This window comes from Methanoculleus sp. UBA430, from assembly GCF_002506585.1.
GTDB lineage: Archaea > Halobacteriota > Methanomicrobia > Methanomicrobiales > Methanoculleaceae > Methanoculleus.
The window spans coordinates 467,077-524,747 of sequence record NZ_DAXW01000009.1 but is presented as its reverse complement, the minus strand read 5'-3'; the positions used below and the strand labels follow the sequence as shown (position 1 = coordinate 524,747).

The following is a 57,671-nucleotide window of genomic DNA, read 5'->3' as shown; positions in this document are numbered from 1 at the left end:
GCAAAAATCACACAAAAACCGGCCATATTGTTGTTTGCAGGTTCCGACTTAAAATCGTTGGAATCTGGAAATGGCGGTATAATAGCGATATTCCGCCTATTTTCAGAGATTAACCGCATCCTAGCCGATAAACTTATTGTCTATAGTTCACTGCTAATTTCCGAGTGGAACCTCGAGAAATACCGCCACAAAATCCTCATTGCCCATGAACATTTCCTGGATTTCACGACCTTCACCATCACCACGCCCTTGCCTGACCGCCCTCCCCTCCTCGGTTATATCGGCCGGCTGACTGAGGAGAAAGGCGCCCGGAACTTCGCCCTGGCCCTCCTCCTCCTCCTTGGCAACCGGGAGGATCTTCGCGTGCTTATCGGCGGGGACGGGGAGTTGCGGGAGGCGATTTCGGCCTCCCTGCGGGAAGGGGGGGTCGCCGCCCGCGTCGACCTCCCTGGCTGGGTCTCCCGCGACGATCTCCCCAGGTACCTGAACCAGCTCCGCCTCCTCGTCCTCCCCTCCTACACCGAAGGGCTCCCGAACATCATGCTTGAGGCTATGGCCTGCGGAACTCCGGTGCTTGCGACGGCGGTTGGGGCGGTACCAGACGTTATTGTGGATGGGATAACCGGATTTATCATGGAGAACAACTCCCCGGAGTGTATCGCAGAGAATGTTATTCGGGCGCTGGATTCCCCGGACCTGGACCTGATCGCAAAGAGCGGAAAGCAGTTTGTTGAGGAGAATTTCTCTTTTGAATCAACAGTTGCCCGTTGGGAAGAAGTGCTGAGAGTGATGTAAATTGGGTTGAAAAATTTTCGTAAAACCCCGCTAACGTGCTTGCCGTTGAGGGAGTAATCCTCTTGGTTATGATGTCATCTCAAAAGTATTCAGCAACTGAAAGTCCACATGGTTCGGGGTATCTTTACGAACGTTTGCGGAGAGTTAAGCCATACCCGGCTATCAGATTCGTAGATACGGCTTCCCTCAAGGATATCGCGCCTTGGGGAATCGGGAGGGGTGACCCTCCCCTCCCGGCAGAGAGATTTTGAGATGTCCTCTGCCACTTGTGGTGCCGGGCGAGGGGTATGTTTTAAACTTGGGAAATACACTTGGGAAGTCGGTTAGGCTTCCGGAGGGGCGAATGTTCATTGAGCACATTATTTTTGGAATAGGTATCGCGGTCCTGGCCGGCATGATAACGCGAGAAACAAAGGAAAGAGATCGTTCCTGGATTATCGTAGTTGGCGCGATGGCGCCTGATATCGATATAACGGTCGATTTCCTGCATCGGGTAGTGCCTGAGCTCTTCGCTTCCGGTCTTCTGGTGTTGCCTCTTCCATTCCACGGCTCGTTTCATACAATTGGATGCCTCGTTCTCTTTGCCGTGGGAACAGGGCTTATCCTATCACGAACAGGAGTTAAATTTATCCTTGCAGTCTCTTTTGCAGGAATTGGGTTTGGGTCCCATCTGCTTGAAGATGTATTGGTATACTCCCCGCCGGGTTATCCATATCTCTGGCCATTTTCAAGCGAGAAACTCATGCTTCCTATATTTTCAGGAGACTGGGACTGGTTCGGCGTTGCGAATTCGAATGTGCTCATCGTCGCGGTCTGCCTACTTGTAGCGGTGCTTCTCACTCGAGTTCATCGAGAAGGGCTGTCACGCGCCTGACGGACAGAATTCTTTGCTACGGGTTTTTGGACATGGCCTGAGCATCGTACGCTCCAACTGATACCAGGAGGGCAACGCCGTGAAAACCAGTTGCATTGACGACTTTGAGGTGACCAACTGCCCTATTGGTTCATGATCTCACAGTACCCACATCAGTCCTGCTTGAGAAGTGATGCTCCGGGAGTTCGTCAGGTCAGAGGGGCCCGACGTCGTGGATGGGTATACGTTGGTCCCCTTCTTATGGACCCAGCAGCCCGAGTATCATCCAGAGCGCAGGTCTCATACATCCTCACAACCACAACGACCTGATCGGATACAATCTCCTGATGCAAGTGTTTGGATGGTGCTATCCACCCGTTCCTCGGGTACCGGATGCTCTGCATCGCCAATATGACCACTGCCACATTAAATTACTACACTGCCGAATCTCCGCACTTGGGGGAACCCCTCACAAAGATATGGTATCTGTAGCTGCGGGCAGCAAAGTGGACAACTCAGTCTGATTGTTCGATAATATGCAGTCTGATTATTCGATAATATGCCATGCACCTTCTGGTTAAATTGCTCTATCCTGATGAGAGGGGGTATAATCAGAAAAGAATTAATGCCGTCTCACTTCCGGAGTCCGTTTCGACTCGGTCGTCCGTTGAATGGTCTTTGTTGCTTGCATCCTCCCTTCTCCCCTCGGTCATCTCAGTCAACTACCCCCGACTGAAGTCGGGGGCATGCTGCCGTGGGTGGCATCATGCTCTTTGTAGGCTTGCGATTCCACCTCTCCCCCGGCGTCGGGGGAGCGGACCGCAATAGGCCGGTTGACGGCGGCCCTGGCAGCAAGATCGCTGCACTGTGGTGTCGTTTGCGCCAATCGCATGGAACGGTAATCCACAGGAGAGGGTTCCTGCTTCGTGCCTTCTGCGGCGCAACCAGATCTCTCTTCGTGCTCATCCGACATAATGGGCGTCCCTGCGGGGTGAAAGTGTATCGGGATATGCGGGGGGCCGATTCCTCCCCCGACTCAAGTCGGGGGGCTCCTCGGCCCATGATCCTGAAAGATAAAGACGACAACTTCCTGCACGTTCCCAGCCACGTTACCGCAAAAAGAGTGTGGTGTCCTCGTGAGGTGCAGGTGTGCTATTCAATTTCGGGTGCTGTGGCCTCCGGGAGGTGTGCATGCTCTCTGGATCGAGAGCGTGCAACCATCGACGGTTCTCTGTTTGCAGGTCGCAGAATCCATTAACAAAGAGGTACGCCCAGCACTGTGGCGTGGCAGCTCACTGGACACAACAATTTGGAGCCATTCCATGCGAACGCAGCCTCTCGTCAACTCTCCTGAATTGCAGCCGGGAGTTGATGATTAAATGGTTGTAATTTGATACGCGCATGAGGGTTGGCGCAGATGCTATCAATTACCTGACGAGGGACAGAATCACCGCTACATTCACTATGGGTTCTCACCCGGCCCGCACATTCGCCCCGCAGTTTCTCGCCTTCGTAAGTATCACCGACCCCCCGCCATCCCCGAGCACCTCCGTCGCCGCCCCTGCCGCATCCTGCATGTCCGTATCCCCTACGGCGTAGACCGTCGGTCCGAACGAACTCAGGCCCGCCCCGGCAGCGCCGGCCTGCACCATCGCCTCGAGGAGCGAGGAGACGACCGGGTGCTGCATGGCTACCTCGACTTTCTTGAATCCCAGGGCCTGTGTCCTATTGACCGCCGAGCCAAAGAGGTCGAGATCGTGCTCGACAAGCCCCGGGATCATCCGCATGAGCACCTCGTGGCAGAGTTCCCGCACCTCCTCGAGCGGCACCGGGCAGTGCGTGCGGAAGATATCGACCTCCCTTCCCCCGTGCGCCCCCGCACCGACCTCCGGCGTCACCAGCAGGATGCGCCAGTCTTCCGGGAACCGGTGCCGGGCGAGGACCGGCGGCGGTGCGATACCCCGTGATGCCGCCGAGGGACGGAACTCCTGCTTGCCCCCAATAGAGCCGAACCGGTGCCCGCCGTCCAGGATGAACCCGCCCTGCTCGAACGCCGCCGTGCCGATCCCGGAGGTCCCGCCGCGCCCGACGATCCGCGCAAGGTCGAATGCCGGGACGTTCCGGTCGTAGAGCCGGCAGAGGGCGGCGGCCGCGGCAAGCGCAACCTGTGTCCCGCTCCCGAGCCCGGCGTGCTGCCTGGCGGAGGCGTGCAGCGTGAACTCCGCGCCGCCCGGGAGCGCGAGTCCTTCCCTCACCGCCCGGGCGGCCCCGGCAACCCTGTGGCGGGCCGTCTCATCGCCGCCGCGCACGTCGATATCCGTGCTCTTCCGTGCATCGAGCACGCACCCTGGCTCGTCGAGGGTGACCCCGACCCCGCCATCCACCCTCCCCGAGGCACCGTTCATATCGAGCAGGGTGATGTGGATCCGGGATGGGGCATCGACCAGCACCCGGATCTCGTCCGCAAACGCCGTGCAGGGGAAGATCTCCTCAATCGCTATCAGCGGTTCTTCGCGGTGGATGATCCGGTATTTCCTGGAGAGCATCGATTCGCACCGATGGACATTGAACGTCCGCGCCAGGTCCGTACCGGCCGGGACGACGCGGGCGTCCGTGATCTCCCGGCGCGACTCTATCCGGTGGCGGGAGAGGATCCTGCCGATGGGGATATCCGCCCGCATGAGGTCCTGCCTGAACTCCGGGGCAAGCCGCCGGAGCGGGGTGCAGGAGACCGCGTAGATGAGGGTCTCTCCCGTAACGCTGTCCTTTAACTCCACGACACGGTAGTTGACCTCGTCGCCCGGCTCGATATTAAGTGCCGCCGCGATCTTCGGGTCGGCGCCGATGACCTCCTGAAGACGGGTGGTGATGGTGACGGAGTGACCGGTCGCCATCTCGAGGAGGTTTGTCACTGATCCGTCCGTCCCGATGAGGACTTTCTGCATCGGGGAGAGCCTTCCTATACGTTGTTCGATCTCCCGTATCCTCTCGCCGATTCTGTCTGCCGTCAGGGGTTTCATACCTGAGTACGTGATGTGTACAGGGACTACAAAAAGGTGGTGCCGGAGAATGCCGCCCCGTTCCCGGCCCGATTTACCGTGAAAAGAGCAGGGTGAGGAGGTCCGGCGCCTGCATGAGCCCCAACGATCCCTTCGCCGCCTCGCGCTCGGAGAACGCGACAACACCATCCTTCCCCTTCCCGAGTACCGCAAACGGTATTGGGTCCGCGGTGTGAGTCTTAATCCGTATCGGTGTCGGGTGATCGGGGAGGACCGCAACAATCGTCTCCGGCCGGTCCAGGATAATCCCGACCGCCTCGTCGAGCCGCTCGATCGCCCGCACCTTCTCCTCCACGCTTCCCATGTGTCCGGCTTCGTCAGGGGCCTCGACGTGCATGTAGACGAAGTCGAGGCGGTCAAGGGCATCGACCGCGTACCGGGCCTTCGCCTCGTAGTCGGTGTCGAGGAACCCGGTTGCGCCCGGGACGCGGATCACCTCCATCCCGGCGAGGCGGGCGATGCCGCTCAGGAGATCGACTGCGGAGATCACGGCGCCGGCAAGGCCGTACTTCTCGCGGAAGGGCGCAAGGAACGGCCTTCTCCCGCCGCTCCACGGCCAGACGTCGGTGGCCGGGGCCTTTCCCTCCTGCAGGCGGCGCCGGTTGACCGGGTGGTCGGCAAAGACTTCCCGGGACCGTTCCATGCAGTCGAGGAGGATGCCGGCATCGTCTCCGCGCGGGAGGTAGCCGGTGACCGGTTGACCGACGATATCGTGGGGAGGGGTGGTCAGGGCACCGTCTGCCCCGGCCACGACCATCAGGTTCCGGTAACTGACCCCGGGATAGACCCGGACGTCCCCGAGCGCGGCGTCCAGATCGCGGAGGAGTTCGGCGCCTTCGGCGCTGGAGATGTGCCCGGCGTTGAAGTCCTCCATGACCCCGTCCCGGATCGTGACCAGGTTGCACCGGTAGGCCATCTCGCCGTCGCGGAGGGTGATGCCCATGCTTGCCGCCTCGAGCGGCCCTCTCCCGGTATAGGCGGTGTGGGGGTCGTAGCCCAGGATGGAGAGGTTCGCGATATCACTCCCCGGCTCAAATCCCTCCGGGACGGTCCTGAGCATCCCGCACCGGCCCTCCCGGGCGATCCTGTCCATATTCGGTTTTTCTGCATATTCGAGGGGTGTCCTGCCCCCCAGTTCGGCAAGCGGCTCGTCCGCCATGCCGTCTCCGAGAACAATGATGTATTTCATGTAAACCCTTGTGCAATCCAGATAGTGCCTGAAACCCTGACCCGGTCGCTATTGGAGGGGGTGCCGCGTCCCCGTTATCCGAGCATGGCGCGGACCGCCGTGCGCACGCTCTCTTCCGACGTGGTAGGACACCGCCAGCCGAGACTCTTGAGTCTCTCGACCGAGAGCTGCATTCTGGGCACATCCCCGACCCAGCCGCGTGCGCCGCCGGTGAACCGGTAGCGGACGCCGGAAAGCCCCATCTCTTCCGTGACGATATCGGCGATCCTGACAACGTCGATCCAGTCCTCGGAACCGATGTTGAAGGTGTTCACCGTGTCGTGCGAGTGTTCGATCCCGAACTGCACGGCCCGGACGCACCCTCCGACCTCCAGGTAGGACTTCGTCTGCCTGCCGTCGCCGAGGATCTCGAGTTCCCGCGGGTTCTCGCGGAGCTTCCGGATGAAGTCGGAGATGACGCCGTGGCCGCTCCTCTCGCCGATGATGTTTGCAAATCGGTAGACCCATGCCGTCATGCCAAACGAGTGGCAGTACGACGATATCAGCGCCTCACAGGCGAGTTTCGTCGCACCATAGACGGATATCGGCTCAAGCGGGGTATAGGTCTCCGGCGTCGGGATGACGGCGGCATCGCCGTAGATGGTCGAGGTCGAGGTGAAGACCAGTTCCGGCACGCCGTACGCCCGCATCGCCTCGAGCACTCGGTGCGTGGCCATGATATTGTTTCTGATCTGGGAGTCCGGGGTCACGGCGCTCTGCCGGACATCGGGGTCTGCGGCGATGTGATAGACCCGGTCGGCCCCCGCGAAGTGCTCCTGCCAGCCGTCGTCGAGCAGGTTCTGCCTGACGAACGTGACCTGCCCGCCCGCCGCATGCCGTGCGAGATTCCTCTCGGTGCCCGCGCTGCAGTCATCGATGACCAGCACGTCGTCTCCCGCCGCGACCAGGGCATCGACGACGTGCGAACCGATGAAGCCGGCACCGCCCGTTACGATACAGAACATCATAGTGTAATCTCCCTCCCACGCTATAGGGTTACTGGATGGACGGTCTTGCCCATCGGCGATCGGTCGTACGGTCGGAACGGTGAGGACGAGCCAGGGGTCGGCTGCCGCGAGATGGAGCAGGATGGACGGGCAACCGGGACGGTGAATACGTGCAGGATAAAAAGAACCGGGACTCCCTGGAGTATAGGAAAGATCAATACTCGTGCAGGGGCCATTCTACGACCGGACAGTCCGCGTAGGGGCATGTTTTTTACGAATGCTTTTAACTTGTGGGGTTGAAGGGGCGAAGCGAGAAGTCCCCGGTCTTTAGGCCGGGGATGAAAGCGGAGCCCCTTCGTCATTACGATAAGTATATCTACTTTTTGGGTGTAATAATATTATATACCCAATATGAAGTATAAACTTGATAAATCTGCGCATTCGGTCTTCGCACTCTATTATCACTTGGTGATAGTAGTGAAGTATCGCCGGAAAGCGTTGTATTCCGATGATATTCGAGAACGTCTAAAAGAGATTGTATGGGATTTGTCAACCGAATTGGGTATTGATGTGGTTGCACAAGAACCCGCAGAAGATCATTATCATCTTCTCTTCAAAGCAACTCCAAAAACCAATCTCGTTAATGCGGTCAATGTCATAAAAGGAGTATCTTCACGGAGATTACGACAAGAGTTCCCGGAAACAAAGAATCTACTATGGGGAGATTCATTCTGGTCTTCATCGTATTTCCTTGCAACATCGGGACAAGTTAGTCTTGATGTCTTAAAAGAGTATGTGGAATCCCAAACGGAGAAATAAATGATCGCCTCCTACAAGTATCGGGCATATCCAAATGATGTCGTAGAATTACGACTCAACAACGCTCTTGATACTTGTAGGTGGCTTTACAACAAACTTCTTGAAGAGTGTAATACATCACGGGGAAATGGAATATCTCCAACAATGCAAAATTTACAAGCCCGGATTGTTACATTGAAGAAAGAGAATCCACGTCTGAATGAAGTGTATTCGAAAACACTTCAAATGGTAAATTATACACTTTGGAGTAACATCCGTGCTCTTTCTCAAATGAAGAAACGCGGACGAAAGATCGGTAAACTTCGGTTCAAGAGTACGTTTCGATATCGGACGATTAACTACAACCAATCAGGATTCAAGATCGATAGAGAACACGGTACGGTTACATTCTCGAAGATCGGTACGATTCCATTCGATATGTATCGACCATATTCGGGAACCGTAAAAGGAGTTTTGATCACACGATCTCGTGATAAATGGTACGTAGTTATTCAAACTGAACAAAAGGTTTTGACATCGAAACGCGATGGGCGTTCGGTTGGAATTGATGTTGGATTAACTTCATTCGCTATCGATAGCGATGGTGTTGTAATTGAGAATCCTCGATTCTATGAACATTCGTTGAAGAAAATTCGTAAATTACATCGGAGTGTGTCTCGGAAACAGAAGTTTTCGCAAAACTGGAAGAAAGCGGAATGTAAGTTATCGAAGGTGTATGAGCATGTTACGAATCAAAAGAAAGATTTTCTTCACAAATTGTCTCGATACTACGTTGATACGTATGCGACCGTATGTATTGAAGATTTAGATATCAAACGACTTAAAGAGAAAGGTAATTCCACAGGGTTGCATCGGAGTATTCATGATGCTTCATGGGGTCGATTCTATTCTTATCTTATGTACAAGGCTGAAAGTGCTGGTACGAATATCATTAAAGTCGATCCCCGGAATACTTCTCAAATGTGTTCAAACTGTGGAAGTATCGTGAAAAAGACACTTTCTGATCGAATCCACGAATGTCCATACTGTGGATTTATTGCAGATCGAGATTATAATGCTGCGGTGAACATTCACCGCGTGGGGATGGAACAGCCCTTTGAGCCTGTAGAGGTAATACCGCTACATCACAGAAATGTGATGCAAGTATTATTGATGAAGCAGGAAGCCCCGCCCGAGAGGCGCGGGGTAGTTCACTATACTGAAGTGATAAGGAGCAGTTGAATTGAGAACGGTATGCATCCGTGATGGTGCTGATCGGCCTCCGGCCGCTTTCAGCATACAGGCGTCCATCAACCACAGCGATGAAGAAGCCCGCATGCGAACCCGGAGAGTTGGGTCATGAGTCCGCGTCCGGACCTGCGGGAACACGCCGGGATCTACCTGCGCGGTCTCGCTATGGGGGCCTGCGACATCATTCCCGGCGTCTCGGGGGGGACGATCGCTCTCATCACCGGGATCTACGAGCGGCTGGTCGGAGCCATCGGCAGCGTTGACCCGGCCTCGGTGAAACATCTCCTCAAGGGCGACTTCGGCTCTCTCAGGGCAGACCTTGAAAAAATAGATCTCCCCTTCCTCATCGTCCTCCTTGCCGGGATCGGCACCGCCTTCCTCGTGATGTCCGGGGTGATCCTCTTGCTCCTTACCGACCACGCGGTCGAGACCTACTCCTTCTTCCTCGGTCTGATCATCGCCTCTGCGGTCGTTATCTTCCTTGAGATCCGCTCTCCGAATGCGGCCACCCTCGCCTATCTCGCCGTCGGGATCGGCGGCGGGTACCTCCTCGGGGGTCTCGGGCACTTTAATGTCGGTCACTCCCTGCCGGTCCTCTTCCTCACCGGGATGGCGGCGCTCTGTGCCATGATCCTCCCCGGGATCTCGGGGGCCTACATAACTCTGGTCCTTAACCAGTACGAGTTCATGCTTGCGGCGCTCCGGGCCCTCTCCCTCCCCGAGATCGTCGCCTACATCGCCGGTGGGGTTACAGGACTCCTCCTCTTTACAAAGGCCCTCAAGTATCTTCTCGAGACCTACCACGGGGCAATGCTTGCCCTGCTCACCGGGCTGATGCTCGGCTCATCGCGGATGCTCTGGGAGACGGGGTCCGCGGCCGGGGATATGGTGACCGGCGGCTGGATCTTCTTCATAGCCGGTCTCGTCGTCGTCGGCGCGGTGGAGTATCTCAAGAGACGCTACCAGGGCACCGGTGCCTGATTTTTGCCTCTTTTTTTGGGGCGATCCGAAACCTTACTTCCACCCGGAGGGCAACGAGGTACCTATCATGTTTATCGGCATCGACCACGGCACTACCGCGATGCGCTTCTCCACCGGAAACGAGGAGTTCAAGATATCCCGTGAAGAGGCCAGGCAGTTCTCGGCCGGCGACCTCGGCCGCCTCTCTCCTCTCGACGAGATCGAGGGTATTGCCGTCTGCTACTCGATGGGCGACGGAATCTCGGCCATCACCGATATCAGAAAGGTCCAGAACCGGGGGGTCGTCTCCCGGGAGGGCGCCGGCAAGCACATCGGCGGCGGCACCCGGGTCTACGACGAGATCAGAGCAAGCGGTCTTCCGGCCGTGGTGATCCCCGGGCTGCACCGCGGATCGCCGACCGACTCGCGGTTCAAGGCCTACTCCCACCAGGCGAGCCCCGAGAAGATCGGGATCCTGTATGAGGTCTCGCGCGACCTGGGGGGGGATATCGTGGTCTGCGACGCGAGTTCGAACACCGTCACCCTTCTTTCGACCGGCGGCCGGATCACCGGTGCGTTCGATGCCTGCATCTTTGCGCCGGGCACCCGGCACGGCGCTCTCGACGTGGATGCCATTCGCCGTATCGACCGGGGCGAGTCCTCCGCAAACGACTCCTTCCTTCGTGCGGGCGTGAACCATACGATGCCTCCTGAACTTCGGGTAGAGACGATGGCCATGTTTGCTGCGATGGAATGTGCCGCGATGCTGCTCATCAACCCCGGCGCAAAGGTCGCCCTCGCCGGCTCCATGGCGCCCGCCATCGCGCCGGGGGTCGGGGCTCTCCTCTCCCGGGAGGTCGCCGTCTACGACGAGTGGTGTGCGGCCCGGGGGCTTGCCGGGATTGCCCGCGATGTCTTCTCGGGAGCGACCGGGGTCCTCGGGCTCGCGGTGGAGCGGTAGCCGTCTTTACATTCTCCCGGTGCGGCCGGTTCGTCCCCCGAGAAAATCCGGGCGGAGAGGCCTCCTGTTTCGTATCCTTTTATGTGGTGCCGGGTAGTACAGTGGATTCAACGAGGGAGGATTAGTGACAGGTATGCAACCGGACTGCCCCAACATCGCAGCTCTCATGCTCCTGATGACGTCACGTCTCGAAGAGACGGCACGTTCCATAGATCAGGAGAGTGCAGGTCAGCTTCTCGATGAGATTCTCTACGCCAAACGGATCTACCTTGCCGGAGCCGGGCGTTCCGGCCTCGTCGCGCGGGCGTTCGCCCAGCGCCTCATGCACCTTGGGTTTGAGAGTTACGTCATCGGCGAGACGATCACGCCTGCGTTCGGGCGCGGAGACGTTCTTATAGCCTTCTCAGGCTCGGGTGAGACCCGGTCCGTCGTGGATGCATGCGAGACCGCCCGGGAGATCGGGGGGAAGATCTGTCTCGTCACGTCGACGCCGGACTCGCACATCGGCCGCATGGCCGACTGCATCGTTGAGATCGGGAACGATCTCCTCAAGGATGCGGATATCCCGCACGACTTTGAGATCCGCCAGCTTACCGGGCAGTATCGATCGGTCTCAGGATCCTTCGCCCCGCTGGGGACCCTCTTTGAGACCGCAGCACTGGTCTTTTCGGACGCAATTGTCTCCGCCCTGATGGAGGTGCGGCACTGCACGCTCGATGAACTCAAGAGCCGTCTTGCGAACGTCCAGTAGGCGGGGGCCGGGGCTCCCGGCATCATGGTCTCCTCCGCCGGGAGGACCATCTCTCTTATAAGGGCCTGCTTTCTTTGCCTCCGATGTTCACGAGGTTTCCGGGCGAGCATGACCGCACCGGCGTTTCCACGCGCATGGGGGCAGGTTGCGTCCGGAAACGGGTGCAGAGGCGTATGCGCTCGCGGCGCCGCACGGCCCTGTCCTCCGGCGGTATTCTTCAGCAGGCGCGATCCCCGGCCGCCGCAGAACCGGCATTCGATCGTTCGGATCGACTTCTCCGATGGTTGATCTACTCCGGAGGTAAATGGAAAGTTATTTATTTTGATAAAAAGTAAACTGGAATGATTTACGGGCCGGCGAGCGCCCTCCAGGCGCCCGAAGGGAGCCTGGGATGATTTCATGACACGAACGGCGAATCTGTTCCTGGTAATCCTGATACTGGCGGTCGCGCTGCTGCCGGTATCGGTGACGGCGGAGGCGGGGACCACCGAGCTGCGTATCGTGAGGTACGCGAGCGACAACCGGACCGTCCTCGACGAGACGACCGTCGACTATCTCTGGATGCAGGAGAATCTCCCCGTCTACGGCGACGGGCGGACTCACTACTACCACCAGGGGCCGGTGCTCGAGGAGCACTGGAACAATGCCCATCCTGACGGGGAGTATGACCCCTGGGATTCGGCCGAGGACGTGCTGGGAAGCATCCTTCAGAAAGGGGATCTCGGAGCCGTGATGGGGACTGCGGTCACCGACCTCTGCGGCCTTATCGGGGGAGCGAAGCCCGGGGACATGATTGCGGTTAAGTGCCGGGACGGGTGGAGGAAGACCTTCCCCTACGAGTACTACTACCATCCCGACCCGCGACAGGGCCCTATGGTGATCACCTGGTTCAACGGGGACGAGGCGCCCGGCGACAGGCAGGGGGTCGGGTACCCGGATACCTGTTATACGTCGGGTATGCGCATGATCTTCTTTGCCGACAACTCCACGAACTCCTGGGGCTGGCACGTCTTCGGGAACACCGACATGAAGGAGTGCTGGGCCGAGGAGTACTGGAACTACGGGGCGCAGTACCCGTCGGCGGTCGGGGCTTCGGGGAAGTGGGTCAGCGAGATAGGCATCTACACGAACCAGCCGCCTCCGGCTCCCGTCGCCGGCTTTGAGGCGAACGCGACGGCCGACCGGATACCGCTCGCCGTCAAGTTCAACGATACCTCCACCGCCCACCCGGGCGTCTGGGCCTGGGACTTCGGCGACGGAGTTACCTCGACCGAGAAAAATCCGGAGCACGTCTACACAAAGCCCGGCACCTACACGGTCAGGCTTGCGGTCAAAAATATCGCCGGGTCCGCGAGCGAGACGAAGACCGGTTACATCACCGTCCGAGAAGCGGTGATCCCGGCCGCTGATTTTACCGTAAACGCGACGTCCGGTGAGGCGCCGTTTGCCGCCGGGTTTACCGACGCCTCCTCGGGAAAGCCGACGGCGTGGGTGTGGGAGTTCGGCGACGGGACGGTCTCGACCGAACCGGACCCGGTCCACATCTACGAGGTTCCGGGGACCTACACGGTGAAACTCGCGGTGGAGAACTCGAAGGGGTCGACGACCGCCACCCGCGACGTCACCGCGGAGGTGCCGGTGCCCGCGCCGCCGATCGTGTCGTTTGCGGTCGATGCGATGTCCGGTGAGGCGCCGTTTGCGGTTGCGTTCACCGATACGTCGCTGAAGTCGCCGACGGCGTGGGCCTGGGATTTCGGGGATGGCAACACGTCGAACGAGCAGAACCCGGCCCACGTCTATGCGTCGCCCGGGGTCTATACGGTCGCGCTCACGGCAACGAACGATCTCGGCACCGGCAACGTGACAAAACCCCAGTTCATCGCGGCAACCGAGAACGGGAAGGCGATCATCTTCCGCGGGAATGTGCCCCTCGAAAGGGGGATGTTCTCGGTCACGGCGCCGTCCGGGAAGACCTACACCCCGGATAAGTGCACCCTGATGGGTGTGCTGGACGCCGCGGCGAAGATGCGGGGGTTCACCTACGTGATCGGGGACAAGAAGTACCTGGAGAGCAAGCTTCTCTTCCTCGACGGGGTGAACGAGTTCCTGCTCGAGAAATCGGCCGGGAAGACCTGGGTCTGCTTTCATAACGGCGAGCTGCTCGACGACTACGGCAGGCCTTCGACCGACGCCTTCAACCGGCGGCCGGTCGCGGACGGAGACAGGGTGCTCTTCTGCTACGGGGACTTCTTCACCTTTAGCTCGGGGAGGATGGAGGTCAAAGGAGGGGGTGTGAATCCGGACGATGCGTGGGCGGTTGTCGATATCACGATCGGCACCGCGGGTTCCGCGGCTGCTGCGGCCCCGGCCGGGAACGCGAGCGCCTCTGCCGCGGTGCAGCAGTCGCCCCCGGCTGTCTGGCTCCCGTTCCTTGCGATCGGGCTCCTGCTGGTGCTGAGAAGGATCTGATCTTCTCTTTTTATCCGGAGAGCGTAACCTTGAAGAGTGAACCGGGGCCGGGCGCACTCTCTTCACTATCAATCCCGGCTTGTTTGAGGATGCCAATCTGTCTTCCTGTGCGGTTCTTCCCGCTGCACATCAAGAACGAGTTCTATTGCTTCTTTGGTGTTGGCAAGCGCTTCACCCTGGCCGGTCGCTCCCGGGATCTCAATGCACCGAACGGTGAACCCCCCCTCTTCTTGTGGTTCGAGCACTGCCGCATATTTCATGATTGTATCGTCGATCGCGCAGATTATACACGTTTTTTTGGTGGTTGTTTGAGCAGTTCGACGAGCAGCGATCGGGATGAACAGTGTTCCACCGGCTGTGCCTGCGGCGTATCATTTCATCGGGGCGTTAATGCAGTCGAAACCGGAAACAATATCTAAACAATCATAATTTCAACCAAATATATTTAACTTAATGGAATTGTTTTCAGAAAATATTATACCCCGCCGCACCCCATAGCAAAACACCGGTTGCTATGAAGCTGATTACCGTTGCAGGCCCTCCGTCTTCGGGAAAAACCTCTGTAATTCTCAAAACCATTGCAGCCCTCGGGCTACCCGAAGGGAGCGTGGGGGTCGTGAAGTTCGACTCGCTCACCTCCTTCGATCACCAGCGCTATGACGAACAGCAGATACCCAATCAGACCGCTTTTGCCGGAAAGATCTGTCCGGATCACTTTTTCGTCAGCAATGTCGAAGGGGCGGTAGAATGGGGTATGAAGAAAGGGCTGTCGGTTCTTATTACGGAGAGTGCAGGCCTCTGCAACCGGTGTTCGCCGTACGTGAACGCCATCCTGTCGGTATGTGTCATCGACAATCTCTCCGGCGTCAACACGCCGAGAAAGATCGGCCCGATGCTGAAGTATGCCGATATCGTCGTCGTCACCAAGGGAGATATCGTCTCCCAGGCAGAACGCGAGGTCTTTGCCTTCAATATCCGTGAGGTCAATGCATCGGCGACCGTTCTCTTCGTCAACGGGATCACCGGCCAGGGAGCGTTTCTGCTTGCCCGCTACTGGCAGGATGCCCTTGATATCCGGACGCTTCGCGACCGCAAACTCAGGTTCACCATGCCTGCCGCCATCTGTTCGTACTGCACCGGCGAGACCCTTATCGGAGAGATGTACCAGATGGGGATGGTCAAAAGAATGGAGTTTGACGACGTATGAGCGCCCTTGACTATGTTGCCGAGGTCTCCGCCGTTCCAATCGGTGATATCCTCCGCCGCTACCCCCTTGCGGCCGATTACCTCGCCAACATACGGCTGAGCGGAGTCGATGAAACCAAGACGCTTCCTGAGATCCTGGAGGATGTCGATGAGGATATGCTTGAAGAGTTCGGGCTCGATCGCGAGGAGGTCATATTCCACTTCTGTGCATTTATTGAGGCATTTTCCCGGGTTAAGAGACCCGATGAGGCAATCTCCTCCATCACGATTCTCGGCGGACGGAATAAGACGGGAAGACCCGAGATGGTCGAGCTGACGATAACACCCGGCGAGGTCGTGAGCATCGTCGGTCCTACCGGCTCGGGGAAGAGCAGGCTGCTTGAGGACATCGAGTGCCTCGCCCAGCGCGATACGCCGACCGCACGGCAGATCCTCATCAACGGTTCGGTTCCCGATGCCGACAAGAGATTTGTCGCCGGAGGAAAACTGGTAGCCCAGCTCTCGCAGAACATGAACTTCGTCATGGACCTGACCGTGCAGGAATTTCTGGAGATGCACGCAAAAAGCCGGATGATCGCCGGGTCCGCCGCGGTCGTGGAGAAGTGTTTTGCGGTTGCCAACTCCCTCGCCGGTGAGAAGTTCACGCTCGATACGAAGGTCACCCAGCTCTCCGGCGGGCAGTCGCGGTCGCTGATGATTGCCGATACCGCTCTTCTGGGTTCATCCCCGATCATCCTCATCGACGAGCTGGAGAATGCAGGAATCGACCGGCGGGAAGCGGTCAAGCTCCTCGTCGGCAACGAGAAGATCGTCCTCATGTCGACGCACGACCCGCTCCTCGCCCTCCGTGCCGACAAGCGGATCGTCATCAGAAACGGCGGGATTACAAAAGTGATCGAAACGACCGCAGAAGAAGAAGAGACGCTTCATAAGATCGAGGCGATCGATTCCGTCCTCCTCGATATCCGCAATCAGCTCCGGGGAGGAGGAATTGTTGCAAAAGAGAGTATTCCGGAATTCCAGGAGATATGACGTATGTGGGAGTTATACGACGCATTGATCGAGCAGATCCCGGACGATATCGTCGTCGACGACATCGTCGTCGGGGGGGAGATGACGTATGTCGGGGCAAACGGCAACATCGGTCTTGCAGCATACCGGGGTTATGTCCAGCGTGCCCCGATGATGACCGAGAACAGGATTGGAAAGTCGTTAAAAGAGGTGGCCGGGTGCGTGAAGTCCTGGAACCTGCTGGAGGCATCCATCGGCCACTCGGCGATCGACGCGTGGTACAATCACCCGGATGTTGCGAGGTGTGCAGGGATAGAGATTCCGGAAAAGAAGCGGGTTGAGGAGCGGCTGAAAGACCCGTTCATCAAGTCCCAGAACCTTGTGAAGGGGAAGAAGGTCTGTGTCGTCGGCCATTTTCCGTTCCTCGAGAAACTGATTGCCCCGGTCTGTGACCTGAGTATCATTGAATGGGACCCGGAAGACGGGGATTATCCGTACTCCGCCTGCGAATATCTGCTGCCGGAATGCGATTATGCGTTCCTGACCTGTGCCGCCATCGGCGACAAGAGCATGCCGCGGCTTCTCGAACTCTCGGAGAATGCAGAAGGGGTGACGATCGTCGGTCCGGGAACTCCTCTTTCTTCGGTCTTCTTCGATTACGGCGTGACCGATCTATCCGGTTTCGTCGTGACCGATGTTGCGCTTGCCAGACGGATCGTCGCAGGGGCGGAGAGCCAGAGGATCTTCGGAGCGGGAATGAAGGTGCAGTATCTTCGCCCTGAGGTTTAAGGGAGACTGCGGCGTATCGTTCATGAACGTGCCGTTCTTTCACAATCGCCACGCGAACGGTTTTTGTTGAGATCCCGCTCGCCTCTTTTTGAGAAGACTTGAGCTCCTCTGGGGTTGCAACCCTCCGTGTCCGGCAACCGGCAAGCGCGTATCGAAGGTTGCGGCCCCTATTCAGGACGACTTCCAAAAGGACGTTGCGTTTATGCTGCCGCGGCGCTGAATCAGCATCCGACGATTCCAATCCTGGAACCGCTTGCCCAAACTGTCCTGCTCCAGACTCCGGCCGGCAGGGCTACAGATGAAAGACTGAGAGGAGGAAGTTAACGTAGTACCGTACCTGGAGGTTAGGCCTGCAGAAGCCCGTCACGAGGTCGACCGGAAACTTCCTCCCCGGATGGGCAAGCCGGAGGGTTCGAAAATGAAGAGCGGTTGCCGGAGACCGGTTCTCCCCCGTCTCGACCGCTCAGGACTGTTCACGCGGTATTTCCGCGAATCTCCATACCTTAAGTCTGCGTGTATGAGGTGTCCCGCCGATGCGCGGGTGGTCGTCGAGGCGGCGATCGGCGCCGCCCCCGGCTGTCTGGCTCCCTTTCTTCGCGGTCGGGATCTTCCTGGCGCTGAGAAGGGCCTGTTCTCCTTTTCTATCCGGGACACGGCACCTGTCCGCTCCCGTGCCGCATGCCCGGCGGTCGACTCCCGGCCGGCGGGCGAAACACCGGTCCGGAGCGTCGGTGTTCGTTGATTCCGCTGGACTCTCTCGCGGCAACGCCGCTCTCGCGGGGCGCCCGCGCGCGCCGGGACCTCCGGTGCCCGGCTCCGCCGCTCTTGCGGGCGGCAACGGCTTTTTTCCCTATTTTTGCCGTGGATTCGACCCGCCCGTCGATGTCCCGCGGGGTCTTCCGCCCCCCCGGCGGTGCGGGGCTGTTTTCGGTCTTGAGCGGATCGCGGGATCGCCGGGGAGTTGCGCAACCGCGAAGGCGAAAACGGTGAACCGGAGAGTACGTGTACCATCACGGATCCGGCGCCCCGGTATCTCGTTCCGGGTGCTGTGCAGAACCCTTATCACATCTCACGTGGCATAAACGAAAAATATTTAACAAAAGGCTTAAGTTCAGGTAATGTGATTGATCTCTTGTCAAGCCGGCCTGCTGGTCAGCTGTAAGGATCGGCTTGCGGGAGTAACCATGAAACGAGATGTCTTCCCAAAAGTGAGGGCGATCCCGGCAGCCTGCTGCCTGATCATCGCCTTAGTGTTCCTCGCGGCGCCGGCAACGGCGACGACCACACAGGTGAGCGTAACGAAGTATTGCGACAACAACTACTCGACTGCCGAGGATGCGGAGACCCTGACCCTCGCGCAGCTCCAGGGATTGTCGGCAATCTACAGCAACGGCCTGCTGTATATGCAGGGCGGGATCTTTGATAACACAACCGACGTGTGGACGTATACCAGCGGCAGTATGGCCTGCTTTGGCGAGCAGAACGGCACCTACGTCCGCAACATTACCGACCGGGTCGGCGGGATGAGCGTGGGCGACGAAATCAAGGTTGCGGCATCCGACGGCTATGGGATGTACTTTAATTACACCAACGTCTACGCGCCGAACAGCAGCCAGGGCGAGATGATCCTTTCCTGGCAGAACGAGACGCATACCGTCCCCGATTACGCGGACGGGATAAGGCTCTTCTTTTACACGCCGAGCGACCTGAACTTTACCAATGCGGACATGCGCGATTCGATGGCATCGTGGTATTGGGTCATTGTTAAGGACAAGTATAATCCGAGTGATCTTTATCCCTCGGCAAAGGGCCTCTCGGTGAAGTCCATCAGCGACCTTAAGATCTACCCGCCGCACCGGTATGACTTCAACACCACCGGCGACACGACCAGATACGCCTACGCGGGCGGTGTGACCGGCCTGCCGAGCAGTGCCACCGATCCGAGCACGCCGTTCACCAGCACATCGGCAATCGCTGACGATGACGGCACATCATACTCGACCAATAGTGGGGCTGGTTACTACGCCGCCCATCGCTTCGTCTTCAATGTCTCTGAGAATATAGACAATATAGAGAAGCTTGCTGTAACATGGGCTGGCGCCGGCACTGGTAGTACTAATGGAGTTGATCTCTACATCTGGAATGGCAGCGGATATAGTTCGTTGGACGAAACTACTCTCGGTGTAAAAGATACACTCACAGGAGCCATTACCTCTGGCATAAGCAATTATGTCGTCGATGGTAATGTAACGGTGCTCGTGAAGCAGAAGAGTGTAACGGATGGAGATGATTCAACTCTTGCAACCGACTATGTGAAACTCGTGGTGACGCATCACAACACGAATTCCAAGTATACTCTCTAGTCAACCAACTCTAACCATTTTTCCAATTATAGGTGATATAATGAAAGCATACCTACCTCTTGCCATTGTACTTGGTTTGCTCTGTATTGTGTTCCCAGTATCGGCGACGATCCCGGCGACCCTCTACGTCAGCAACGATGCCAACATAACAGATTATACAACTATTCAGTCGGCAGTCGACGCCGCTTCGTCCGGCGATACAATCTACGTCCTGCCCGGGACATATTCGCGGTTTGAGGTTGGGAAACCACACCTGACCATTCAGGCCCTTCCAGGTGACGAATTGGTTATCCTGGATTGTAATGGGGGCGAAGGTCCCAGGGTGCCGTCTGACAGCAGTCAAGATGCCACAGGGACGATCCTTGACGGGTTCACCTTCGTCAACCCGGGTAGTGTTATTAAGTTAGGAAATTATGGTCCTGCATCGGATTCGATTATCCGGAACTGTATGATAATTGGAATGACGGATCGGATGTCGCCGAAAGGTTCCAATATCACATTTGAGAACAATACGATTATAGATGCGATAGGAAATGAATTTGGAGCCCCTGCTTTTATCCTTCGACTGAGGGATGCGACAGACTGCAACATTATCAATAACACGTTCATCAACGTCACATCTACAGAGGGGATCATCACCCTCAGAGACACAACGACCACCAATAATACCATCGCCGGAAACACCTTCGACAGTACCTGCAACGGAAACGCCTTCTACTTCCGTGACGCTGGTGAGAACAACCGGATCCACCAAAACAACAACGTCTCCGGTGTCGCTCTCCACGCTGGCACCACCGCCCCGGTTAACATCTCCTGGAACACCACCGCCCCCGTCACCTACACCTACGACGGCGTCGAGCACACTGACTTCGTCGGCAACTTCTGGTCGAGCTACGCCGCGTCCGACGCCGACGGCGACGGCATCCTCGACACACCCCACGTCCTCCCGTCCGGTCTCGGCACCGACCACGCACCCTTAGCGGGAGCGTGGGAGGACGGGGTCATCGCCAGTCCGGCTCCCGAACCGAAGACCTGGTACGTCGGTGAGGGCGGGGACTACGCCGCCATCCAGGCGGCGGTCGACGCCGCCGCTGCGGGCGACACCATCGTCGTGAAGGACGGCGCCTACACCGAGAACGTGCTCGTCGACAGGGCCCTGACCCTCATGACCGAGAACGGCCCGGCGAGCGTCACCGTCACCGCCGCCGTGCCCGCGAAGCCGGTCTTCGACCTCAGGGCAGACGGCATCGCCGTCAGGGGCTTTACGACCCGCGGCCCGACCAACGAACACGTCGCCTCGATCGAGAGCGTCGGCTACGACGACTGCCTGATCATCGGCAACGACTGCGGCGGCGGGTGCTACAACGGCATCCACCTCGGCGGCAACGCCACTAACTGCACGATCACCGAGAACTCCTGCCACGGCAACACCAAGCGCGGCATCAGCCTCAGGGACGACGCCTGCGGCAACTTTGTCTACAACAACACCTGCACCGGCAACGCCGACCAGATCTGCGCGAAAGACAACGTCCACGACAACTACATCTGGGCCAACACCTTCGTCGGCAGCGTCCAGTGCCTCGGCGAAGACATCTGTCACTCGCCTGAGGAGGTCGCCTACACCTACAACGGTGTCGGGTACACCGGCTACGTCGGCAACTACTACAGCGGCTACACCGGCATCGACGCCGACGGCAACGGCATCGGCGACACCCCCGTGTTCATAGGCCACGACAAGTACACGAACACCGACCGCTACGACAACTACCCCATCATGGGTCCGTGGACGGGCCCGTGGCGGAACGGAACCATCGTCTTCGTCGAGCCCGCTCCGGCGACTCCATCCGACGTGACGATCACCTCCCCGGCCCCGGGCAGCACCCATGAGATCGGCCTTCCGGTTCAGTTCGCGGCAACCGCCGTCGGCGCCAACCTCACCTACACCTGGGAGACCGGCGACGGCGGCAACGCCACCGGTCAGGACGTCACCTACACCTACGGCAGGGCCGGCACCTACACCGTCAACCTGACGGTGAGCAACGAGCACGGGAGCTCCTCGGCAGAGATCGGTATTGTCATCACGAAACCGGAGCCGATCGTCTTCAACACCTCCGTCACGGTCTACGCCGACGAGCCGATCGTCGTCGACGGCGTCAGTTACGGCGGCAACACGTTCTTCAACATCCTCGCCGCCGCCGGGTACACCTACACCTACGCCGACAACGACGCGGGCTACGGCGACAGAAAGCCGCTCCTGACCCTCACCATCGACGGCGTCACCTACCCGACCCGGAACTTCGGCGACGACTACAAGTGGAAGTTCTACGAGACCCTCGGGACCGGTGATGACAAGAAGTTCAAGAAAGCCTTGAACGGCTACATCACCGGATCCGGCGCCTACTACATCTGGTACGGCGACCTGAGCCAGTTCGGCTGGTGGGACCTCCCGTCGGTCGAGAACTCGACCTACGTCGTCGAACTCAACGTCACCCTCCTGCCGACCCGGCCCAGCGGGGATGGCACCCCGTCCGGCGTGACGATCATCTCCCCGTTATCGAACAGCAGTTATGCCGTCGGCGCCCCGGTGCACCTTGCGGCAACCGCGACCGGCGACAACCTCACCTACACCTGGGACCTCGGCAACGGCGATACCGTCACCGGGAAGACCACCGACTACACCTACACGACGGCCGGCAACTACACCATCACCCTGACCGTGGCAAACGATGTCGGCTCGGCCGAAGCATCGACCGGGATCACCATCGTCGACTCGGACCTTCCCTACATCGTCCTGTACCAGGGCACGGTCGATATCGTTGACGGCAGCACGATCATGGCCGCCATCTCCCCGCGCTCCGGGGGCTACACGCCCGGTGAGGATTACATCGAGATCCCGGCAACCAGCGTCGGCGGCATGCTGAACGCGAGCGGCTTCATCTTCGACCTCTGGAAGAGTTCGAAGCCGATCCCGACCTACTCGCTGACGGACATCACCACCCCCGAGGGGGTCTGCTACCCGAACGTCCAGAACGCGACGGCGGACCTTGCCTGGCGGTCCTTCGACGGCATGACCTCTGCCGCAACGAAGTACGACCCGAACGTCGTCCTCGCAAACGGCACCACCATCTACACGGTCTACGGCGACTACAACGTCGTCAACTCCGACCCGAGCGGCGCCCGGTACGTGATCGTCACCACGCTCAACATCGTTGACTCCGAACCCGCGGACGCACCGGTCGCCGGCTTTGATGCGAGCACCACGTCCGGCGACGCCCCGCTCGCGGTGCAGTTCACCGATCGGTCGACCAACACCCCGACCTCCTGGTCCTGGACCTTCGGCGACGGTGCGTCCTCCGCCGAACAGGACCCGGAGCACGTCTACACCGCTCCCGGCACCTACACCGTGGCCCTCACGGTCGCGAACGCCGCCGGGAACGACAGCGTGGCGAAGACCATCGCCGTGACCGAGGCCGCCGAAGGGGAGACGGACACCATCGTCCTCCAGCGGGGCTGGAACTTCGTCTCGACCCCGAAGCGCCTCGCCGACGGTGCGAACACCTATGCGATCTTCAATGACGTCGACACCGCCGCCCACACGATCCTGCTCTACGACGGGCTCGAGTACGACTGGAAAATGATGGGTCCGGCCGACACCTTCCGGCCGCTCGACGCGGTCTGGATCTACGCGAACGGAACCTACGAGATCCCGCTCGCCTTCGCCTCCGGCGCCCCCGACCTCCCGCCCACGAAGGACCTCGGCAAGGGCTGGAACGCGATCGGGTTCTCCGGCACCGAACCCCTGTCCGCGGCAACCTCCCTGCTGTCGCTCGGCGACCGCTGGGCCACCCTGATCGGCTACGACGCGGTCGACCAGCGGTACGAGGCCGGGATCATCCGGACCTCGGCAAGTGAGACACGGCGGATGCAGCCCACGCAGGGCTACTGGATCTACATGACCCGGCCGGACACCCTCGCCGCCATCAGCGGATAGAGCGTTGAGATTGGGTACGTGCACGGTCCTCTCCGGCCGGGGGAGGCACCCCCTCCCCCCCTGCACGTCCGCCCCGGAAAGAAAGATCGGGTTTTATGTTTTTCGTCGATCTGCTTCGTGACCGGCAACGCCCGCAGTGGCTTTTGTTGAGCGAAACGCCGATCGTGGACGACTGAAACCCGTTATAGCCGCCCGGAGGTCCGCGCGTACCGGGAGCCCCGGCGTCCGGCGTTCTCCGGTGGGTGCGGGACCGTTTTCGGTTTAGAGCGGGTCCGCGGGATCGGAGGGGAGTTGCGCAACCACGAAGGCGAAAACAGCGATCGGGGAACACGTGCACCATCACGGATCCGGCGCCCCGGTTTCCCTGTTCCGGGTGCCGTGCATAACCCTTATCGTATATCATGTGCCGTAAACGAAAAATATTTAACACAATGCTTAAGTTTAGGACATGTAATTGATCTCTAACCAGGCCGGCCTGCCGTAGGGCCCGGCTTCCGGGAGTTATTGCATGAGACGCGACGTATTCCCAAAAGCGAGGGCGATTTCCGGCAGCCTGCTGCCCGGCCATCGTCCTGGTGCTCCTTGCGGCAGCGACGGTCGAGGTAACGGCGACGAGGCGCTATGGCGACCGCGGTGAGCCGTCACCTCGCTGACTCCCGACCTTCTGGTTCTTCATTCAGGTGATATGATGAAAAACAGCTACTTGCATCCGGCCATGCTACCTGGCCTGCTCGCCCGGGACGGACACGCCCGCTGCCATCGGCGGAAAGAGGCGGGGAGGATGGGAATACGACCGGGTATCACAGTGCTCCTCCTCCTCGGCCTCGTCGCCGGTGCGGCGGCGGCCGGGGGCACCCCTGCGATACCCCAGGAGCTCTACGGGGGCGTGATGATTGGCGGCTCCCCCGCACCCGCCGGGACCGTGATCACGGCGACGATCGGGGGTACCGAGTACGGCTCGGTGGAGGTGGTGGAAGCCGGAAGATACGGCGATCCCGATCCGTCCAAAACGAGCCGGCTGCTCGTGAAGACAACTGAAGACCGGGCGGGAGAGACGATCACGTTCTACGTCGACGGGGTCGCCGCCCAGGAGACCGTGGTATTCACGCCCGCGGTAGTGACGGTCCTTGACCTGAGCGTCGCGGGGAGCAGCGGCACCGGCAGCGATACCGACATCGACACTTCAGGCAGTGGCGGCAGCAGCACCGGGACCCGGTACACGCCGACCGCCACCGCGGTGCAGACCCCCGGGCAGGCCTCCCTTGCCACGTCTGCGGCCGGCACCGTGACTGTCAGGACCGCTGACGGGACCGGCGCCGTGACGATCCGGGAGGGCACCGCCGCCCTTGACGCCGACGGCAACCCGCTCGGCGAGGTGACCTGCAGCAAGGTCGCTGCAGCCGAAGTCCCGGCAGCGCCGCCGGGAACGACGGTTGCCGTCGCCCTCGACTGCGGCCCTGCAGGGGCCACGTTCGACCCGCCGGCCGTCCTCACCTACACCCTCTCCGCGGAAGAGTGGGCAGGGATCGGCGACGGCGCGACGCTCTCGGTGATGTGGTACAACCCCGCCTCGAAGGCATGGCAGGAGATTGCCGCAACCGTGGACCCCGCCACGCGGACGATCACCGCAGAGGTCGGGCACTTCAGCATCTATGCCCTGGCCTGGACCGTCCCGGAGACGACGGCGGCACCGGAACCGCAGCAGACCGTTTCGCCCGGGGAACCGTCCTGGCCGCTCGCCGGTATCGGGGCGGTGCTCCTGATCGGCGCCGTCATCGGAGGCCTTGTGTATCTCAGAGGGAAGCAATGATGCCCCTCTTTTTGTATTTTTCCGGGTTGCGCGGTCCCGGTCGCCGCGACCGGACGGATCTACCGGGGCAGGATCTCCGCACGAACGTAGGACCATCGAAAACCCGGAGAAAAATCGAAAACGCGAGTTGAATCCCATGAAACAATCAAGACAGGTAATTATCACGCTCATGGTGTTGCTGCTGGCCGCCGCCGTGCTCTCGGCGCCGGTAGCGGCGGCAAACTACAACACCACCGAACTCCGTATCGCAAAGTATGCAAACGACAAATTGACCGTTCTGAACGAGACGACCGTCGACTACCACTGGCTGGAGGCAAACCTCCCGATCCAGGGAGACGGCGTCACCCGCTACTACCACCAGGGCCCGGTCTTCGAAGGGGAGTGGGAGAAGGTCCACCCCGATGAAGCGTACGACGGCTGGAACCCGGGCGAGGACGTCCGGATGAGCGTCCTCTACAAGGCGGACTTCGGAGCGGTCATGGGGACCGACCTCCGGGACATCTGCAACTACATCGGCGGCGCCGGAGAAGGAGACGCGATCAATATACGCAGCAGCGACGGTTTTTCAAAGAACTACCCGTATTCGATAATCTACGACCCCGACGCGCGCCAGGGCCCGGCCGTCCTCTGCTGGTACAGCGGCAACGGCTCCGGCCCCGACGCGCAGGACCCGCAGGGCCAGGGCTACCCGGACACCGGCTACACCGTCGGCATGCGGATGATCTTCTTCGCCGACACCTCCTCAAACCCCTGGGGCTGGCACGTCTTCGGCAACACCGACATGAAAGAGTGCTGGGATGAAAAATACTGGTGCTACGGCGGCGACTACCCCTCGACTGCCGGAGCCTCCCCCAAGTGGGTCAGCCAGGTCAGGGTTTACAGCCAGGACGATCCCGAACCCCCGGTTGCAAACTTCACCGCGAACGTGACGAGCGGTACGGTGCCCTTTGCCGTCACGTTCAACGACACCTCCATGCCCGTCGCGACCGCGTGGGAATGGGACTTCGGCGACGGCAACACCTCCACCGGGAAGAACCCGACCCACACCTACACCGCCCCCGGCACCTACACCGTCACCCTCACCGCCACGAACGCGGCAGGGAGCGACACAAAAGAGATGAGCGGGATTGAGGCGGCCGGGTCCGGAGGAGACGGCGGCGACGCCGCCGAACTCCGCATCGTGAAGTACGCAAACGACGGAATAACCATCCTGAACCAAAAGACGGTCGACCGCAGCTGGCTGGAGGCAAACCTCCCGGTCCAGGGAGACGGCGTCACCCGCTACTATCACCAGGGCCCGATCACCGAAGCGGCCTGGAAGGAGAGGTATCCGTATAAACAGTACAACCCCTGGAACCCCGAAGAGACCGTCAACTTCATCGACATCGGTGCGGTCAGGGGCACCGATCTCGCCGACATCTGCGATTACGTCGGCGGCGCGAGCGCAGGCGACACCGTCACCGTCAACACCTCCGGCGGCGCCGCGATCGCCTACCCGTATGCAACGATCTACGAGCCCAACCCCAGGCAGGGTCCGGCAGTTCTCCGCTGGTACGACGGCGACGCAGCAGACTACACCTCCAGCCTGCGCCTCGTCTTCTTCGCCGACACCTCCACGAACCCTGATGGCCGGCACGTCTTCGGCAACACCGACATGAAGGTCTGCTGGGGAGAAGCAAACGCCGTCTACAACGACACCCTCCCTTCGAGCGCCGACGCCGCGCCGGACCGGGTCGTCGAGGTGCGGATCGACGGTAGCGATCCCCCCGCGCCCCCGGTCGTATCCTTCAGTGCCAACGTGACCTCGGGCTCGCCCCCGCTCACCGTCCGGTTCACCGACACCTCGTCGGGATCCCCCGACACCTGGGCGTGGGACTTCGGTGACGGCGCGACCTCGACCGAGAAAAACCCGGTCCACACCTACGCTGCTCCCGCGACCTACCCGGCAAGGTATACCGTCACCCTCACCGCCACGAACGCCATCGGCACCAACAGCACGATCGAGGCCGACTGCATCGCGCTGAACGCTAAGGCGGCAGACTTCACCGCAAACACGACCGGCGGGCTGCCGCCGCTTGCCGTCCGGTTCACCGACACCTCCGGCGGCAACCCGACCGGGTGGGCATGGGACTTCGGCGACGGCAACACCTCGACCGAGCAGAACCCGGTCCACATCTACACCCGCGTCGGCACCTACCCGGTCACCCTCACCGTCACCGGCCCCTTCGGGAGCGACACGGTTGTGAAGACCGAGCCGATCGACCAGATCCGGGTGCTCGAGCCCAGGGATATCGGGACCACCACCCTGCGCGTTGCAAAGGTGGCCAGAAACGGCACCGTCTTAAACGAGACGACCGTCGACTACCGCTGGCTGGAGGAGAACCTCCCCGTCCAGGGCGACGGCGTAACGAACTACTACCACCAGTGGTGGATCTTCGATGACACCTACCCGGACCCGGAGGAGAAGAACTGGAACAGCGTCTTCCAGGGCAAAGGAAGGTTCGGCGCCGTGAAGGGCACCGACATCAAGGACATCTGCGACCTCGTCGGGGGCGCTTCCGAAAGGGACTTTATCCGCCTGGACAGCAGGGACGGCTATAAAACAGGGCTCAAGCAGGAATGGGTCTACAACCCCCACCCGCGCCAGGGCCCGGCCGTCCTCTGCTGGTACAACGCGGGCGGCGGTGACGGCCAGGGCGTCGGCTACACCGATACCGGCTACTTCCCGGGCATGCGCCTGATCTTCTTCGCCGACAACTCCACGAACCCCTGGGGCCTGCACATCTTCGGCATCTACGATGCCTACATGGCCTGGGGTACGTGGGAAGACGCAACCACAGGCTGGTCGGCAAAGTGGATCGACAAAGTCGTCATCGAGGTGGACAAATACGCCACCGCCCCGATCGCGAACTTCACCGCCGACGTGACCGCCGGTGAGGCGCCGCTCACCGTCGCGTTCACCGACAACTCGACCGGTGCTGACTCCTGGTCCTGGGCCTTCGGCGACGGCGCGAACGCGACCGACCGGAACACGACCCACACCTACACGGCCCCCGGCACCTACACCGTGAACCTCACGGTCGCGAACGCCGCCGGGAGCAGCAGCGCGACGCGGACCATCGCCGTGACCGGCTCCGGCGATACCGAGCCGGGCGAGACGGACACCCTCACCCTTCATCCGGGCTGGAACTTCGTCTCGACCCCGAAACGTCTCGTTAACGGCGCGAACACCTTTGCGATCTTTAACGGCGTCGATACCGCCGATCACTCGATCCTGCTCTACGACGGCATAAACGGCTGGACGATGGCCAATTCGACGACAACCTTCCGGCCGCTCGACGGGGTCTGGATCTACGCGAACAGGACCTACTCGATCCCGCTCACCTACGCTGCCGACGGTCCGACTCTCCCGCCCGAAAAGAACCTCGAAAAAGGCTGGAACGCGATCGGGTTCTCCGGCACCGAACCCCGGTCCGCGGCAACCTCCCTGCTGTCGCTCGGCGACAACTGGACCACGCTCATCGGCTTCGATACACAGGCCCAGGAGTACGGAGTGTCGATCCTCCGTGGCGCCACCGGCCGCCACGGTGAAGAACGCCCGATGCAGCCCATGCAGGGTTACTGGATCTACATGACCGATGCGGAGACGCTCGCTGCCATCGGAGCCTGAAGGTGAGAAGGTGAAACCACAGCACGGTATTGCACTGGTCCTCCTCATCAGCCTCATCGCCTGTGCGGCGGCGGCGGCCGGGAGTGCACCCCCTGCTCTCCCCCATGAATTCTACGGGAACGTAACGATCGGCGACTCTCCCGCACCCGCCGGGACCGTCATCACCGCGAAGATAGGGGATACCGCGTACGGCTCCGTCGAGGTGGCGGATGCCGGAAGATACGGCGATCCCGACTGGAGCCTGGGGAACCGCCTGCTCGTGACGGCGACCTCCGACCTGAAAGGAGAGACGATAGCGTTCTTCGTCGCCGGGGCGGCAGCGGAGCAGACCGCTCCGTTCACGCCCGGCGCAGTGATCCGCCTCGACCTGTCCGTTAAGGCGCCCGTGACGGCACCGACCGCGAAGTTCACGGCGAACGTCACCTCCGGCCCGGCGCCGCTCACCGTCCGGTTCACCGATACCTCGACAGGGTACGTTACCGCCTGGTCCTGGAACTTCGGCGACGGCGCGAACGCGACCGACCGGAATACGACCCACACCTACACGGCGCCTGGCACCTACACCGCGAACCTCACGGTCGCGAACGCCGCCGGGAGCAGCAGCACGACGGCGGTCATCACCGTCCGGGAGATCGGCGGGGTAGAGATCGTCCGCGGCCCGTACCTCACCGGCACCACCACGACGGCGACCTTCATCAACTGGATGGCGCAGGAGCCCGTCGCCGGCACCGTCGAGTACGCCGACGACGCCTACTACAGCGCAAACGGTGGATACGAGAAATCCGTCGCCGACACGGCAGAAACCGCGTTCCACCGCGTCGCGCTTGAGAACCTCGCCCCCGACACCCTCTATCACTACCGCGTCGCCGCGAGCAACACGACCACGGGCGACCACACCTTCCGGACGTTCCCCGAAGACGGCGGATTCACCTTCATCGTCTACGGCGACACCCAGAGGCCGGCGAACATCAAGCTCGTCGCCGACCGGATCGCCGATGAGGACCCGCTCTTCGTCCTGCACACCGGCGACCAGGTCAACGGCGTCGAGAGCGCGGGCGAGTGGAACGACTTTTTCAGGAACAGCGGGCGGATGCTCGGAAACACCACCATCTACACCGCGATGGGCAACCACGAGAAGAACCATACCGCCTACTACGAGAATTTCGGGTTGCCCCAGCGATACTCCTTCACCTGTTCGGACGCCCAATTCGCCATCCTCGACGACAACAACTGGGTCGATATCAACCGTGAATCCGTCTGGCTCAAAGACGACCTGGATTCAGACGCGGCCTGGAAGTTCGTCGCCCATCACCACCCGCCCTACTCCTCCACCCCCGAACGCACAGGGGGCTGGATCCTCCTGCGCACGTGGGGCGAGACCATGAAGAATGCCGGCGTCTCGGCCGTCTTCAACGGCCACGTCCACGCCTACGAGCGCTACCTCGTCGACGGCATCAACTACGTCGTTGCCGGCACCGGCGCAGGCCCGCTCTACCGGCTCGGCGACGAGAGGCCCGAAGGCTACCAGACCAGCCTCGAGGGCACCCTCGGCTACACGAAGGTCACCCTGCACCCGAACGGAACTGCCGTCGCCGGGTTCGTCAGGGTTGCCCGGCTCTCCGACGACGCCAACGTCCTCGAAGTCTACCCGCCGGGCAGCGTCTTTGAGACCTACACCATGACCCGCCCGCCCCGGGCCGACCTTGCGGCCGTTGGGCTGACCGTCCCCGGCGGCGCAGTCGTCGGGACCGCCTGTAGCGTCAACGGGACCGTCGAGAACATCGGGGATGCCGCCTCCGGCGCCTGCACCGCGACCCTCACCGCAGGCTCCGCCGGGATCGGCACCGCCGCCGTCGGCGCGCTTGCTCCCGGCGAGACCGCGAAGGTCTCCTTCACCTGGACCCCGGCAGCCGCCGGCGAAACGACCCTCGCCCTTGCGGTCGACCCGGCTGCGGAGGTCCCGGACATCAACCGCACGAACAACGCCCGGACCCTCATCGTCACCGTGACCGAATCCGGTGGCGGAGGCGACGCCCCGACCGGCGTGACGATCGTCTCCCCGGCCCCGGGCAGCACCTATGAGATCGGTCTTCCTGTTCAGTTCGCGGCAACCGCCACCGGTGCCGGTCTGACCTACACCTGGGAGACCGGCGACGGCGGCAGCGTCACCGGCCAGGACGTTAACTACACCTACGGCAGGGCCGGCACCTACACCGTCAACCTGACGGTGAGCAACGAGCACGGGAGTTCCTCGGCACAGACCGATATCGTCGTCACCAAACCCGACCCGATCATCTTCAACACCTCCGTCACGGTCTACGCCGACGAGCCGATCCTCGTCGACAACGTCAGCTACGGCGGCAACACGTTCTTCAACATCCTCGCCGCCGCCGGGTACACCTATACCTACGCCGACAGCGACGCGGGCTACAGCGACAGAAAACCGCTCCTGACCCTCACGATGGACGGCGTCACCTACCCGACCCGGAACTTCGGCGACGACTACAAGTGGAAGTTCTACGAGACCATCGGGACCGGTGATGACAAGAAGTTCAAGAAAGCCTTGAACGGCTACATCGCCGGGTCCGGCACCTACTACATCTGGTTCGGCGACACGAGCCAGTTCGGCTCCTGGGACCTCCCGACGGTCGAGAACTCGATCTACGTCGTCGAACTGCACGTCGACCTCCAGCCGACCGGGCCGGTTGCACCGGTCGCGAACTTCACCACTAACGTCACGTCCGGCGACGCACCGCTCGCGGTCGCCTTCACCGACGCCTCGACCGGTGCGGACTCCTGGGCCTGGACCTTCGGCGACGGGGCGACCTCGACCGGGCAGAACCCGGTCCACACCTACACGGCCGCGGGCACCTACACCGTCAACCTCACCGTCACGAATGCCGCCGGGAGCGACAGCGCGACGAAGATCGTCACCGTAACCGAAAAACCCGCCGGCCCCACCCCGGTTGCCGGCTTTGCGGCAAACGTCACGAGCGGCAACGTGCCGCTCGCCGTCCGGTTCACCGACGCCTCAACGGGGAACCCGACTGCCTGGTCCTGGACCTTCGGCGACGGGGCGACCTCCGCCGGGCAGAACCCGGTCCACACCTACACGGCCGCGGGCATCTACACCGTCACCCTGACGGCCGCGAACTCTGCCGGGAGCAGCAGCGCGACCGGCATCGTCACCGTTCAGGAGATCCCGGCGGCACCCCCGCAGGCGGCGGAGAACTTCACCCTCGGCAATGGTGCAGTCAACGTCACTACCGGAGAGGGCGGCGGGCAGCAGGTGACCTTCAACGCCACCGCCGGGACCGGCAACGTCACCGGTAACGACATCCTCCTGCAGAGCGGCGGCCTCAACGTCACCATCCGGACCGACGGGCTCACCATCAACGGCAGCGTATCGACCGGCAACGTCACCGGCGTCCACCTGGAGTCCGCTCCCGTCAACGCCACGGTCGGCAACGCCGGCAACGTCTCGGTATCCTTTGAGGCCGAGATGAACGGCTACAACCCCGCGCTCGGTATCACGGCGTCGATCTACGATCAGCCGGGCGACACGGCGAATACGGCGTTCGTCCTCGCGGCAAAGGACGAGAACCTCGAGATCGTCGGCATCGCCTACGCGGTCTATTTCACCAAGACCAACCTCACCGGGAACGACACCATCTACGATGCCGTCCTGCGGCTGACGGCCTCACCGGCGTGGGTGGACGCCAACGGCGGCGTCGATGCCGTCCGGGTCTTCCGGCTGGGCGACGACGGCACCCGCGAGGTGCTGAATACCACCTACGAAGGGATGGAGAACGGCATGATGGTCTTTAGCGCCGTCTCCCCGAAAGGCTTCTCCGCGTTCGCGATCGGCGCTGTGGCCGGTCCCGCGCCGGCCCCCGCCTCCTCCGGGAGCAGCGGCGGCGGCAGTTCCCAGGCATCGGTCGGTGCGGCAAGCAACCTCAAGATAGGCGATAGCGTCACCTTCCCGATGGACAGGACGGCAATCACGGCGATCGTCCTCACCGCGGACGACGATGTCGAAGAAGTCATGGTGACCGTGGAAAAGGGCTCGCTCCCGCGGGATGCCGAAGCCCCGGCAGGCACGGTCTACCAGTACATCGAGACCAACCTCTACAAAGCGGCAGCCGGGAACTTCAGCGCCCTCCAGCTCCGGTTCGCAGTGCCGACCGCCTGGCTCGCGGGGCAGGGATGCACCGCGAAAGAGGTCGGGCTCTTCCGGCACACCGATGAAGGCTGGAGGCAGATCCCGGTCGAGGTGCTCGGCGAAGAGGGCGGCGACGCAATCTTCTCTGCCGGCGCCGACGCGTTCGGTCTCTTCGCCATCACGGTAACCGGGAAGGCCACCGGCGAACCAACCTCCGGACCCACCGGGACGACGACAACGCCCGTGGCGGGCACGACGACGCTTCCGGCAGAACCGCCGGTCGAAGAGCCGCCCGCCGAAGGATTCCCCGCGACGACGCTGGCCTTCGTCGCCGTTACTATCGTCATCATCGCGGCGGCAGGATACGTCTTCTTCACGAGGAAGTAACCTCACGACGTTGGGTGACGGCGTGCGGGAGTCCCCTCCGGCAGGGGGCTCCCGGTTAACCGGCGTCCAGGACTCCTCCTGCCGGTAACCCCGGCAGGAGGCCGGCCTCCCGAAACAATCGAGTCGTCGCCCTGCCTCCGATCCTCTCCGGGGGTAAAGAGCGGCGTAGACGCAGGTTACGAAAACCCTGATGAGTTATTTAGATTAACAACGTTGAAAAATCGATTAAGTAAACCAAACTAATTTGACTTCCGGGCAACGTATCCCGGCATCGCTTGAAAATCCCATCTACCCGAAGGCGCGAGTTGAATCCCATGAAACGATCGGAACAGGCAATTATCATCCTCGTGGTGCTGATGCTGGCGGCCTTCGTGCTGCCGGCGCCGGTGCTGGCCTCAGGTTACACCACCACCGAGGTGCACGTCGTAAAGTATGCAAACGATGAGGTGACCGTCCTGAACGAGACGACTGTCGACTATCACTGGCTGGAGAAGAACCTCCCGATCCAGGGCGACGGCGTCACCCGCTACTACCACCAGGGCCCGGTCTTTGAAGGAGTCTGGGAAGAGGAGCGTCCCGGCGAACCCTATGATCCCTGGAACCCGGATGAGGGCATCAAAATCAGCATCCTCTACAAGGGAGACTACGGGGCGGTCAAGGGGACCGACATCAAAGACATCTGCGACTACATCGGCGGCGCGAAAGAAGGAGACACGATCAACGTACGCAGCAGCGACGGTTTCAGAAGATCCTACCCTTATTCGCTCATCTACGAACCTGACCCGCGCCAGGGCCCGGCCGTCCTCTGCTGGTACAGCGGCGCAAAAGAGGGGCCCGACGCGGAGAAAGGAAAGGAGCAGGGCCAGGGCTATCCCGATACCGGGTACGTCGCCGGCATGCGCCTGATCTTCTTCGCCGACACCTCCACGAATCCCTGGGGCTGGCACGTCTTCGGCAACACCGACATGAAAGAGTGCTGGAGCGAAGAATACTGGTGTTACGGCGGCGACTACCCTTCGGCCGCCGGCACCTCTCCCAAATGGGTCAACGAGATCCGGATCTACAGCCAGGAGGACCCCCCTGAACCACCGTTTGCCGGCTTCACCGCGAACGTGACCTCGGGCGCTCTCCCCCTCGCCGTCAGGTTCACCGACGCATCAGAAGGCGTCCCGACCACATGGAAATGGGATTTCGGCGACGGGAGCACCTCGACCGAGAAAAACCCGGTCCACACCTACACCGTCCCCGGCACCTATACCGTTACCCTCACCGTCACGAACGCCGCCGGGAGCGACAGCACCGAGAACACGGTGACCGCCGGAGTTGCAGGCTTCACGGCCAGCGTCACGTCGGGCGCCGTTCCCCTGACCGTCGACTTCACCGACGCCTCCGACGGAAAACCGACCGCATGGGAATGGGACTTCGGCGACGGCGAAACCTCCGACGAACAGAACCCGACCCACACCTACGAGACGGCGGGCACCTACGACGTCACCCTGACGGTCGCCTACCCCGCCGGCAGCAACAGCGTAACCAGGGCGAAATACATCACGGCGAGTTCGGGCAGCGTACCGGGTGGCGGCGGCGGGGGTTCCGATTCATCTGAGACCGCCACCCCGGTCCCCGAGAACACCACCGCAACCCCTGATGAATTCGCCGGAGAGATCTTCGAGAACCGGACCTTCCGGCCCGGGGTGCCCGACATCGAAGAGATCGTCATCTCCGCGCCGGAGATCCCGGAAAACCTGACCGTCTCCTGCGAACCAACCGGCCTGCCTGAAGAGGTCCCCGAACCGCCCGGAGAGGTCTACCGGTACTACAACATCACCTCCGGCGGCGCAAACGTCACCGTCAACGAGGCCGTGTTCCGGTTCAGCGTCCCCGACACCTGGATACGGGAGAACAGGATCGATATCGACGACCTCACCCTGTACCGATACAACAGGACCTGGACCCCCCTTAAAACCCGGTGGACCGGCACCGTCAACGGCACCCACACCTACGAGGCCGCTTCCCCCGGCTTCTCCCTCTTTGCAATCTCCGGGAAGAAGGCCGAGCCCACCCCCGCCGCGACGGCGACCCCGGTGAAGACGGCCACCCCCGTAGTCTCGGGTGCGCCGGGAAAAATTGACGGAACCACAGAAAACCCGCTCATGCTCGCCTTCGGGCATATCGCGGCGGCGTCTGCCCCGTTCTCAGGGGTACTCGATGCCGTCATGGCGTTCTTCGCCTTGTTCGGCATCATCCCCGCCGGTTCTCCCCCGGTGCCGGAGCCCGTGCTCGCCCCCGATCCGGTGCCGGCAACACCCGCGCCGGTACCAACCGTCGATATCACCCGGATGCAGTTTACCCTCTCGGTGCTCTCCGACCCGCCGGGCGCGCTCGTCGACCTCGACGGAGAGTATACCGGGAAGACGACGCCGGCAGCCTTTGCGTCGCTCCCGGGCGGCAACCATACCGTCCGGGTGTACACGGACAGCGGCGGACCTGAGGAACGGGCGATCGCGCTCGATCGCGACGACGAGATCCTGATCGAACTTCCGGCGGCCGGAGCGGCCTCCCCGGGTCCGCTCCCTGACTGGAACCAGAACTGCCACGGCGGCGTCTACGTCCAATCGTCCCCGGACGGCGTGGAGATCCGCGTCGACAACTACAAGGCGAACCAGAAAACCCCTGTGGTTATCTACGGGCTGAAGGAGGGGCGGCATACCATCAAGGTGCAGGCAACGAAGATCGCGTTCGAGTCCGATAGAGAGCTGACCTGGGTTGAAAAGAACAGCATAACCCCGGTGACGTTCACGAGCGGCAACCCTGACCTGGTGCGCTCGATCCGTTTCGAGTCGAATGAGTATGCGAGGAAACCCTTCTCGATCAACGGCAGGTACCTGGGCGACCGGCTCCCGAAGAATGTCGATATCAGAGGGGTCGGGGGATCGTACATCACCGTTCGCGACGACAATGGAGGTTACCGGAGTTACAGGATACCTGCCACCGTCGAGTCGAACGATACCGTGAACGCCGCATTCTCCGATGCACCCTGCAGCGTTCTCGTGACATCGGTGCCGTCGGGTGCGGCGATATCGATCGACGGGTTCCGGACAGGCTTTGCCACGCCGTACGTCATCACGAATATATCGGAAGGAAAGCACCTGGCCCTGGTCTCAAAACCCGGGTATATCCCGGCAGAACAGGAGTTCCTCCTGACAGACAACCGTGGGGACGCCTGCGACGCCACGATGAAGGTCATCCTCGAACCCTACACCTGGGGATCGCTTAACGTCTCGAGCACACCGTCGGGTGCCGAGATACACCTCTACGGCCGGGACACCGGGGAGAAGACGCCCCACACCTTCCACTACCTCGGCATCGGCAGTTACACGGTGAAGGTGGTGGGGGAATACGGGTCAAGGACGATCGGGGACGTGACCGTCTTGCCGTATGCGATCGCCGAATGCCATGCAGACCTCCCCAGGGGTGGACTGAAAGATCCGGGGGCTCCGTGAGGAAGCCGCCCCGGAAGTATCCGGCGATCAAAATCCGTATGGTTCGGGCCCCTCTTACGCACGTTTGGGGAGAGTCGAACCATACCCGTCGCCGGATCGCGAACACGGCTCCCCTCCGGGTAACGCACCCGGAAGGGGGACACCCCTCCCGGCAGAGACGCTCCGGGGGTGTGCCGCAGATCGCCGTCGCCGGAAACCGGACGCGGTTTACTTAAAATTAACGTAATTTATATCTTTGCAAAGTAAATGGGAAAATATTTACTCGGGAATAACGCATTCCAGTATATTCATCGAGCGCACCAAAATCCGGAAAGCCTGACAGACGCGAGTTGACCCCCTATGAGACGATTGGAAAAAATTATTATACCCCTTGTGGTGCTGATGCTGGCAGCCTTCGTGCTGCCGGCACCGGTGCTGGCGGCGGAGACGGGGACCACCGAGCTCCGCATCGTAAAGTACGCAAACGACAGAACAACTATCTTAAACGAGACGACCGTCGACTATCACTGGCTGGAGAAGAACCTCCCGGTCCAGGGCGACGGCGTCACCCGCTACTACCACCAGGGCCCCGTCTTCGAAGGGGAGTGGGAGAAGGTTCACCCCGATAAACCCTACGACGGCTGGAACCCGGGCGAGGATGTCAGGATGAGCATCCTCTACAAGGCGGACTTCGGGGCGGTCAAGGGGACCGACCTCAGAGACATCTGCAACTACATCGGCGGAGCCCGGGAGGGCGACGAGATTAAGACCTTCAGCAGGGATGGTTTCACAAAGATATTCCCCTACTCGATCGTCTACGAACCCGACCCGCGCCAGGGCCCGGTCGTCCTCTGCTGGTACAGCGGCGAAGGTTCCGGCCCCGATACGGAGAAAGGAAAGGAGCAGGGCCAGGGCTACCCCGATACGGGGTATGTCGCCGGCATGCGCCTGATCTTCTTTGCCGACACCTCCACGAACCCCTGGGGCTGGCATATCTTCGGCAACACCGACATGAAAGAATGCTGGGACAAGAAATACTGGAGCTACGGCGGCAGTTATCCCTCGACCGCCGGCACCTCCCCCAAATGGGTGAGTGAAGTCAGGATCTACAGCCAGGAGCCCCCGGGGTCCGCCGCCGCAGAGGCGCAGCCCGCCGCCGGAGCCTCGCCGGCACAGGAGACCGCAACGCAGCCGCTCGCCCCCGGAGGTATTATGGGCCCGCTCGCCCTGCTCGGTGTCGTGCTCTGGTCAATCCGATATAAGAAGCAGGGATAAGCATGACGGGACGCTACATACAAAAGATCCTGGTCTGCTGTGCCGTCCTCCTCCTTGCCTGTTGCGTACCGGCGGCGGCGGGCATCCCGGGCGACACGGACGGCGACACCGTCGTCTCGGAGAAAGAACTCGCGACGGCGATCCTTGACCACCTGACCGCCGGTCGTCTCAGCGCGGACGAACTCTCCCTCGCCGCCCACAACAGCCTGCACCTGCCCTACGGACAGCTGGTCGTCGCCGTCGCGGGGGATAGATACCTCATCCCGGCGACAAGTTACATCGACCAGAAAGGGGTACCCGCCGACTCTCTCATCTACGAGGGTCTCGTGACAAAACTCCGCCCGAAGGAGGGCGGACCCAAGGAATACCTCGGCTGGCTCGCAGAGAGGTGGGAGTCTTCGGACGACGCCATGACCTGGACGTTCTACCTCGTCAGGAACGCCGCCTGGCACGACGGCACCCCCTTCACCTCGGCGGACGTGCGGTTCACCTACGAGTACTTCCGGGATCACGGGAACCCCGACGCTCCGGGGGCCGGTGCATACCTGGTGAACTCGGCGATCTTTAAAAATGTCGCATCAGTCGAGTGCCCGGACGACTACACGGTCGTCTTCCACATGAAATCCTGCGCACCGCTCTTCCCGGAGACCCTCGCGACCGGCCCGGGCATCGCGGTCTTCCCCGCACACATCTGGAGGGATATCGATCTCCCTTCCACCTACATCGACACGGCGCATATCGGCACCGGCCCCTTCGCCTACGGATCGACCATCCCCGGCACCCTCTCGAAGGTGACGGCGTATGAAGGCTACCACGGCGAGAAACCCTACGTGCGCGAGGTCGTCACAAAGAACTACGAAGACGAAGACGCGCAGATCCTTGCCCTCAGGCGAGGAGACGTGGATTTCATCAGCGGAGAGTTCGGGCTGTCCCCGAGAAAGGCCGAAGCCCTCAAGGACGCCCCCGGCATCGGCATATGCCGGATCCCCTCGGGCGGACAGGCCTTCGAGGTGGCGTTTACGTCCGACGTCTACCCGGCAACCATACCGGAATTCCGTCGCGCCCTGTCTCACGCCGTGAACCGGGAACGGGTGTGCTGGCTGGTCGGCGAGGGAGCCCGCCCGACGGAGACGGTTTTCCTCCTCCCGGCCCTGGCCGGCGACCAGGTCAACCCCGCGACGAACGGCCTGTTCTCCTACGACATCGCGGAGGCGAAGAGGCAGCTCGCCCGGGCCGGCTTCAACCTGACCGAGGAGAACGGGAGACCGGTTCTCCTCGGCCCCGACGGAAAACCGGTCGAGATCACGATCCCGCTCGCCGGCAAGGCGTCCACGAACGCCGTCGACCAGAAGATCGTGGCCGTGCTCAAAGAGGACTGGGAGGGGAAACTCGGTATACGAATCGTCGAGACCCCACAGGTGGACGACTCGGTCTACCTGGACTGGATTGCAAAGACGGCCGTCCACTTCGACGGCATGCCCGGACGCTGGCATGAAGACATCGACCGCCTGGACAACTTCCAGAGGAGCCCGCTCGGCGAGAACTACTACCACTTCGACAACGAGACCTTCAACGGGCTCATCACCGAGTTGAAGAGCACGGCCGATCCCGATAAAAGGGAGGAGATCGGATTTGAGCTGCAGGAGATCCTTGCCGAAGAGGTGCCCTGCATCCCGGTCTTCTCCCAGGACGCCTTCATGGCCTACCGGTCGGATCGGTTCGTCGGGTGGGACGCCGCCCTGCTCGGCGGCGGCGGGAACATCCGTCTCTTCTCCGAGATCAGACCGGCGAGCGCCGAGGTGGGGCTGAGGGCGTGATCGTTCGCCGGTACAGGCCTCGTCCCCTCCCCTTTCACCAGATCCCCTGGCCATTATCATGAACGGCATATACCTCCTCAAACGGCTGATCACCTCGTTTGCAGCCTTCTGCATCGCCGTGACCATCATGTTTGCCCTCCTCCGTCTCATGCCCGGCGACTACATCACCATGTACCTGGAGGCGATCTACCGGTACGCCCCCCCGGACGTCGTTGAAGCATTCAACCATGTATATGGTCTGGATAGACCAATCCTGGAGCAGTACGTCATCTACCTTCTGGATGCCTTCCGGGGGAACTGGGGATACTCCTTCATCTACAAGGTTCCGGTCCTCACCGTGATCGGCGAGAGACTTGTCTGGACGCTGATCCTCCTCCTCCCGGCAACGATCCTTGCCACCCTTGCCGGCATCGGCATCGGCGCGTACTCGGGCTGGAGACGCGGATCGAAGACCGACATCGCGCTCCTGAACAGTATGATCATCATCCGGGCGATCCCCTCGTACTGGCTCGCCCTCATGATCCTCATCATCTTCGCCTACTACCTCAACCTCTTTCCGCTGGGGGGGTACGTCGATACCGGCGCCCTCACCACCGGGATCGATCCGCTCGACGTGGCAAACCACGCTGTGCTCCCGGTCCTGACGCTCTTCCTCTTCTCGGTGACCGGGACTTATTATCTCATGCGGAGCTCCATGCTCATGACGGCCGGGGAAGACTACATCACCACCGCCAGGGCGAAGGGGCTCGACGAACTGATGATCCTCAGGAAGCACGCCCTGAAGAACGCCATGCTCCCGATGGTGACGCTGATCACGTTCGAGTGCGCGGGCATGATCACCGGGAGCATCTTCGTCGAGACGATCTTCTCCTGGCCCGGCCTCGGGATGCTCACCTACAAGGCCCTCGCCGTCCGTGACCTCCCCCTGCTCCAGGGGATCCTGCTGATCGACACGCTCTTTGTCATCGCGGCGAATATCGCCGCCGACCTGATCTACCCCCTCGTCGATCCGCGTGTGCAGGTGGGTGACGATGCATAAAAAGATCGTCCTTGCCGCAAGCCTCGGCATCGTCTTCGCATACTGTGCGGTCGCTCTCCTGGCCCCGGTGATCGCGCCCTATGACCCTCACGCGATCACGGGCGCACCGCTCTCCCCCCCCGACCGGGACCACCTGCTCGGGACGAACGACCTCGCCCAGGACATCTTCAGCGGGCTCATCTGGGGCACGAGGGCGACGCTACTCCTCGGCTTCGTCGGAGCCGCCATCGCTGTCACCGTCGGCACGGCTGCCGGCATCGTATCGGGGTACTACGGCGGCCTGATCGACGAAGCCGTCATGCGCCTCCTCGACGTGGCGATGACCATCCCGATCTTTCCGCTCCTGCTCATCCTCACGACGTTCTTTCGGCCGGGGATCTACCTGATCGCGGTCCTTATGGGTCTTTTAGGTAGTTTCCAGGGCGTGCGGTTGATCCGGTCGCAGGTCCTCTCCCTGGCGGTCGCCGACTTCGTCGTCGGGACAAGAGCGCTCGGCGCCGGCGACGGCTACATCATGGCACGACATATCCTTCCGGGCGTCCTCCCCCTGGCCGGCGTCAAGTTCGTCACCTCCGCCCAGCACTTCATGCTGATCGGGATCGGCCTCGGATTCCTCGGCATCACGGACCCGAGCGTCGTGGACTGGGGTCAGATGATCAACCGGGCGAGCCAGAACGGGGCGATGATCCTCGGCCTCTGGTGGTGGCTGATCCCGCCGGGCCTTGCGGTGACGCTCATCTCTCTTGCTCTTGCGTGGCTGGGGTATGCCTGCGAAGACGAGATCAATCCGAGACTCCGGGTGATGCGGGTATGACGGCGATGAGCGACGCACTCCTTGAAGTCCGGGGGCTCAAAGTAGGGTTCCCCACTCCGGAAGGGCTGGTCCGGGCTTCCGATACCGTGGATCTCGAGATATACCCGCGGGAGACCCTCGGTCTCATCGGCGAGACCGGGTCGGGGAAGACCGTGCTCGGCATGGCGATCCTTCGTCTCCTCCAGCCCAACACCATCATCGAGGGGGAGATCCGCTACCGCGGCCGCGATCTCCTCTCCCTTCCGGAGGCCGAGATGCAGAGGGTACGGGGGCGGGAGATCGGGATCGTCCTCCAGAACTCGGGGACCTCCCTCAACCCGGTATACACGGTCGGGACCCAGATTGCAGAGGCGGTCATCCTCCACCAGGGGTTGAGCGGGCCCGACGCCCGGCAGCGGGCGGTGGAGCTGCTCGACGCCGTCGGGATACCCGATCCGGTCAGGATGGCCGGGGAGTATCCCCACCGGTTCAGCGGTGGGATGCGGGAGAGGGCGCTCATCGCCACTGCGCTCGCGTGCCGTCCGAACCTCCTCATCGCGGACGAGCCCACGAAAGGGCTGGATGCCGTCACCAAACGGGGGATCGTCGACCTCTTCTCGGAGATCGACCGGGACCACTCCGTCCTCTTCATCACCCACGACATCGAGACCGCAGGAGACCTCGCCACCCGGGTCGCGGTGATGTATGCAGGCGAGATCGTCGAGATAGGCGGGGCGGAAGAGGTCCTCGGGGATCCGGCCCACCCGTACACCCGGGGTCTCCTCGCCTCCCTCCCGGAACGGGGGATGCAGCCGATCCCTGGCTCGGCCCCCTCGCTCATCACCCTGCCGTCCGGCTGCCGGTTCTCGCCCCGGTGCGGTTGCGCGGTCGAGAACTGTAGCAGGGAACACCCCGGACTCGTCGAGGTCGGGTCCGGGCATTATGCACGGTGTATGCTCTATGATTGAGGTTACTGATCTTGAGACCTGTTTCTCGACGGGCTTCATCCGCCGGAGGGTGGTCCGGGCGGTGGACGGGGTGTCGTTCCGGATCGAGGAGGGCGAGACCCTCGGTCTCGTCGGCGAGAGCGGGTGCGGGAAGACGACGCTCGGCCGTTCGATCCTCCGCCTCGTCGAGCCGGACAGGGGCCGGATCGTGGTCGACGGGACCGACGTCACCGCCCTCTCCAGGAGCGAACTCAGGTGTTTCCGGCCGCGAATGCAGATGATCTTCCAGGACGCCTACACCTCTCTCAACCCGCGGATGCGGGTCCGCGAGAGCGTTGCTGAGCCACTGAAGATCCACCGGATGGGGAGCAGGACCGATATCGACCGGAGGGTGCGGGAACTGATCGAAGAGGTGGGGTTGAACGAGGAGCACCTGAACCGCCGGCCCTATGAACTCTCAGGCGGCCAGAACCAGCGGGTGGTCCTTGCCCGCGTTCTCGCTCTCAAACCGAGGTTTCTCGTGGCCGACGAACCCACGTCGGCCCTGGACGTCTCCGTCCAGGCCCAGATCCTCAACCTCATCCGCGACCTCGGGCACGACTACCGCATGACCTGCCTTTACATTTCGCACGACCTCGGCGTCACCCGGGCGATGAGCAGTCGCGTCGCCGTCATGCTGGAAGGAAGGATCGTGGAGATCGGCAGGACCGCCGACGTCCTCGATCGCCCCTCGCACCCCTACACCCGGAGACTCGTTGACGCCTCGCTTACGGGACCCTGTGCATCTCTGGAGAGACTGCCCCTCCCTGCGGCGCCGACGACGGTCGAGGTGCGGTCGGGCCACTGGGTGGAAGAGACGGTGTAACGAACGGCCGGCAGGTCACCGCTTCTTGTGTGCGGCGTACGTGCCGGCAGCAACGGCCGCGGCTGTAAGGGCCGGGATGACCACCCAGGGCGCGCCTCCCGCACTGGTCGGGCCGGGTGCCTGCCCGGCGTCCGCGGGCGCTGCGCCGGTTGCTGCTACCCCGGATCCGACGCTCACCACAGTCGGAGAGATCGCGTCTTCGGTCTTGTCGACGGCATCGATCCACCTCCCGGCAAACGTCCAGGAGCCGGCGGTCTTTGCCTGGACCCGGTAGGTGATCTCGCGCTCATCGATCACCGCAAACGTCAGTGTCTGTCCGGATACGCCGTATTTTTCCATCGGATAGGATGTCTCAAGGAACGCAAAACCCTCCGGTATCGTCTCCACGACACCGCCGACGCTCAGGCTGTCGACCGACAACGTCACCAGAACCTCGTCGCCGACCGGGACCGAAGAGCGGTCAACCTCACGGGAAACGGCGGCATCGTTTGCCCAGACGGGCACGACACAGAATGCGGCAAGGATGAGGATGCAGCAGATCGGCGCCAGGCCCCGGGATACCATCACAGGATTCTCTATCACGGAAATCACCAATTATTAACATTTGTGTTTTGTGAATGGCTTATATTTAATAGAATTGATTCTAATCGGTGCCGAGACTACGGCAGGCTTTGACGCGCAGGATCGCTCCCGGGATTGAGCGGGAGATTCTGCGTTTTTTTTGGGTGCGTTGCATCCGCAGGGCGGTTGCGGACGGAGTGCCGGGGTATTTATATTATTAATCATTAAGATTTAAAGGGGGTTTTTGTTTGAGAGAGTTACGCATTCATGGCAGGGGTGGTCAGGGTTCCGTGACCGCCGCCGAACTCATTGCGTTTGCGGCGTTTGAGGGCGGTGTGTATTCCCAGGCATTCCCGGCATTCGGCGTGGAGCGGCGTGGTGCCCCGGTTCAGGCGTTCGTCCGCTTCAGTGATGAGAAGATCCGGCTGCGCAGCCAGGTCTACGAGCCTGACTACATCATCGTGCAGGATCCGACCCTGATCGGGGATGTGGATGTCTTCAAGGGCATGACTGCAGGCGGTATCGCCATCGTCAACACCGAGAAGCCCGACTTCGATGCCCGGGTCCCGGAGGGCGTGAAGGTCTACGCCGTCGATGCGACCACCATCGCGCTCGAAGAACTGGGCGTGCCCATCACCAATACAACCCTGATGGGCGCGTTCGCTGCAGCCACCGGCGAGATCAAGCTTGAAGCGCTCGAACATGCACTGCGCAGCCGGTTCTCCGGGAGCATGGCTGATAAGAACGTCAGGGCAGCAGAGCGCGCATATAACCTGGTCGGGGGTGCTCTCTGATGGCGCTACGGGTCGGCTGCGCCTCGCCGCCGGGCAGGGCGCTCGAGAACAAGACGGGTGCCTGGAGGGTTTTCAAACCGGTTTTTGAGCCTGAGAAATGCTCTAAGTGCGGCATGTGCGCCATGGTATGTCCGGAAGGGTGCGTCCGCGAGACTGAGGAGGGCACGTTCGAGCCGGACCTCGATTACTGCAAGGGCTGCGGAATCTGCGAGGAAGTCTGCCCGAAGAAATCGATCCGGATGGAGAAGGAGGAGAAATAATGCTGGAATTTATGGAAGGGTCGCATGCGGTGGCCGAGATTGTGAAACGGTGCCGACCACAGGTGATTGCAGCCTATCCGATCACGCCGCAGACGCACATCGTCGAGGACCTTGCCCAGATGGTGGCGAACTGCGAACTCGATGCTGAATACATAACCGTCGAGAGCGAGTTCTCGGCCCTCTCTGCCTGCCTCGGCGCGAGCGCGGCAGGTTCCCGGGTCTACTCGGCAACGACGTCCCAGGGCCTCGCCCTGATGTTCGAGGTCTGTTTCAACGCGGCGGGGATGCGCCAGCCGATCGTGATGACGATCGCGAACCGCTCGCTCGGCGCGCCGCTCTCGATCTGGAACGACCAGCAGGACTCGATATCCCTGCGTGACTCGGGATGGCTGCAATTTTACGCGGAAGACAACCAGGAGGCTGCCGATCTCCACATGATCGCGTATAAAGTCTGCGAAGACCATGACATCCTCCTCCCGGCGTTCGTCTGCTTCGACGGGTTCATCCTCTCGCACACCTACGAGCCGGTTGCCCTCCCCACACAGGAGGAGGTGGATGCCTATCTGCCGGCCTTTAACCCATACCAGCGGCTGGACGCTGAAGCGCCGCTGAGCTTTGGGATGTATGCGACGCCCGAGTACTACACCGAGTTCCGGTATGAGATCGATCAGGCACAGTATCGTGCCAAAGAGGCGTTCGTGAAAGCGGGGCGCGAGTTCGGCGAGCAGTTCGGCAGGGATTACTCTGCTCTCGTGGAGGGGTATCGCCTCGATGACGCCGATACCGCACTTGTTGCCATGGGCTCCATCTGCGGTACTGCAAAGGACGCCGTCGATGAGATGCGCGACGCAGGCAAGAAAGTGGGGCTCTTGAACATCCGGATGTTCCGGCCGTTCCCTGCCCCGGAGATCGCGGATGCGCTCAAAGGTGTCTCGACGGTGGCGGTACTCGACAAGAACATATCGCTCGGCAGCGGGGGGGCGGTCGGCACCGAGGTGAAAGCGGCACTCAGCGGTTCCAATCAGGCTGTATACGACTACATCATCGCCCTCGGCGGGCGCGATGTGAGGAAGCGAGATATCGCTGCGGTCGTCGACCTCGCCGAGAAGGGGAAAGGAGACATGTTTTATGGATTACGCACGGAGGTGCTCTGAATGGCTGAAGTAGAGCAGGGATGCGAGCTTCTCTCGGCCGGGCACCGGGCGTGCGGAGGGTGCGGTCCGGCGCTTGCGGCCCGGCTCCTTCTCAAAGCGACAGGAAAGAATGTCATCATCGCCGCCGCGACCGGATGCATGGAGGTCTTCTCCACACCCTATCCGGAGACCGCGTGGGGGGTCCCCTGGATCCACTCGCTCTTCGAGAACAATGCAGCGGTTGCATCAGGCATCGAGGCCTCGCTAAAGAAGCAGGGGCGCAGTGAGAAGGTCGTCTGCATCGGCGGCGACGGGTCCACGCTCGATATCGGGGTGCTCTGCATCAGCGGCGCTTTCGAACGGGGTCACGACATCACCTACATCTGCTACGACAACGAGGCCTACATGAACACGGGCATCCAGCGGTCGGGTGCGACACCCTACGGCGCGAGCACCACGACGAGTCCTGCAGGGAAGTGCTCGCTCGGCAATCAGCACCAGAAGAAGGATATGCCCAGGATCCTCGCCGCTCACGGCGCGCCATACGTCGCGACCGCCTCGATTGCCTACCCAAACGACTTCGTCCAGAAGGTCGAGCGCGCGATTAACACCCCCGGGCCCTGCTACATCCAGGTACATACCCCCTGCTGCACGGGATGGGGTTTTGAGTCCGGAGAGACGCTCTCGATGGCTAAACTTGCCATCGAGACCGGTCTCTGGGTGAACTACGAGATGGTCGATGGGGAGGTGGTGAAGGCGAAGAAGGTGATGCGCAAACCCGTCGAGGAGTACCTCGCAAAACAGAAGCGCTTCCGGCACCTCTTCAAGCCCACCCGGCAGGACGGCGTGATCGCGAATATCCAGGCGATCGCCGATGCAAATGCCGAGCGGTTCGGCATCGACATCAAGCGGAAAGGATCGTCAGAATAAAGTACAACCCGAAGAGCACCATGGCGAGTCCGCTCGCCTGGACCACTTTTTTGTAATGGGGCCCGAGAACGTTCGCTCCCCGTGAGACTGCAAGAGCGAGGAGCCCGAGCCAGACGATATCCGCACCGATGTGCCCGATGTAGAACGCGGCAAACGACGGGTGGAGCGCGAGAAAACCGACGCCGAACGTGAGCCACCAGACCCACCAGTAGGGGTTGCCGAGCGTGCAGGCCACCCCGAAGGCGACCGGTACCGGGGTTTCGTCTTTCACGACGACGGCTTCTCCCGCCCGGAGGAACTGCCCGATACCGAGCGCGATGAGGACGCCCGAGCCGAGGAGGGCAACGAGGTCAATGTAGGGAACGTCGCGGACACCGAAGGCTATAGCCACGACCATGACCGCTTCGGGGATACCGTGTCCCGCGACCAGCCCTGCAACGAACGGCCCCGGCCGCCGCGACCCGAGGCCGAGGACCGAGGCGGTCATGGGGCCTGGTGAAGCAGCCCCGGAGAACCCGATCAGGAACGATGCGATGACTATCTCGATCATCCATCCTTCCTCCTTCGCGAGAGAAGGAAAGGAAGGATCAGGACGAGCGCGACCACGAGCCATATGGTGCCGAAGGCAGTGAGCAGGATCTCGCGGTCGGGCGTGTAGAAACGGACCTCAGCGACCGCAATCTGGTCCCAGGCGATCTCCGTTGTCTCGTTCGGCCCGGTGGAGACGACCCCTCCGGGGCTGATCATGCCGATGAGCGGGTTTCTGACGTCGAACCCCTCGGGGAGGGTGATGGTTACGGCGTACGGCGTATTGAATGCCGCGACAAAGTGGTTATCCCTCACCGGGGCCTGGTAGGTGACCGTGTAGTTGCCATCCGGGAAGGTGATGACGCCCCGGCCCGCCTCCTGATACTCGACCGGGCCCGAGGGGCCGAGCACCTTGAGTTCCTCGACCTGCAACGGGACCCGTTCCCCCATCATACCCGGGGTCCAGAACGTGTGTTCGGTGCCGGTCACCTGGACCGAGGCCTCGTAGGCGGTGCCGCCGGGGAGCACCCGGAAGGTGGCCTCTTCGGCCGCCGCCGGGATGCAGGTCAGTATCAGCGCAAGGCAGAGAGCAACGAGTGCAGGTCCGCGTCGATCTCGAGGGGGGGCTCGCATTGTCGTACCACCGTTTCAGGATCTTTTAAGAGATGACCGGTCACCACACAGACGATCCGCTCATCCTTATCGATCATGCCGAGTTCGGCAAGTTTCCGGATTCCCGCAACCGAGGCTGCTGAGGCGGGTTCGACCCCGATGCCTTCTTTCCTCGCGAGATCTCGCTGCATGGCAAGGATCTCCTGGTCGGTCACGGCCGCTGCCGTCCCGCCGGTGGCACGGACGGCGACGAGTGCCTTCTCCGCGTTCACCGGGGCGCCGATCCGGATTGCGGTCGCAATGGTCTCGGGCGAGGGTTCAGGGATAAGTTCATCGAGGTCTTCGCTGATCGCCTTCACCAGCGGCTGTGAACCCGCTGCCTGGATGCCGGTCATCATCGGCAGCCGGTCGATGAACCCGAGCGCCTCGAGTTCCCGAAGCCCCTTGTAGACCGCGGAGATGTTGCCCGCGTTCCCGACCGGGAGGACCATCCTGTCGGGCACCTCGCCGCCGAGCTGGTCGATAGCCTCAAACCCGATGGTCTTCTGACCCTCCAGGCGATAGGGGTTGACCGAGTTTAAGAGATAAAGGCCCTGGCTGATGCAGAGCTCGTGTACCATCTCGAGCGCTCGATCAAAGTTGCCGCGGATGGAGATGACCCGCGCACCGTGCATCAGCGCCTGGGCGACCTTGCCGAGGGCCACTTTTCCCGCAGGCAGGAGGACGACGCAGGGGATGCCGGCCTTCGCCGCGTAGGCAGCGAGGCTTGCTGAGGTGTTTCCGGTGCTTGCGCAGGCGACGCTCGTCATCCCGAGTTCGCGGGCCATGCTGACACCCACGGTCATGCCGCGGTCCTTGAACGAGCCCGTTGGGTTCATCCCTTCGTGTTTGGCGTAGAGTTCGGGGAGACCGAGTTCTTCACCTATCTTCTTTAGGTGGTAGAGCGGAGTGCCTCCTTCCTGGAGAGAGACCGGTTCGCCCCGGACCGGGAGGATCTCGCGGTAGCGCCAGACCGAGAGGGGGCGCCGGTTCCATTCTTCCCGGGAGACGTCGATGCCGTCCAGGTCGTATTCGACGGCCAGCAGGTGTCCGCAGCGGTTGCATGTATAGATGATCTGGTCCGGTGTGTAGGTCGCACCGCAGTGAACGCAGACGAGACGGTACATGGAAAAATCGTTGATCGTCTGGATACGTATAGATATGGTATCCGGGACCGGGACAGGAGCGCTTCATCGGCGACATTGCGGTTTTGCGCGGCAGATGAGCATGAAGAGCAGCCAGAGGAGTGGAGTTCCGACGAGCGCAAGAAGCCTGAGAGCCTCCAGTGGTACGGGGGTCACGAACGGTGTGATGAGCAGACCGGCCGCCGCTGACACGAGCACGATGGTGAAAGCCACCGGTCGCACCTCAAAATCTCCCTGTGTCCGGACGCGGCCCGCCATCCGCCGCCGGGAGAAGGGGTAGAGCCAGGCGACGCCGGCCGGGGTGCAGGTGTCCTCCATGAGGTGAAGGACGCACCCTGCAAAGAATGCGCCCCCAAACGCGGGGAGGAGCGCGAGAGGCCACCCAAGCCAGGTGAGGATGAGGGCCAGGTAGCCGGAGAGGATCAGAGAGGTCAACCCGACGCCCGAAAACGAGTGAAGCAGCCCCCGGTGCCGGTGCTGGTAACTCTTCCGGAGGAGCAGCGAGAAGATGAGGGAGAGCGGGTAGTAGATGAGATACCTGATGGTATAGCCGAAGATCGGAAGTACCACTGCAACGCCGTTTAAGGCCTGCCCCCTCTTCCCTTTCATCCCACCGATTCGGCCGTTGAATATCGCCGCATCGGCGGCATCAGCGTCCGGTGCAAGCGATCCGACGAAGACGCCGAAGAGGAGGACGGCGCTCAGGACCGGGTCGAGGACGGTGACCCAGGGAGCGATGAAGAGCCCCGCTGTCGCGAGACTGAGAGATACGTGCTGGTCACCCCGCATGGAATATCTCTACAATTTAGAGAGTAGTCTGTGATAAAGGTCGCTTCTGCGGTCCGAAAGTGAAGGAAGCGCAGATTGTGCCTCATGAACCGCCGCAGGATCGAGTTCCACGATGAGGAGTTCTTCGCCGGCCCCGCACCGGGCGATGACGGCACCGTCCGGATCGGCAGCGAGCGACCCCCCGCAGTAGGCTTCGCCCGGCCCACCGGCCGTGTTAATCCCGGCCACGTAATACCGGTTCTCGAGAGCCCGTGCAGGGAGCAGGGTCTCCCAGTGGGAGAGCCGGCAGCAGGGCCACGCGGCCGGTACCAGCATACACTCGACCCCGGCGAGCGCGTAGATCCGGAAGAGTTCCGGGAACCGGAGGTCGTAGCAGACGGCAAGCCCGAACGTCGTCCCGCCGGCGGCGAAGGTGGCGATGCGGTCGCCTGCAGTGTAGTTGCAGTCTTCCCCGTCAGGAGAGAAGAGGTGAGTCTTTGCGTAATCGGCGAGGGGTTCGCCGCCTGCATCGAGCACGACGACGGTGTTTCTGGGGCGACGCCCGCCCGCCGCTTCGACGATCGATCCTGCAACCGCGATGCCGTTCTCTTGCGCCATCTGCCCGAATGCGGCGCTGAGCGGGCCGTCCAGGGGTTCTCCGGACCCGGGAGGCATCTTCGGGGACCACCCGGTCACAAACTGCTCGGGAAAACAGACGAGCGACGCTCCAGCCGTTGCGGCTTCCTCGACGATCCGACCGGCCGCATCAAGCACCGCGGCCGGACCGCCCCGGCCGCCGGCAACCTGGGCGAGCGCTATCTTCGTCATTGTCGGGATGGACTCTCGTCCCGTTCCAGGCAGGAGAGGACGAGCGCGGCAGCGCCGAGAACGACGAGCGTGGCGAGTGTCACCATGACGTACGGGGCGAACGGGAGATCGACCGCGAATATCTCTGCTCCGATGAGGATCCCGCCTGCAATGAGGCAACTGCCGACCAGGACCACCCCGGTGAGCGCACGATCCGGTGTCATGTGGGACCTCCGGTGAGTATGGGGAACGCAGATCTGATCCCGATGAGGATGAACTGGACCGCAATCGCAATCAGGAGCATACCCATCAGCCGGTTGACGGCACGGAACTCCCGCTGGCCGATGCGCCGGACGATGATCTCGGAGTTCTGCATCATGTAGTAAGTGATCCCGACAGCTGTGACTGCGGCGAGCGGCACGATGGCGATTGCGGCGATGCTCATCACCATCGCCTCGTTCATCAGTACGATCACGGAAGCGATTGCGCCGGGTCCCGTGATCATCGGAACCGCAAGTGGCATGACGGCGATATCGTCCGTGTCCTGTCCTTCGTACTTCTCGGTGGCGGTCATCTTCGTCCGTGAGGTCTTTGCATAGACCATGTCCATACCGATCCCGAAGAGGAGGAGGCCGCCTGCGATACGGAACGCTTCGATGGAGATGCCGAAGAGCTGCAGGATCCAGCCGCCTGCGACGGTGAATATCAACAGGATAATCAGGGCGAACCGGCTCGCGTCACGCGCGACCTTGAGCTTCGCTGCCTGGTCCATCGTGCCGGTGAGGGAGACGAAGATCAGGGTGGCTGCGAGCGGGTTCACTACGATGATGACCGAAGAGAAACTCAGCAGCACAAAACTCAGGAGATCCGCCATTCGCGATCAGGTATGCGACAGGTCCGATATTAGCACTTGTGGTTTGCGGACAGGACGATCGATCCGTTTCTCTGGAAACCCACGTTGGTGAGGGTTTTTTTCGCTGCAGGTCCCGACGGTGCAGAGTGAGCACTGAGGGTACTCCCGTGGCGGCTTGCGGTGCCCTGCTCTCACGCGGAACCGATAAAAAAGTTGTTTTTCCGCCGGCACTCACTCGTAGAGGACGGACTCGTCGATCTTCGGGTAATCGACCAGTTCGCCGGGTGCGAAGTGGATGCCGAGCTCACGGGCGGCGCTCTCGGGAGAGTCGGATGCGTGGATCACGTTCCGGCCGATGTCGAGAGCGAAGTCGCCGCGGATGGAACCCGGTGCAGCCTCGGCGGGGTTTGTGGCGCCGATCATGCTGCGGACGACCGCGACTGCACCCTTGCCCTCCCAGGCCATCAGGAAGCAGGGTCCGCTCATGATGTAGGCTTTCAGGCCCGGGAAGAAAGGCTTCTCCAGGTGTTCCCGGTACTGCTCAATGACCCGTCCCTCGGGGAGGAGCTCAAGTTTCGCTCCTGCGAGCTTGAGTCCCTTGGCCTCGAACCGGGAGACGATCTCCCCGACGAGTCCGCGCTGGACGCCGTCGGGCTTGACCATCACAAAGGAGCGATCCATGCCGGATCACTCTTTGCCGCGGGCTTTGCGTCCGGCCGCGGTCCACTCCACGCGGCGCGGTATCCGGCCGAGCCTGTAGTTGTTCTGGCACTTGGTGCTGCAGAAGTAGTAGATGGTCCCGTCCCTCTTGACGAACATCTTGCCGGTGCCGGGTTCCAGGGTCTCTCCACAGAAACTGCAGACATATTTATCGACCATGGTTACCGCCTCGAGAGTTTCTTGGCCTCACGTTCGGTCTCGAGCAGCGAGAGAATGTCTCCCTCCCTGATAGGACCCACGGTGTTGCGGGTGATGATCCGCCCCTTGTTCGGACCGTCGAGGACCCGGCACTTCACCTGCTGGGCTTCGCCATGCATACCGGTCATGCCGATGATCTCGATAACTTCTGCGGGCGTTCCGTCGTTTGCCATAATTTGTCCCTCACGCTCTCAGTGCAGCAATCTGCTTCGCGATCTCGTCGACGAGATCCTTTGCCTTACCGGACTTAACGATAGCGGCGGCTGCCGAGCCGACTTCAAGACCACTGGCGGAGCCGATATCGTTCTGCTTCGTGATGTAGACGAAAGGAATCTGTTTCTCTTCACAGAGCGGCGGCAGATGCATTACAATCTCTTCAGGCTCAACGTCCGAACCGATAAGAACCAGCTGGGCGATGTTCCGTTCGACTGCTTTTGTCGCCTCGTTGGACCCTTTCTTCACCTTGCCGGTGTCTCTTGCAATCTCAAGGGCTTCAAGGGCCTTATTCTGGATCTCTTCCGGAATCTCGAATTTTACATATGCCTTTGCCATTACTCGCCTCTTTCGGGAACAGATGTCGACTGTTCCGTCATCATTCATCAGTAGCGTAGCTGATCGAATGCGCTCTATTATGTCAATAGGAGGAGGGATAAAGGTTTGTCATTCGACCCTGCAAAGAGGGGTACTATTCTGGTATTCTCGTGCCTGCCCGCATGAGCGCAGTCTCCAGTGGCACTACGCTGGAATCCTGTATATCTGGACCCCTTCTCTATCATAGATGAGTTCGAGCGTTTCCGTCGGGATTGAGATGGTGTAACGATCGCGCTCGCTTGCACCTACGTAAAGGAGCGTGGCGTTGTAGGCCCGCGCAAGGTCGGTGGTCCGCGACGGCTGTTCGTATATGGCCCGCACGTCGGCACTTCGCTGGCCTATTCTCCCCTCGTCGCCCCGCCACATGTACTCGTGGAATGGCATCCCGATGACCGCCGGGATGCCGGAGAACGACGAAACCCGGGAGTAGTAGGTGTAATCGCCGCCCTCCGCCTCGATGATGATGTGGTCCCCGGGAAGGTCCCGGAGGAATGCGATCGCTGCCGCATCCCCCGGGTGCGAGCCTTCGAGGTACGCCGCCCCGTCGAGGGTCCGGCTCCCGTAGCCGAAGTCGATGTTGATAGCGGAGGGTGCGATGAGGAGGAGCGCCACGACCAGGATCGGCAACCCTTTCCTTATCCCGGCAGGTATGCGGTCTTCTATTCCGGCGCCCTGAAGCCACTTTCCGATGATGGAGAGGCTTGCCGTCCCCATCAGGAACCAGGCGGGGAGGTAGAACTTGAAGAGCGTGTTCATTCGGAAGTAGGTCTCTCCCATGTTGTCCACGAGGTAGATGATCTCTGTCACGAGGATGATCGCGAGCCCGAGGATGGCGAGCGTATCGGTAGCCGAGAACCGGCGGCGAACGACGAGGTAGACTAACGGGACGGCGGCGATGGCTGCGGCCGGATAGCCGGCGAGCAGGAGCGGCACCGCGGCAAGGAGGAGGTAGGGGCGCTTCCTGATCTCGGGAGCGCAATAGGCGAGCAGCACCGCAAGGAAGAGTCCGTGGACCAGCAGAAACTCCACCGGGGCGGAGGGCGTCGGGACGATCTCGATCCCCTCGATGCCGGGACTGTTGAGCTGCAGGTAGAACGGGAGGTACGTCAGGATTGCAAGCGGCGGCACCACCGCAAGCACCATCCAGGACTTTGCCCTGTCCCACGTGAGGCTCCCGTAGCGCCGCCAGACCAGGAGGCCGAAGACCAGGGTGACCGGGGCGTAGACCAGCACGTCCCAGGAGTTAAACCCGGGCATGGATCCGAGAGAGAGGGCGGCAAGCCCGCAGAGGAGTACCCGCCCCCGCATTGAGAGGGTCCCCCACCGCAGGTAAGCGAAGACCAGGAGGAAGAGCAGGAACCCCTGGTTGAAGAAACTCATCACGTGCGGGTGCACGTCGCCCCAGAGCATCGAGAAGATGGGATACTCGTTGATGGTGTTTGTGATTGTCCTGGTGCTCCCCCAGAGGACGTCAAACCAGGAATCTCCGATAATGATGTGGTAGATTGCCGATGGGTTCGGGATGAAGAGGGCAAGCACCGGGAGCCACCGGTGACGATCAAGGAGGAGATGCCCGAGGGCGTAGAGCGAGACAACGGCAAGGCCGAGCACGGTCGGGAGGACGAGGTTGAACGTGACCGTCGAGGGCACCCCGGCCGTGAGCCCGAGCACCCCGCTCATCCAGTAGCCGAGGTAGTAGTAGACGTCCAGCGTCCCCCCCGCGTACCAGGGGTCGAGCGGCGGGACGATCGGTTGCCGCATGATCGACGCGAGGATTGCGTGGTCCATGAACTTCTCGGCGTAAGAGATGGTCGGGTTGATCCAGCGCACCTCGAGCATGAAGAGGAAGGGGATCAGGAAGGCGAGGTCCCAGGTGAGTGCCGGTCGCAGGCGCTCCCTCCCATAGAACCCCCGCGCCCCGGCGAGGGCGATAGCGGCGAGGAACGGCAGGAGAGCGAGCCAGACCGGAAGGCCCAACAGGCCGCAGTACCAGGACCCGAGGGTGAAGAGGAGGACCGATGCCGGGTATGCGGCGGCGGCCGCGAGGTTGCCGAGGGTGCGGTCGAGCGCCGGCCAGGTGCCGAGCTGGAGCAGTTTGACGACCGCAAGCCAGAACAGGACCTGGACGGCGAGTTCACCCGCCAAACGTCTCCTCCTTCTCGATCTCCCTGGAAAATGCCTTCTTCAAGAGGTCAATAGACCAGTCGCCGAAGTAGTAGATCGACCCAACGCCCCCGATGAGCGTGACCAGGTTCTTGATCAGGTGGTCGACGACCGCGATCAGCGTCGCCGTGGCTGCCGGTGTTCCCGCGAGCCCGAAGGTCAGCGCGAGCGCGAGTTCGTAGGTCCCCACCCCTCCCGGGGTGACCGGTACCGCCTTGACGAGGTTGCCGATGACGATCGCGAGGATGACGATGCCGAATGGGACCGGCTCCTGGAACATCAGGACGACTGCGAAGCAGACCAGCACGTCGACGAGCCATATGAGGAGCGATGAGCCGCTGAGCGTAACAAGGGCCCGGGGATTGAGGGAGGCCCGCTTCACCTCGTCGAGCATCCTCTGGATGGTAACGACGATCCGGTTCTCGGACTTCATCCTGCCTGACCAGAGGAGGACGGCGAAGAAGATGCCTCCCGCGACGAGGGGGACGATGATGGCCGTGACGAACCAGTCGGGAACGTCGAGAACGGCGAGGACGAACGGGAGCGCGACGGCCCCGAGCACCGCGATCATGAGGACATCAAAGACGCGCTCGACGATGAGTGACGAGAACCCCTGTGAGTAGGTGGCGTCGCCCTCGTGCTTCAAGATGAGCATTCGCACAAGGTCGCCGAGACGTGCGGGAACGATGAGGTTGGCCGTCTGGGAGATGAAGATGCAGGCGGTCGCAAAGCCGAGGCTCTTCCTGATGTCAAGCCCCTGCAGGATGAACTGGTACCGGAACCCCCGGAGGACCCAGGCAATAACGCAGATCCCGATGGCGGCAAAGAGGAAGGGTATCACGGCGTGTTCGAGCGTCAGCAGGAGGTCGTCCCACACGCGGTAGAGCATGTACATAACGATCCCGACCGCGAGCAGGGTGGGGAGGACGACAGCGCTAACCTTCTTCCACATGAAGCCGCCACCAGAGACGCACGATCGCCGATCCCATCTCGACAACATCTTTTCTACGCACTGTCGTTCCCTCTCCCTGCCGCCACTGAACGGGGAACTCCTGTACCCGGTACCCGTTCTTCTGTGCCCGCACCAGCACCTCGGTGTCCCAGAACCAGTGGCCCGCGGTCACTGACGGGAGCAGGTCAAGGAGGTGGTCGCGCCGGAACGCTTTGAACCCGCACTGGTGGTCGTGGAGCGAACTCCCGAGGATCGTCCGGACGAGCATGTTATAGCCGCGGCTCGCGATCTCTCTCCCGCCGCTCCGGTTGATATCGCTCTCAGGGAGGAGGCGGGAGCCGGTTGCGATATCGTAGCCTTCCCGCACGGTGCCAATCAGCTCTGCGAGGTGCCGCATGTCGGTGGCGAGGTCGACGTCGTAGTAGCAGACGATCGATCCCTCTGCTCTGGTAAACGCACGGTTGAGCGCCCGACCCCGCCCGAGCCGCTCGTCCGAATGCAGCAGGCGAACCCGGGGGTCCTTAGCCTCATACTCCCTGACGAATTCGGTGCTTCCGTCGGTGCTCCCGTCCTCGGCGACGATCAGCTCGAACTGCCCTGGCGCGATCGCCTCCAGCGCCTCAAGCGACTGCGGTATGGCGGTCTTGAGCGCGGAGAGGTCGTTGTAGACCGGCAGGACGGCGCTCACCTCGATCTCACGCATCCGGGTACCTCGCGAGAACCCTTCTTGCCACTTCCTGTCCGGCGACGACCGAACCGTTCATACTCCGCTCGGGATAGTTTGGGGGGCTGAACATCCCGGCGAGGAAGAGGCCGTGTTCCTCGTAGGCGGGCAGGCGGCTCCGGAGCCCTGTCGTGTACACCGGCCCTGCGTATGGGTCGACTGCAAGCCGGTGCCAGTGCACCTCCTTCTCGCTGACGGAAAACCGCCGGCAAAA

The 57,671-nt window shown here is 61.6% G+C and carries 47 protein-coding genes (2 of these 47 only partly in view); 27 read left to right on the top strand and 20 right to left on the bottom strand.

Annotation, left to right across the window (positions count from 1 at the left end):
* Window positions 1–795: the 3' portion of a glycosyltransferase family 4 protein gene (locus tag BRA49_RS08640; RefSeq protein ID WP_292385206.1), read on the top strand. Its footprint begins 330 nt before the window's first position; the window shows 795 of its 1,125 coding nt (coding positions 331–1,125); the start codon falls outside the window, past its left edge; the stop codon is at window positions 793–795.
* Between the two features lie 343 nt (window positions 796–1,138).
* Window positions 1,139–1,669, top strand: coding sequence for a metal-dependent hydrolase (locus BRA49_RS08635; protein WP_292385205.1), 531 nt, complete (start codon window positions 1,139–1,141; stop codon window positions 1,667–1,669).
* Window positions 1,670–3,120: 1,451 nt separating this feature from the next.
* Here BRA49_RS08635 and BRA49_RS08630 read toward each other — a convergent pair.
* The 3 genes from BRA49_RS08630 to BRA49_RS08620 form a co-directional block, all read right to left on the bottom strand.
* On the bottom strand, window positions 3,121–4,668 hold the full coding sequence (locus BRA49_RS08630) for a beta-ribofuranosylaminobenzene 5'-phosphate synthase (RefSeq protein ID WP_292385203.1): 1,548 nt from the start codon (window positions 4,666–4,668) through the stop codon (window positions 3,121–3,123).
* 73 nt (window positions 4,669–4,741) lie between these two features.
* Complete coding sequence (locus BRA49_RS08625) at window positions 4,742–5,896, bottom strand: cofactor-independent phosphoglycerate mutase (RefSeq protein WP_292385201.1); 1,155 nt, start codon at window positions 5,894–5,896, stop codon at window positions 4,742–4,744.
* Between the two features lie 74 nt (window positions 5,897–5,970).
* Window positions 5,971–6,903: an NAD-dependent epimerase/dehydratase family protein gene (locus tag BRA49_RS08620; RefSeq protein WP_292385200.1), complete on the bottom strand. Its 933-nt coding sequence runs from the start codon at window positions 6,901–6,903 to the stop codon at window positions 5,971–5,973.
* A 390-nt stretch (window positions 6,904–7,293) separates the two neighbouring features.
* Between BRA49_RS08620 and tnpA the strand changes: the two genes are divergently transcribed.
* The 6 genes from tnpA to BRA49_RS08590 all read left to right on the top strand — a co-directional run bounded on the left by tnpA (window position 7,294) and on the right by BRA49_RS08590 (window position 14,072).
* Entirely contained in the window at window positions 7,294–7,701 is a 408-nt protein-coding gene (gene tnpA, locus BRA49_RS08615) for an IS200/IS605 family transposase (protein ID WP_292385198.1), read from the top strand.
* Window positions 7,702–8,922 carry an RNA-guided endonuclease InsQ/TnpB family protein gene (locus tag BRA49_RS08610; RefSeq protein ID WP_292385197.1) on the top strand — a complete coding sequence of 407 codons (1,221 nt, stop codon included), beginning with the start codon at window positions 7,702–7,704 and terminating at the stop codon, window positions 8,920–8,922.
* 117 nt (window positions 8,923–9,039) lie between these two features.
* Window positions 9,040–9,912, top strand: a complete 873-nt coding sequence (locus BRA49_RS08605) for a DUF368 domain-containing protein (protein ID WP_292385195.1) — start codon at window positions 9,040–9,042, stop codon at window positions 9,910–9,912.
* 67 nt (window positions 9,913–9,979) lie between these two features.
* Window positions 9,980–10,852 (top strand): methanogenesis marker 12 protein, encoded by an 873-nt coding sequence (locus BRA49_RS08600; protein ID WP_292385193.1) that lies wholly within the window; start codon window positions 9,980–9,982, stop codon window positions 10,850–10,852.
* 133 nt (window positions 10,853–10,985) lie between these two features.
* On the top strand, window positions 10,986–11,603 hold the full coding sequence (hxlB, locus tag BRA49_RS08595) for a 6-phospho-3-hexuloisomerase (protein ID WP_292385260.1): 618 nt from the start codon (window positions 10,986–10,988) through the stop codon (window positions 11,601–11,603).
* Between the two features lie 399 nt (window positions 11,604–12,002).
* Entirely contained in the window at window positions 12,003–14,072 is a 2,070-nt protein-coding gene (locus tag BRA49_RS08590; protein ID WP_292385192.1) for a PKD domain-containing protein, read from the top strand.
* Between the two features lie 68 nt (window positions 14,073–14,140).
* Here BRA49_RS08590 and BRA49_RS08585 read toward each other — a convergent pair whose 3' ends face one another.
* Window positions 14,141–14,332 carry a type II toxin-antitoxin system HicB family antitoxin gene (locus BRA49_RS08585; protein ID WP_292385190.1) on the bottom strand — a complete coding sequence of 64 codons (192 nt, stop codon included), beginning with the start codon at window positions 14,330–14,332 and terminating at the stop codon, window positions 14,141–14,143.
* A 254-nt stretch (window positions 14,333–14,586) separates the two neighbouring features.
* On the opposite strand from BRA49_RS08585, the gene BRA49_RS08580 reads away from it, so the two are divergent.
* The 15 genes from BRA49_RS08580 (at window position 14,587) to BRA49_RS08510 (ending at window position 43,679) form a co-directional block, all read left to right on the top strand.
* Window positions 14,587–15,279 (top strand): GTP-binding protein, encoded by a 693-nt coding sequence (locus BRA49_RS08580; RefSeq protein ID WP_292385189.1) that lies wholly within the window; start codon window positions 14,587–14,589, stop codon window positions 15,277–15,279.
* The gene (locus BRA49_RS08575; protein WP_292385187.1) at window positions 15,276–16,310 is read left to right on the top strand and encodes an ATP-binding cassette domain-containing protein; all 1,035 of its coding nucleotides are present in this window, start codon (window positions 15,276–15,278) and stop codon (window positions 16,308–16,310) included. The genes BRA49_RS08580 and BRA49_RS08575 overlap by 4 nt, the downstream gene beginning before the upstream one ends.
* Before the next feature lie 3 nt (window positions 16,311–16,313).
* The gene (locus BRA49_RS08570) at window positions 16,314–17,078 is read left to right on the top strand and encodes a DUF364 domain-containing protein (RefSeq protein ID WP_292385185.1); all 765 of its coding nucleotides are present in this window, start codon (window positions 16,314–16,316) and stop codon (window positions 17,076–17,078) included.
* 1,184 nt (window positions 17,079–18,262) lie between these two features.
* Window positions 18,263–19,441 carry a hypothetical protein gene (locus BRA49_RS08565; protein WP_292385183.1) on the top strand — a complete coding sequence of 393 codons (1,179 nt, stop codon included), beginning with the start codon at window positions 18,263–18,265 and terminating at the stop codon, window positions 19,439–19,441.
* 460 nt (window positions 19,442–19,901) lie between these two features.
* Window positions 19,902–23,432: a PKD domain-containing protein gene (locus BRA49_RS08560; RefSeq protein ID WP_349680904.1), complete on the top strand. Its 3,531-nt coding sequence runs from the start codon at window positions 19,902–19,904 to the stop codon at window positions 23,430–23,432.
* Between the two features lie 715 nt (window positions 23,433–24,147).
* Window positions 24,148–25,242: a hypothetical protein gene (locus tag BRA49_RS08555; RefSeq protein WP_292385180.1), complete on the top strand. Its 1,095-nt coding sequence runs from the start codon at window positions 24,148–24,150 to the stop codon at window positions 25,240–25,242.
* 136 nt (window positions 25,243–25,378) lie between these two features.
* Window positions 25,379–28,912 carry a PKD domain-containing protein gene (locus BRA49_RS08550; protein ID WP_292385178.1) on the top strand — a complete coding sequence of 1,178 codons (3,534 nt, stop codon included), beginning with the start codon at window positions 25,379–25,381 and terminating at the stop codon, window positions 28,910–28,912.
* A 10-nt stretch (window positions 28,913–28,922) separates the two neighbouring features.
* Window positions 28,923–33,461: a PKD domain-containing protein gene (locus BRA49_RS08545; protein WP_292385176.1), complete on the top strand. Its 4,539-nt coding sequence runs from the start codon at window positions 28,923–28,925 to the stop codon at window positions 33,459–33,461.
* Between the two features lie 314 nt (window positions 33,462–33,775).
* Window positions 33,776–36,964, top strand: coding sequence for a PKD domain-containing protein (locus BRA49_RS08540; RefSeq protein ID WP_292385174.1), 3,189 nt, complete (start codon window positions 33,776–33,778; stop codon window positions 36,962–36,964).
* A 339-nt stretch (window positions 36,965–37,303) separates the two neighbouring features.
* On the top strand, window positions 37,304–38,218 hold the full coding sequence (locus BRA49_RS08535) for an argininosuccinate synthase (protein ID WP_292385173.1): 915 nt from the start codon (window positions 37,304–37,306) through the stop codon (window positions 38,216–38,218).
* A 2-nt stretch (window positions 38,219–38,220) separates the two neighbouring features.
* Window positions 38,221–40,035 carry an ABC transporter substrate-binding protein gene (locus BRA49_RS08530; RefSeq protein WP_292385172.1) on the top strand — a complete coding sequence of 605 codons (1,815 nt, stop codon included), beginning with the start codon at window positions 38,221–38,223 and terminating at the stop codon, window positions 40,033–40,035.
* Window positions 40,036–40,093: 58 nt separating this feature from the next.
* Window positions 40,094–41,074, top strand: coding sequence for an ABC transporter permease (locus BRA49_RS08525; protein WP_292385170.1), 981 nt, complete (start codon window positions 40,094–40,096; stop codon window positions 41,072–41,074).
* Window positions 41,067–41,888: an ABC transporter permease gene (locus tag BRA49_RS08520; RefSeq protein WP_292385169.1), complete on the top strand. Its 822-nt coding sequence runs from the start codon at window positions 41,067–41,069 to the stop codon at window positions 41,886–41,888. Before BRA49_RS08525 ends, BRA49_RS08520 begins: the two co-directional genes overlap by 8 nt.
* A complete protein-coding gene (locus BRA49_RS08515; RefSeq protein ID WP_292385167.1) occupies window positions 41,885–42,835 on the top strand; it encodes an ABC transporter ATP-binding protein in 951 nt (316 codons plus the stop codon). Before BRA49_RS08520 ends, BRA49_RS08515 begins: the two co-directional genes overlap by 4 nt.
* Complete coding sequence (locus BRA49_RS08510; RefSeq protein ID WP_292385165.1) at window positions 42,828–43,679, top strand: ATP-binding cassette domain-containing protein; 852 nt, start codon at window positions 42,828–42,830, stop codon at window positions 43,677–43,679. Before BRA49_RS08515 ends, BRA49_RS08510 begins: the two co-directional genes overlap by 8 nt.
* A gap of 15 nt (window positions 43,680–43,694) precedes the next feature.
* Here the strand turns inward: BRA49_RS08510 and BRA49_RS08505 are convergent, their stop codons facing one another.
* The gene (locus BRA49_RS08505; protein WP_292385164.1) at window positions 43,695–44,261 is read right to left on the bottom strand and encodes a hypothetical protein; all 567 of its coding nucleotides are present in this window, start codon (window positions 44,259–44,261) and stop codon (window positions 43,695–43,697) included.
* 227 nt (window positions 44,262–44,488) lie between these two features.
* Between BRA49_RS08505 and BRA49_RS08500 the strand changes: the two genes are divergently transcribed.
* From BRA49_RS08500 to BRA49_RS08485, 4 genes are read left to right on the top strand one after another with little or no spacing between them, the layout of a single operon-like run.
* Window positions 44,489–45,034, top strand: a complete 546-nt coding sequence (locus BRA49_RS08500; RefSeq protein WP_292385163.1) for a pyruvate ferredoxin oxidoreductase subunit gamma — start codon at window positions 44,489–44,491, stop codon at window positions 45,032–45,034.
* Complete coding sequence (locus BRA49_RS08495) at window positions 45,034–45,294, top strand: 4Fe-4S dicluster domain-containing protein (protein ID WP_292385161.1); 261 nt, start codon at window positions 45,034–45,036, stop codon at window positions 45,292–45,294. The genes BRA49_RS08500 and BRA49_RS08495 overlap by 1 nt, the downstream gene beginning before the upstream one ends.
* Window positions 45,294–46,448, top strand: coding sequence for a transketolase C-terminal domain-containing protein (locus tag BRA49_RS08490; RefSeq protein ID WP_292385160.1), 1,155 nt, complete (start codon window positions 45,294–45,296; stop codon window positions 46,446–46,448). The genes BRA49_RS08495 and BRA49_RS08490 overlap by 1 nt, the downstream gene beginning before the upstream one ends.
* A complete protein-coding gene (locus tag BRA49_RS08485) occupies window positions 46,449–47,357 on the top strand; it encodes a thiamine pyrophosphate-dependent enzyme (RefSeq protein WP_292385158.1) in 909 nt (302 codons plus the stop codon).
* On the opposite strand, the gene BRA49_RS08480 is transcribed toward BRA49_RS08485, so the two are convergent.
* The 15 genes from BRA49_RS08480 to BRA49_RS08410 all read right to left on the bottom strand — a co-directional run.
* A complete protein-coding gene (locus BRA49_RS08480; protein WP_292385155.1) occupies window positions 47,332–47,907 on the bottom strand; it encodes a LysE family translocator in 576 nt (191 codons plus the stop codon). The genes BRA49_RS08485 and BRA49_RS08480 overlap by 26 nt on opposite strands.
* A complete protein-coding gene (locus BRA49_RS08475) occupies window positions 47,904–48,518 on the bottom strand; it encodes a DUF5803 family protein (RefSeq protein ID WP_292385154.1) in 615 nt (204 codons plus the stop codon). The genes BRA49_RS08480 and BRA49_RS08475 overlap by 4 nt, the downstream gene beginning before the upstream one ends.
* Entirely contained in the window at window positions 48,458–49,663 is a 1,206-nt protein-coding gene (gene thrC, locus BRA49_RS08470) for a threonine synthase (RefSeq protein ID WP_292385152.1), read from the bottom strand. The genes BRA49_RS08475 and thrC overlap by 61 nt, the downstream gene beginning before the upstream one ends.
* 63 nt (window positions 49,664–49,726) lie before the next feature.
* Window positions 49,727–50,470, bottom strand: coding sequence for a metal-dependent hydrolase (locus BRA49_RS08465; RefSeq protein WP_292385150.1), 744 nt, complete (start codon window positions 50,468–50,470; stop codon window positions 49,727–49,729).
* Between the two features lie 9 nt (window positions 50,471–50,479).
* Complete coding sequence (locus tag BRA49_RS08460; protein WP_292385148.1) at window positions 50,480–51,277, bottom strand: nitrilase-related carbon-nitrogen hydrolase; 798 nt, start codon at window positions 51,275–51,277, stop codon at window positions 50,480–50,482.
* Window positions 51,274–51,480, bottom strand: a complete 207-nt coding sequence (locus BRA49_RS08455; protein ID WP_292385145.1) for a hypothetical protein — start codon at window positions 51,478–51,480, stop codon at window positions 51,274–51,276. Before BRA49_RS08455 ends, BRA49_RS08460 begins: the two co-directional genes overlap by 4 nt.
* On the bottom strand, window positions 51,477–52,130 hold the full coding sequence (locus BRA49_RS08450; protein WP_292385143.1) for a MarC family protein: 654 nt from the start codon (window positions 52,128–52,130) through the stop codon (window positions 51,477–51,479). Before BRA49_RS08450 ends, BRA49_RS08455 begins: the two co-directional genes overlap by 4 nt.
* Before the next feature lie 210 nt (window positions 52,131–52,340).
* Window positions 52,341–52,790 carry a nucleoside-diphosphate kinase gene (ndk, locus tag BRA49_RS08445; RefSeq protein WP_292385141.1) on the bottom strand — a complete coding sequence of 150 codons (450 nt, stop codon included), beginning with the start codon at window positions 52,788–52,790 and terminating at the stop codon, window positions 52,341–52,343.
* Between the two features lie 6 nt (window positions 52,791–52,796).
* Entirely contained in the window at window positions 52,797–52,988 is a 192-nt protein-coding gene (locus tag BRA49_RS08440; protein WP_292385140.1) for a 50S ribosomal protein L24e, read from the bottom strand.
* A gap of 2 nt (window positions 52,989–52,990) precedes the next feature.
* On the bottom strand, window positions 52,991–53,200 hold the full coding sequence (locus BRA49_RS08435; RefSeq protein ID WP_011843564.1) for a 30S ribosomal protein S28e: 210 nt from the start codon (window positions 53,198–53,200) through the stop codon (window positions 52,991–52,993).
* A gap of 10 nt (window positions 53,201–53,210) precedes the next feature.
* Window positions 53,211–53,579 carry a 50S ribosomal protein L7Ae gene (gene rpl7ae, locus BRA49_RS08430; RefSeq protein ID WP_292385138.1) on the bottom strand — a complete coding sequence of 123 codons (369 nt, stop codon included), beginning with the start codon at window positions 53,577–53,579 and terminating at the stop codon, window positions 53,211–53,213.
* Between the two features lie 183 nt (window positions 53,580–53,762).
* Window positions 53,763–55,763: a DUF2298 domain-containing protein gene (locus BRA49_RS08425; RefSeq protein WP_292385136.1), complete on the bottom strand. Its 2,001-nt coding sequence runs from the start codon at window positions 55,761–55,763 to the stop codon at window positions 53,763–53,765.
* On the bottom strand, window positions 55,753–56,733 hold the full coding sequence (locus BRA49_RS08420; protein ID WP_292385135.1) for a lysylphosphatidylglycerol synthase transmembrane domain-containing protein: 981 nt from the start codon (window positions 56,731–56,733) through the stop codon (window positions 55,753–55,755). Before BRA49_RS08420 ends, BRA49_RS08425 begins: the two co-directional genes overlap by 11 nt.
* Complete coding sequence (locus tag BRA49_RS08415) at window positions 56,717–57,436, bottom strand: dolichyl-phosphate beta-glucosyltransferase (protein ID WP_292385133.1); 720 nt, start codon at window positions 57,434–57,436, stop codon at window positions 56,717–56,719. The genes BRA49_RS08420 and BRA49_RS08415 overlap by 17 nt, the downstream gene beginning before the upstream one ends.
* Window positions 57,429–57,671, bottom strand: the final stretch of a protein-coding gene (locus tag BRA49_RS08410) for an NAD(P)/FAD-dependent oxidoreductase (protein ID WP_292385131.1). It continues 990 nt past the right edge of the window; only the last 243 of its 1,233 coding nucleotides appear in the window; the start codon falls outside the window, past its right edge; the stop codon is at window positions 57,429–57,431. The genes BRA49_RS08415 and BRA49_RS08410 overlap by 8 nt, the downstream gene beginning before the upstream one ends.

What these genes read in the sequence shown, in the direction of transcription:
- BRA49_RS08465 (WP_292385150.1), bottom strand. Translation starts at nt 50,470, where the DNA reads ATGCGGGGTGACCAGCACGTATCTCTCAGTCTCGCGACAGCGGGGCTC.
- BRA49_RS08490 (WP_292385160.1), top strand. Translation starts at nt 45,294, where the DNA reads ATGCTGGAATTTATGGAAGGGTCGCATGCGGTGGCCGAGATTGTGAAA.
- BRA49_RS08480 (WP_292385155.1), bottom strand. Translation starts at nt 47,907, where the DNA reads ATGATCGAGATAGTCATCGCATCGTTCCTGATCGGGTTCTCCGGGGCT.
- tnpA (WP_292385198.1), top strand. Translation starts at nt 7,294, where the DNA reads ATGAAGTATAAACTTGATAAATCTGCGCATTCGGTCTTCGCACTCTAT.
- BRA49_RS08525 (WP_292385170.1), top strand. Translation starts at nt 40,094, where the DNA reads ATGAACGGCATATACCTCCTCAAACGGCTGATCACCTCGTTTGCAGCC.
- BRA49_RS08420 (WP_292385135.1), bottom strand. Translation starts at nt 56,733, where the DNA reads ATGTGGAAGAAGGTTAGCGCTGTCGTCCTCCCCACCCTGCTCGCGGTC.
- thrC (WP_292385152.1), bottom strand. Translation starts at nt 49,663, where the DNA reads ATGTACCGTCTCGTCTGCGTTCACTGCGGTGCGACCTACACACCGGAC.
- BRA49_RS08585 (WP_292385190.1), bottom strand. Translation starts at nt 14,332, where the DNA reads ATGAAATATGCGGCAGTGCTCGAACCACAAGAAGAGGGGGGGTTCACC.
- BRA49_RS08605 (WP_292385195.1), top strand. Translation starts at nt 9,040, where the DNA reads ATGAGTCCGCGTCCGGACCTGCGGGAACACGCCGGGATCTACCTGCGC.
- BRA49_RS08625 (WP_292385201.1), bottom strand. Translation starts at nt 5,896, where the DNA reads ATGAAATACATCATTGTTCTCGGAGACGGCATGGCGGACGAGCCGCTT.
- BRA49_RS08565 (WP_292385183.1), top strand. Translation starts at nt 18,263, where the DNA reads ATGAAACGAGATGTCTTCCCAAAAGTGAGGGCGATCCCGGCAGCCTGC.
- rpl7ae (WP_292385138.1), bottom strand. Translation starts at nt 53,579, where the DNA reads ATGGCAAAGGCATATGTAAAATTCGAGATTCCGGAAGAGATCCAGAAT.
- BRA49_RS08535 (WP_292385173.1), top strand. Translation starts at nt 37,304, where the DNA reads ATGAGACGATTGGAAAAAATTATTATACCCCTTGTGGTGCTGATGCTG.
- BRA49_RS08440 (WP_292385140.1), bottom strand. Translation starts at nt 52,988, where the DNA reads ATGGTCGATAAATATGTCTGCAGTTTCTGTGGAGAGACCCTGGAACCC.
- BRA49_RS08460 (WP_292385148.1), bottom strand. Translation starts at nt 51,277, where the DNA reads ATGACGAAGATAGCGCTCGCCCAGGTTGCCGGCGGCCGGGGCGGTCCG.
- BRA49_RS08530 (WP_292385172.1), top strand. Translation starts at nt 38,221, where the DNA reads ATGACGGGACGCTACATACAAAAGATCCTGGTCTGCTGTGCCGTCCTC.
- BRA49_RS08485 (WP_292385158.1), top strand. Translation starts at nt 46,449, where the DNA reads ATGGCTGAAGTAGAGCAGGGATGCGAGCTTCTCTCGGCCGGGCACCGG.
- BRA49_RS08540 (WP_292385174.1), top strand. Translation starts at nt 33,776, where the DNA reads ATGAAACGATCGGAACAGGCAATTATCATCCTCGTGGTGCTGATGCTG.
- BRA49_RS08575 (WP_292385187.1), top strand. Translation starts at nt 15,276, where the DNA reads ATGAGCGCCCTTGACTATGTTGCCGAGGTCTCCGCCGTTCCAATCGGT.
- BRA49_RS08520 (WP_292385169.1), top strand. Translation starts at nt 41,067, where the DNA reads ATGCATAAAAAGATCGTCCTTGCCGCAAGCCTCGGCATCGTCTTCGCA.
- BRA49_RS08570 (WP_292385185.1), top strand. Translation starts at nt 16,314, where the DNA reads ATGTGGGAGTTATACGACGCATTGATCGAGCAGATCCCGGACGATATC.
- BRA49_RS08600 (WP_292385193.1), top strand. Translation starts at nt 9,980, where the DNA reads ATGTTTATCGGCATCGACCACGGCACTACCGCGATGCGCTTCTCCACC.
- BRA49_RS08415 (WP_292385133.1), bottom strand. Translation starts at nt 57,436, where the DNA reads ATGCGTGAGATCGAGGTGAGCGCCGTCCTGCCGGTCTACAACGACCTC.
- BRA49_RS08455 (WP_292385145.1), bottom strand. Translation starts at nt 51,480, where the DNA reads ATGACACCGGATCGTGCGCTCACCGGGGTGGTCCTGGTCGGCAGTTGC.
- BRA49_RS08555 (WP_292385180.1), top strand. Translation starts at nt 24,148, where the DNA reads ATGCTACCTGGCCTGCTCGCCCGGGACGGACACGCCCGCTGCCATCGG.
- BRA49_RS08550 (WP_292385178.1), top strand. Translation starts at nt 25,379, where the DNA reads ATGAAACAATCAAGACAGGTAATTATCACGCTCATGGTGTTGCTGCTG.
- BRA49_RS08580 (WP_292385189.1), top strand. Translation starts at nt 14,587, where the DNA reads ATGAAGCTGATTACCGTTGCAGGCCCTCCGTCTTCGGGAAAAACCTCT.
- BRA49_RS08515 (WP_292385167.1), top strand. Translation starts at nt 41,885, where the DNA reads ATGACGGCGATGAGCGACGCACTCCTTGAAGTCCGGGGGCTCAAAGTA.
- hxlB (WP_292385260.1), top strand. Translation starts at nt 10,986, where the DNA reads ATGCAACCGGACTGCCCCAACATCGCAGCTCTCATGCTCCTGATGACG.
- BRA49_RS08475 (WP_292385154.1), bottom strand. Translation starts at nt 48,518, where the DNA reads ATGCGAGCCCCCCCTCGAGATCGACGCGGACCTGCACTCGTTGCTCTC.
- BRA49_RS08510 (WP_292385165.1), top strand. Translation starts at nt 42,828, where the DNA reads ATGATTGAGGTTACTGATCTTGAGACCTGTTTCTCGACGGGCTTCATC.
- BRA49_RS08495 (WP_292385161.1), top strand. Translation starts at nt 45,034, where the DNA reads ATGGCGCTACGGGTCGGCTGCGCCTCGCCGCCGGGCAGGGCGCTCGAG.
- BRA49_RS08590 (WP_292385192.1), top strand. Translation starts at nt 12,003, where the DNA reads ATGACACGAACGGCGAATCTGTTCCTGGTAATCCTGATACTGGCGGTC.
- BRA49_RS08610 (WP_292385197.1), top strand. Translation starts at nt 7,702, where the DNA reads ATGATCGCCTCCTACAAGTATCGGGCATATCCAAATGATGTCGTAGAA.
- BRA49_RS08435 (WP_011843564.1), bottom strand. Translation starts at nt 53,200, where the DNA reads ATGGCAAACGACGGAACGCCCGCAGAAGTTATCGAGATCATCGGCATG.
- BRA49_RS08560 (WP_349680904.1), top strand. Translation starts at nt 19,902, where the DNA reads ATGACGGATCGGATGTCGCCGAAAGGTTCCAATATCACATTTGAGAAC.
- BRA49_RS08620 (WP_292385200.1), bottom strand. Translation starts at nt 6,903, where the DNA reads ATGATGTTCTGTATCGTAACGGGCGGTGCCGGCTTCATCGGTTCGCAC.
- BRA49_RS08630 (WP_292385203.1), bottom strand. Translation starts at nt 4,668, where the DNA reads ATGAAACCCCTGACGGCAGACAGAATCGGCGAGAGGATACGGGAGATC.
- ndk (WP_292385141.1), bottom strand. Translation starts at nt 52,790, where the DNA reads ATGGATCGCTCCTTTGTGATGGTCAAGCCCGACGGCGTCCAGCGCGGA.
- BRA49_RS08635 (WP_292385205.1), top strand. Translation starts at nt 1,139, where the DNA reads ATGTTCATTGAGCACATTATTTTTGGAATAGGTATCGCGGTCCTGGCC.
- BRA49_RS08450 (WP_292385143.1), bottom strand. Translation starts at nt 52,130, where the DNA reads ATGGCGGATCTCCTGAGTTTTGTGCTGCTGAGTTTCTCTTCGGTCATC.